The following is a 57,671-nucleotide window of genomic DNA, read 5'->3' as shown; positions in this document are numbered from 1 at the left end:
CTGATCGTCGACAAGACCGGCACGCTGACCGAGGGACGGCCTGTATTTCATAGCGCAGAGGGTAGCGGTCAGTTCGCGCCTAACGAGGTGCTGCGCTTTGCTGCAAGCCTCGATCAAGGCAGCGAGCATCCGCTGGCTCATGCAATCGTTGACCACGCCCGCGCCCAAGGCGTTGAGTTGGCCAAGCCGGATTCTTTCGAATCGGGCTCAGGCATTGGTGTGCGTGGCCACGTGGACGGTCGACAACTGCAACTGGGTAATACTGCGCTGATGGAAGAGGCCGGAGTAGATGTCACCCCTCTGCGCAACCGTGCAGAGCAACTTCGACTGGAGGGCATCAGCATTATTTACTTGGCGGTAGATGGCGTACTGGCAGGGCTGCTGGCTGTCTCTGACCCGATCAAACCGAGCGCCAAGCAAGCAGTCATCCGACTTCAAGAGGTCGATGTGAAAGTCATCATGGCCACCGGTGATGGACTCACGACCGCAAGAGCTGTGGCCAAGGAACTGGGTATCGAAGAAGTCCATGGCGAGGTTAAACCCCAGGATAAGGAAAAGCTGGTGGCCGACCTGCAGAGCTACGGTCGCCGAGTGGCCATGGCTGGCGACGGCATCAACGATGCCCCCGCACTGGCCCGTGCCGATGTCGGTATCGCGATGGGAACCGGTACTGACGTGGCCATGAACAGTGCTCAGGTGACCTTGGTCAAAGGTGATCTGATGGGCATCTTACGGGCAAGAACCTTGTCCGTAGCCACGGTGAAAAACATGCGGCAGAACCTAGCCTTTGCCTTCATCTATAACGCCATGGGAATTCCACTCGCAGCAGGGGTTCTTTATCCCCTGACTGGCCACCTGCTGTCGCCCATGATTGCGGCACTGGCCATGAGCGTCAGTTCAGCATCGGTTGTATTCAACGCATTGAGGCTGCGGAAAACCCGCATCGACTGAAATGAACGTGAATCTAAAGCCAGTCGGCAGGTATCAGTAATTCCATCAATTCCGAAAGAACATCTACCAACGCTAAAAAACAAGCTTGACCTTACCATCGTGTCAAGGTCGATGCTCAGGTTACGGCATCTATGCCGCCTAACCAACGAGGTGATTTATGTTCGTTCTACAGGTATCAGGAATGGGTTGTGGCAGTTGCGTCAGCAAGATCACAAAGGCAATTCAGGCGGTAGATGACACCGCAAAAGTGGAGATTGACCGTGCTGCCGGCAAGGTATCGGTAGACAGCCAAGAACCCGCGGAATCTATCCGCAAGGTGATTCAAGACCTGGGTTATGCCGCGCAGGTCAGCGCGTAAGCGCCAACTGAGTGGTGATCGAGACACCCTCAATCCGAGCTTTTGCGAGCGCTGAGGTCATGGCTTCGGGGCCATGACCTCATTTGAACTCTTAATATCAGACCAGCACCGCTACCTGGGCCTCGATCAGAGTTTCCACGGCCGCGTAGAGGTCAATATCCGTTTGCTGAGTTTTGATCGACACCACCAGACTGTACCTCACGGTGTCGTCATATCGCTGCTGCTTAACGAGAGTTTTCCACCACCCCAGTGCGGGATAGATACCAAGCATTCCCCGACCCGCCAGTTCGGCTGCAGTGCCTCGCCAGATGTCCGAGTGGAGAGAACCGCGATGCCGTGTCTGAGTACCGAGCAGCCAGTTCGGATCTGAGCCGCCGCCCTGGTAACCACCTTCTTCCTCATCCCGTGCACGCTTGTTGATGCGCTGGCGGAACTGGTCACGGTCTTCGTTTGGGCGACTGACATCAAAGCGCAAGCCGTGCGACTCGTAGCGATAGCGCCCCTTGATACCGCGTTCGGCTATGCCAGGGTTTGGCTCTACGAAGTAGGAAAGGGTCACTCGCATTTCCACCTCGATGTTGCCTAGGTTGAGCAGTTCCTCCTGTGGCCAGGGAAGCAAGTGAAGATGCATGTCCCGCGCGGTGGGCGGCTTGGTGCCCTGCCTCATGAACGGCCTCAGATGATCCTCGACAATCATGGTCAAGGAGTCGCCGGCGCTCCACAGGGCACGACTCAGGTCTGGTACGCCAAAGCCGCAGTGCTTAACCAGATTTTCGTAGCCGGCCTTAGTGCCAGCAGCAAGGAAATCCTGTCGCATACGATCAGGCCACTCAGCCGAGTGCACGATTAGGGCTCGCACAGTTTCGGGCCAGAACTGTGGGTAGTTGGTGGAGACTTGTGCCGCCATACGAGCTGCCAGCGCGGATGCTGCGCTGGTGGCGCTGGTCGTCGTCAACAGCCGTCGCTCTGGTTCGTGGGCAGTGGTTACGAGGGATAGGCATGGCTCGGTGTAGGCTGTATGCCCATCTGTGGCCAGGTTGCCTCCCTCGAACACTACATCGGGTTTCAAGGGCCAGGCCGAGTTGGTCCAGGTCCCAGAAGTCGTGCTATATGGGCTGAGGCTGCCTGCGGCAGCGATCGGGCGCAACCCAGGGTTGGGAGGGTCGATAGTGACCTTCTGGGTGTAAGCGCCTACGCACAATGCGTTCCAGGCCTGGGCCGGATCATGGATTCCGTCGGTGGTGGTGTTATGCGGGTAGTGCGTGGCCTGGTTCTTGTCCGCATTGCCGGCGGACACGACGATCAGTCGAGGGTTAGCTCTCTCTCCCAATACGTCGGATGCGAGTTCATCAACTGCTGCTGACCATGCGGAAGGGCGGCCGCGGTCTCGGTCGTCGAGGCTGGTGATCGCCATGCTGTAGACCCTGCGCACTTCCGGCTTGGCGGTATCCGGCTGGGTTACGGCGTCGATCATCAACGCGCCGTAGGGCTCCTTTTGATTTCCCTGGGCAGCGGGGAGCAATTTCACCGACTCAAGGCGGTGCTCGATCGAAATCGGGTTCTGCCCATTGAGAGGGTCAAACAGATCACCATAAAGGGCGATTCCTGCGAGCTGTGTGCCATGACCCGTAGTATCCGCAACACCCCAGTTGTGGTTGACGGTGTAAAGGTCATTCGCGTCAATGTGCTGAGCTAAGAGTGGGTGGCCCCGATTGACGCCGGTATCTAGAAGGCAGACGCGGATACTGTCGTCCCCTGCGGGGGTGGTTCGCTCAAGCAGGTTCTCGACCCATTCTCTTTGTTCTAGCGGCGCAAGGGCATCAAAAAACTCGGCGGTGTCCTTGGCTCTACGAATCTCGGCGACTTCGTTGAGCAGCAAGAGTGACCGAGTGATGGCTGCTCGCGAGGCGTAGACGTTGAGGACTGTCCGCTCAGGAAACTTCAGCACTTTTTCGGATGTATGAAAGCCACATGCTTCGGCAACCGACTTAAAGCGGTTCAGCACTGCTTCACGGCCTTCCCTGATAGGCAACCAGAATTCCCACCAAATGGTTTCGTTTTCATCTGGCGGCAACACTGCGGGATCATCAGTCCACAGGGCGTTGAAAGCTGCGACTCGGATTTCTTGGATTGGATTCAGGAGCGGAGCGTTGCGCGGACTCCCCTTGGAGGTCTCCACCTCCAGGTATTGCCTGACGAGGTTCTCAAAGGCTTTGAGCTGACCATCTGGAACGAATACCGTGGCGAAGTCAGTATTCGTGGCGGGGTCATGACGCAGGTTCATGAGCTCAATGCGCTGAGCGCCTCGGGCAAGGCCTTCGAATGCAAGCGCGTAACCCGGCTCACTCCGAAATTCGATTTGCAGGCCGTACCCACCTTCGGGCCTGTCTCCTTGTCGCATTTGCCTTTCAGATGCTTCGCGCTGCAGCTGAACTGCAGAGGCCATCTGACCGCTTACATGTTGGAGTTGAGCGAGTAGCTTTCCGCCATGAGCCCCTCGATTTGGCGTGGGGTAGCGAGGGTCTCGTGTTGCTGATGCTGTGGATCGGAACCGTTCGGGTAGTCCCTGTCCCTGGAGATGAAAGTGAGGCCGTTGTCCGTTGATCGATTCCGTCATCTAAATGCTCAACTACGTTAGGAGTGCCGTCTCCCGTGGAAAGTCTTCCGTTCTTCAAGGTGCCTTTCCACGTCCTTGACCGCCATCTCGGTACGGTCATGAATGATCGTGTCCTTGATCGCGTCGTCTGCCGCCCTCGCAAGTTCTGCATGGCTGAGCCCCTCTGCGACCTTGCAGAGTTTGTCCCAGCTGCGAATCGACTTGGAAAAGTTCGCTAGTCGATTCTTGAGCACAGCCTTGGTCTGTTCCTGATTGGGCAGTCCGTATTCGATAACATCATCGAAGCGTCGGAACAAGGCGTAGTCAAGAATTTCAGGGTGATTGGTGGCAGCGATGATCAGGCTGTTGGATTGGTCCTGCTCGATCATCTGCAGAAAGCTGTTCAGGACGCGACGGATTTCGCCCACGTCGTTGGCAAGACCACGCTGGGAACCGATGGCATCGAACTCGTCGAAGAAATAAATGCCGCGAGTATCGCGAATGGCATCAAAAATCTGACGCAGCTTGGCTGCGGTTTCACCCATGTACTTGGTGATGAGGCTATCAAGGCGGACGATGTACAGCGGAATACCGAGCTCGCCGGCAAGCGCCGAGGCGGTCATGGTCTTGCCGGTACCAGGTGGCCCAACCAAAAGCAGCTTGCGGCGAGGGGAGAGGCCGTGTGCACGAATCTTCTCGAAGTTGCGCTGCTCATTGATGATTCTTCCAAGACGGGCATGAGTGGCCTCGTCCAGAATCATTTCCGAGAAGCGGGTCTTTGGAAGAGCTACTGACAGTAGGTTACTCAGCTCGCCGCGAGGCTGGCCGATGGGCACCGGCTGCCCGGAAGGCAGACGATTTTTCTTGGCCGAATCAATTATGGCCCGCAAATCCTCTGCAAGCTTCCCGTGACCCTGCTTAGCCTCATGGGCCGCCATCTGCATAGCAACGGCAAGGAAATGCGTGTCATCTCCCTTGATATGCGAGCGCAGAAGCGCTTTCAGTTGTTCGCCGCTAGCCATGGTTTCTACCTTCCCGTAGGGGTTAGTTTAATCGTTAAGACCCGCTTCTGACCTTGAATACGTCAACTTTTATTCACACAAGCAATCAGTGTCTGGCCTGAGTTCAACGCAATTCATTTAACACCGCGGCCCTGCCAAGGGCGGTGGCCATCCAGCTGGGAAGGCTCGCACGGACCGAACCTAGGCTTTCCCACTCCACCTTCGCTAAGTGCCGCCGAAGTTTCTGGGCCGAATTTTCAGCCTGATCTTCACCCACCCAGGCCATCGCCCTGAGCGCATCCCCAGCTGGCGTCGCCCCCAAGGAGAACAGCCAGTAGGGTGCGTGCTGGAAGTAAATTGTCCGTGAGCCGACTACCAACCGCTTACTGCGTCCTGTGGTGAGGTACACCTCTTTACTCGAAGCAACTCGCGTCAACCCCATTGATTTCGCGGCCTGTGCGCCATCGAGCGAGATGCACTGCTTGCCCTGAGCGGCGATTGATTTCACCAATGACTCTGCCGACGGGGCTCTGGCCTGGTCTTTTTCACGCACCGGCGCAACGTAAATACCGCGCGCTATTCGCATCAGTTGCCCGGCTTTAGCCAAGCGACAAAACGCCTGATCAACCGCCGCACGACTACCAAGGTGAAGAAATTCCTTGGGCGCAAGAACTCCACCCTCGCTTAGGGATTGGCTGCGCTCCAAGATCGCTTGCGGGATCGATCGCATATGAAAGCTCGGCTCATATCAATGTCAGATATTTAATTATATTTCTGACATTTGAGCAACAGCCGTTCATCTTCTATCCCCAGGGTTGGGCTAACCGGCTCTTTCTCATTGAGCTACTGGTGTTCCAGGCCGCGCTGAACGTCACAACGGTGCGACGGCTAAAGCGGCACAGCTGCTCGCGCATGTGGAACAGGCGCGAGCAGCTGTCACCCAAAAGTTCTTAGCGTGCGGGCTCAGCCCAGAGGCTGATACGGGTTGCGACAGTGCCGGCGGCAGTTCGAACTGGAGCGTCGTGAAATAAATCGCCCACAGGCCTTGACCTTCCCACACAGGGAAGCTTGAAACTTCTCTTCAACAGAAACATTCAAGGGATATTTCAATGGCTTCCGTTGCCCAACAAGACGTCAATCCATCCATGTCCTCAGTCACTCGCCTGAGCCTGCCCGTCGAAGGCATGACGTGTGCTTCGTGTGTCGGCCGCGTCGAACGCGCGCTGAAAGAGGTCACCGGCGTGCAGATGGCCTCGGTCAATCTGGCCACCGAGCGCGCCGACATCACTTTCACGGGGTTGGCCGACCCGCAGGCGGCTGTACACGCCATCGAGAGCGCCGGCTACACCGTTCGCGAAGAGACCACCGAGCTCGCGATCGAGGACATGACCTGCGCATCATGTGTGGGCCGGGTTGAGAAGGCGCTCGCAAAAGTCCCTGGCGTGCTTGAGGCCACTGTCAACCTGGCGACAGAGCGCGCGCGGGTGCGCCACCTTGCCGGTGTCGCCTCCACGGCCGACCTTGAAGCAGCGGTCGAACAGGCGGGTTACAAGTCCCGACGCTTGTCCGCCGAAACGCCGACTGCGGGCGATCAGGACGCCGAGCGTCGCGAGAGTGAGGCTCGGGCGCTGCGGCGCGATCTGCTTGTTGCATCCATCCTCACCCTGCCAGTCTTCATCCTTGAGATGGGCTCTCACCTCATTCCCGCCCTGCACCATTGGGTGATGGGGGTCCTGGGTCAGCAGGCGAGCTGGTATATCCAGTTCGCTCTTGCCACCCTGGTCCTGTTCGGTCCAGGCCTGCGCTTCTTCCGCAAGGGCGTACCGGCGTTGCTGCGCATTGCACCCGACATGAACTCGCTGGTCTCGCTCGGCACTGCGGCTGCTTACGGCTATTCGGTGGTCGCGACCTTTATCCCCAAAGTACTCCCGCAAGGTACCGCCAACGTCTATTTCGAAGCTGCCGTGGTCATCGTGACCTTGATCCTGCTCGGACGAACGCTGGAGGCGCGCGCCAAGGGGCGAACGTCGCAGGCGATCAAGCGGCTAATCGGACTTCAGGCCAAGACCGCGCGCGTCGAGCGCAACGGCGAGACGATCGAAATAGCGCTCGATCAAGTGGCGACAGGTGACGTCGTGCTCGTTCGTCCGGGCGAGAAGATTCCAGTCGACGGCGAGGTCGTCGAGGGCACCTCTTATGTTGACGAGAGCATGATCACCGGCGAGCCGGTGCCCGTGTCGAAGGGAGCGGGGGCAGAGGTCGTCGGCGGCACGATCAACAAGACGGGCGCTTTCAGTTTCCGCGTAACCAAGGTCGGCGCGAACACGATGCTCGCGCAGATCATCCGCCTCGTCGAAGAAGCGCAGGGTTCCAAGCTGCCGATACAGGCGCTGGTCGACAAGGTGACCATGTGGTTCGTCCCGGCCGTGATGGCGGCGGCCGCGCTGACTTTCCTGATCTGGCTGATCTTCGGTCCGGACCCGGCGCTGACCTTCGCGCTCGTGAATGCGGTCGCGGTTCTCATCATCGCCTGTCCTTGCGCCATGGGGCTGGCCACGCCGACCTCGATCATGGTCGGTACTGGCCGCGCGGCCGAATTCGGCATTCTCTTCCGCAAGGGCGAAGCCTTGCAGGCGCTGCGCGATGTGAGCGTGATCGCTCTCGATAAGACCGGCACACTGACTAAAGGACGCCCCGAGCTCACCGACCTCGTTCCCGCCGAGGGTTTCGAATACAACGAAGTGCTGGCTCTCGTTGCGGCGGTCGAGACCCGCTCCGAGCATCCAATCGCCGAAGCGATCGTCGCAGCCGCAAAGCAGGCGGGTTTCACGCTCGCACCCATCGAGAGCTTCGACGCGACACCAGGCTTCGGCGTGTCGGCAAAGGTCGCCGGTCGGACAGTAGCTGTCGGCGCGGACCGGTTCATGACGCAGCTCGGCCTTGATGTGTCGAGTTTCCTGCCAACCGCCCGGCGTCTTGGCGAGCAAGGCAAGAGTCCGCTCTATGCCGCGATCGACGGCCGCTTGGCGGCGGTTATCGCGGTCGCCGATCCGATCAAGGAAACGACGCCCGCGGCGATTAAGGCGCTGCACGCGCTCGGCCTCAAAGTCGCGATGATCACCGGTGACAACACAGCTACAGCCGCGGCGATCGCCAAGCAGCTCGGCATCGATGAAGTCGCTGCCGAGGTCTTGCCCGACGGCAAGGTCGCAGCACTGAAGAAGCTCCGGATCAATGGCGCGCGGGTCGCCTTCGTGGGTGACGGTATCAACGACGCGCCGGCACTCGCAGAAGCGGACGTTGGGCTGGCCATCGGGACGGGAACCGATGTGGCGATAGAGGCAGCTGACGTAGTACTGATGTCGGGTGACCTGCGTGGCGTGCCGAACGCCATCGCGATCAGCCAGGCAACGATCCGCAACATCAAGCAAAACCTGTTCTGGGCCTTCGCCTACAACGCTGTGCTGATTCCGGTCGCGGCGGGCGCGCTCTACCCGGTGAACGGCACGCTGCTTTCGCCGATCTTCGCTGCTGCCGCGATGGCCTTCTCCAGTGTCTTCGTGCTCGGTAACGCGCTCCGACTCAAACGTTTCCGGGCACCTATGACGGTCGAAACCAGCACCGCGAACCCAGTAAACCTGGCGGTATCGACCAAGTCACACCTGGTGACCGAGCACTGATATTGGCCCAAAGAGCCTATGGACTGAACACCAATACAGGTTAAGGAAGAAACTGCATGCCGAAACTTATTCACACGGAGATCCGGGTGACGGATATCAACATTTCACTGCGGTTCTACCAGCAAGCCTTTGGACTCAAGGAAACCCATCGCATTGAGTTTGACGATTTCTCCCTCGTCTATCTGCGCAATTTCGAGAGCGAGGCTGAAATCGAACTCACTTGGAACAGCGGACAAGCCGAATACAGCCACGGCAGTTGTTACGGTCAGGTCGCGTTCGTCGTCGACGATCTGGGCCTGCATTTCAAACAGCTTTGCAACCTCGGTTTAAAGCCTGCACCCATCAAGGAATTTAAAAGAGGAGACGAGCTGCTGGCCCGCTCCTTTTTTATTCAGGACCCCGACGGCTACAAAATCAAAGTTCTCCAGCGAGGCGGGCACTACCAGTAAAACCAAGTACCAGCAGTCCTACGCCAGTAACGAAGGCGGCAAGGAACAGACCGAAATAACCGAAAAGCTCTCACATCAGGCTAGGCGTTCAGGCCGATCCAGCCATGGAGGCCGACGTAAATCCCCACACCGATTATCAGCAGACTGGAGAAGTAAGGGGCGCGACGCGCCACAGCACCCAGCCAGGGCCAACGATTGGTTGCCTGGCGTGCGCCGATAGCAGCGGCAGCACCAACGGTAACCAGAGTTATGGCCAGACCGATGCTGAAACACAGCACCAGGACGGCACCCAGCGCGACTTCTTTCACTTGCAGACAGAGCAGCAACACGGTGATCGCTGCCGGGCAGGGAATCAGTCCGCCCGTCAAACCGAACAGGATGATCTGGCCGGTGGTGACATTGCGATTGCTAAAGCGTTTACGGATGTCGTTGGCATGCGCTCGCTCATGGGCATCCTGGTAGCCCTCCAGCGACAGTTCCAGTCCCTCCAACTCGGAATGATCATGGTCATGACCGTGGCTGTGCTCGCGGAACTCCTGGTCATAGTCGTGGGAGTGACCAGCGTGGCCGAGACTCAGCCGCGCGGTGAATTCGTGGGGTTCAGGGATCTCGTCCACTGACTCCAGGTAGTCACCCCGGTCGACGAAGCGAAACTGCTGGGCCAGGCCATCGGGGCGAGTCGTCAGCAAGCTTACTTCAGCAGCCGGCCAGGCATGACCACTCAAGGTCTTCAGCCGCCAGCGCGGAGGGACACCTTCTTCGAAGATCGACAGCTCGATACGCCCGTGCCCGGTGTCGATACGCTGCGTTTCATCGTGGTGGTGATGGTCGTGTTGATGCTCATCACCTTCCTCGAAGCGCCACATCTGCTCGCCACGCCAGGTGCGCCAGAGCATCCACAGGGCGATGGTGATAATGATTGCGGCGGACGCTAGCTGGAAATAAGGCTCGGTAGTTTCGGCATCTAAATTCTGCCCTAGGTACATGCCGCCCATGGCCACCAGCCAGACTACGGCGGTGTGCGAAAGCGTTGCGGCCAGTCCCAGCAGAATGGCCTGCTTCACCGTGCCACGAATGGCCACGATAAACGCCGCCATCATGGTCTTCGAGTGCCCAGGCTCCAAGCCGTGCAAAGCACCCAGCAGAATGGCGCTGGGGAAGTACAGCCAGGCCTGCGAGGCTCCCTGTTGCAGCAGTTCGGCGAAACTCGACATGGGAGGGGCCTAGAGGTACTTGGTGATTTGCTTGAAGTCTTCGAGTGATGCGCGCTCACCTATCGCAAGTGCTTCGACCGTATGTTCCAGGCAGTGGTCGATATGGTCTTGGATAAGCACACGCTTGGCCTGGCAGACGGCTTTTTCCACAGCATGCAGCTGCTGAGCAATGTCGACGCAGGCCCGGCTGTCTTCAATCATGGTGACGATGCTGCGCAGGTGGCCCTCCGCACGCTTCAACCTTTTGATGATGTCGCCATGACTTTGGTGCTGGTGGCCGTGTTCGTGATCGCTCATGTCTTGAGTCTCGTGCGTCGATGAATTACGCTCGCATGCTATCCCCCAGGGGGGGATATGGTCAAACCGACCACCCCTCCAGAAAAGCCACCCGCTTAGGCATCGAAAGAACCACAACATGCTCAGCAATCCCATCAGCACCAAGGTGATTTTTACCCTTGCTCTCGCCATATTGATGGCTTGGGCTGGACATACCTCTGCGCTGTTTATGGGATCGAGCCAGCCTTCCTTGAGTGGCAATGACGGTGCTCATTCGCATGCGCATGGTGACGAGACGCTGGCCTGTGCTGCGTACGGGGATCACTGCCACTCGCCGCTGACCGCCGACCATCTGCATGAAACACCACACCTGACTGCGCTGCTGAGCATCAGCACGCTGCCAGAACGTGCGCAGCCGATACCCGCCCCTCGCTACTCCATTCCTCCAAGCCCGATCTTCCTGATCGAGCGGCCACCGCGCGCCACGTTCGTGATCTGACACAGGCCGCTGTGCGGCCTAAGACCCCTTTAATTTAGGACTCAACCATGCATTCGCTATCTATGGGCGCAATGGACGCATCTGTCGTGCGCCCGAATCGCTCGTTACTACTGTTGCTGCTGTTCACGGCATTGCTGTTTCTCGGCATGCCTGAAGCACTGGCCCACGCTGTCGCCGAGGGCGACAAGGGCTTTATCCAGGAAAGCTCCGGGGTGATGGTGCTGCCGTTCATCTACATGGGCGCAAAGCACATGATCACCGGGTACGACCACCTGCTGTTCCTGTTCGGGGTGATCTTCTTTCTCTACCGCCTGAAAGACGTGGGCCTCTACGTGACCCTGTTCGCCGTGGGCCACACCGTGACGCTGCTGTTGGGCGTACTGGCGGAAATCAACATCAGCTCCTATGTGATCGACGCCATCATCGGTTTCTCGGTGGTGTACAAGGCGCTGGATAACCTGGGCGCATTCCAGCGCTGGTTCGGCCACCAGCCGAACACCAAAGCGGCCACGCTGATTTTCGGCCTGCTGCATGGCTTTGGTCTGGCGACCAAGATCCAGGAGTACGAGATCTCGGCAGACGGCCTGATCACCAACCTGATCGCCTTCAACGTCGGCGTCGAAATCGGCCAGCTCCTGGCCCTGAGCGCCATCCTGATTGTCATGGGCTACTGGCGACGCACCGCCAGCTTCTGGCGTCATGCCTACACCGCCAACGTCGCCATGATGAGCGCCGGTTTCCTCTTGATGGGTTACCAGCTCACCGGCCTGATCGTCTCTCAGTAAGGAATTCTCACTATGTTCAATACCAAGCTTCCGACCATCAATGAATTGCCGACCAGCCGCCAACTGCTGCGCTCCACTGTGATTGCCGTGGGTGTTGCCGCAGCCTTACTGGTCACCGTGGTGATGCCTTCGGAGTACGCCATCGACCCGACGGGCGTTGGTCGCGTACTCGGCCTGACCCAGATGGGCGAAATGAAGATAACCCTCGCCGAAGAAGCGGTAGCGGATGCAGCGGTTCAGCCAGCTGCGGCTCCAGTCGCTCAAGCTCCCGTGCCGGTTCAGCCGGTAGTTCAAGAACCTGTTGCAGCAGCACCTGTGGCCGAACCCGTAGTTGAGCCTCAGCCAGCCCTGAAGTCGGATGAAGTGACTGTCACGTTGAAGCCGGGCGAGGCCAGTGAAATCAAGCTGGAGATGCTGGACAAGGCCACTGTCAGTTACGAGTGGACGACCAATGGTATTTCGGTCAACCACGACACCCACGGCGAGCCCTACAACGGCCCCAAGGGCTATTACCACAGCTACAGCAAGGGTAAGCAGATCAAGGGCGACAAGGGTGAATTCACCGCCATCTTTGACGGCACCCACGGCTGGTTCTGGCGCAACCGCAGCAACAGCGACGTGACCATCACGCTGAAGACCAAGGGCGAGTACCTGAGCGTCAAACGCGTGATTTAAGGTTTTTGCCTCTTCCGTCAGCTGGCGGAAGAGGCAACTCTCAGCCAATGGCACCACGCCCTGCACATCCACGGCACTATTTATCGACGCTGAAGCAGTCCCTCACCGACCCACTGCTTCAGCCAGGTAGCCGCTCGCAGAGGTGCCTGTTCACCGTGTTGACCCACGAGGTTCTCGCACATTGAAGCAAACGAGCCTCCATCGCTAAGTAACCGCAAAGCCGAAGCTTCATCCGGCTCCAGAGTACGGTACTGACAGACCAACTCATGTCGCCAAACCAAGCAATCCAGGGGCGCGGATAACGTAACGACAGCAGGAATATCGGCCTCGGCCTTGGCAGCCACCCACATGCCCACGGTGTTGTACTGTAGCTGCAACCAACGAACCGAGGGTGTGAGGTATACCCGCAGATTGACCCAGTCATCAGCTGAAAAACGACTCATCACTTCCAGCGACAGTGGCTCTGTATCAGGTGCGTCGAAGGCCAGGGTAAAGGCCCATTCAAGTGTGGCGAGTTCTATCATCGGGGAACGTTGCGGCTCGGCAATATAGCCGCGGATGAACTCCGGCAGCTTCTCGCCTAACCAGCGCAAACTGAAATGTCTCGATGGCCACGCGCTGATATAAGCCATGGCCAACTGTGCAAATGACTCATCACCCATCCAGCGATGCAACGCTGGGAAGTCTTCCCTCATGACGGAAAGAAGCCTGGCGCGATAAGCGTTTTGGTAAATCATCAGGCCATCTGCGGCAGGCAGCGTATTGCTACCTTGAATCTGCTCCAACAGCTCAGGAGGGATAACGGTATCGCCTGTGGTCAGGTAACGCTCCAGCGCTTCCTGCTGAGCACTCAGGCGCATGGTGCGGCAGCCCTTAGAGCATTGGCGGAGATAGAGCGCGCCTTGGACAGCTCCGCTAATAGCTCGTCAAAGGGCGGGAAATGATCATCTCGCTCAATCAAGGTGGCAGTAGCACCTAGGTAGCTCAGTGCTTTGCCATACAGGGTCCAGACCGGGTCAGCAATCGGCTGATCGTGGGTATCAATGAGGTAGTGGCCGTAGTCGCTATGGCCGGCCAGGTGGATCTGGCGAATCCGCTCACGGGGTAACTCCATGATGAATTGCCAAGGGTCGAACCCTTGGTTTTTTGAACTGACGTAGACGTTGTTCACATCGAGCAGCAGCTCGCAGCCGGTCAGGCTGCTCAGTTCGGCTAGAAACTGAGACTCGCTCATGCAGGACGTTTTCCACTGCACGTAGGCCGACACGTTCTCAAGCACCAAGGGCCGCTGCAACACATCCTGAACCAGCCGAACCCTTGATGCCACATGCAGCAGGCTGTCCTGGGTGAATGGCATTGGAAGTAGATCATGCAGCTGGTGAGCACTACCCCGGCTCCAACACAGATGGTCAGCTACCCAGCGGGGCTGAACTCGGTCGGCTAGATTTTTCAATTGGCGTAAGTACTCAGCGTCGATCTCATGAGGACCGCCAATCGACAGGGAAACCCCGTGCATGACCAGCGGATATTGCTCTTTGATCGCATCGAGGAAGTAGAGGGCTTTTCCCCCGCCGACCATGTAGTTCTCGGAAATGATCTCGAACCAGTCGACTGCGGGGCGTTGCTCCAGAATCTGCTGGTAGTAGTCGCTACGCAAGCCCAGGCCAAAGCCCAGCATGTTGCTTTTACTCATTAGGACTCCGAGTCAAGGGAGTGACTTGCACTCCCTTGGATGGGCTTACTCGCTGGTTTTACCGCCGGCCTCATCGCATTTTTCTTGGGTCATCAAGTTGAAGCCCTGACCTTTACATTCTCCCTGGCCTTTGCAGGCGTTCTTGGCAGTCATGCAATCGTTTTGACCTTTGCAGCCATTCACACCAAAGCATTTTACTTCGGCAGTTTTTGCATCCTGAGCCGCTTGTGCAGGCAGGGTGGCAAATAGGCTGGCGGCAACGAGTGCCAATGCAGCACCGGTAGCAACGGTATTTTTGGTCGACATAGTGGCAATCTCTCTTGAGCGTTATGTGGAGGTCAGGACTATTTAGTGCCTCTGACCCGAAGAAGCGTAGGCATCGCTGCCAGGCATGCCATAAAACGAATCCGCACAGGCTTCATTAGCGGGCATGAACAGACACTACAGAGCCCTGCAGAGTCTCCACAAGAAAGAAGTAGCAACCTGACAGAACTGTAATGTTCAGCTCAGGTTTATGACAGGGCACTCTGGTTAAGGTTACTTCGAGCCTGAAGCTCAATGCCTGATGGCGACCCACTCAGGGTCACTAGGCTAACTGAACTAAATCGAGGACTTTCCAGATGAAATCAATCAAAACCCTGTTCGTGGTTATCGCGCTTACCGCTTCTTCTTTGGCGATGGCCGAAGGCGGTGCCGACCGTACTTTTGCTCGCATGGAACAGGCCAGAAAGGTATCGATGGAAGCCTATCAATTGGCCCAGCAACAGAAAAAAGAGTCGCCGGTTGCAAGTAATAAAACCCAAACAGCCGACCACGCCGACTGCTAGTACACGGCCAACCTGACAGAAATGTAATCACTTAGCCGGTTGAGATATGGCAATTTCTCAAGCTCGCTGTCGAACCGATTTGAAAAGTCACGGCAGTGGGCAAGGCTAATAGGGAAACCCTCCCAGGATGAAGCTGACAATCAACCTGAATTCACGGTTGTTTACCCTGGTTCCTCCAACTGATTGGACATAACGGTATGCACTGCAAAACCTCAAGACGAACCTTCGTTAAAGGCCTGGCCGCCACCGGCATTCTCGGAGGCCTTGGCTTGTGGCGCACTCCCGTTTGGGCGGTGACCAGCCCAGGTCAGCCCAACGTATTGACTGGCACCGACTTCGACTTATTCATTGGTGAAACGCCAGTGAACATTACCGGAGCAGCCCGGACCGCGATGGCTATTAATGGGTCCATTCCAGGGCCAATTTTGCGCTGGCGGGAAGGCGATACCGTCACGCTGCGCGTGAAAAACCGTTTAGCCGAAGACACCTCGATCCACTGGCACGGCATCATTTTGCCCGCGAACATGGACGGTGTGCCTGGCTTGAGCTTCCACGGCATCGCGCCCGATGGCATGTACGAATACAAATTCAAGGTCAATCAAAATGGTACCTACTGGTACCACAGCCACTCCGGATTGCAGGAGCAAATCGGCGTTTACGGTGCCCTGGTCATCGATGCCAAAGAGCCTGAGCCGTTCAGCTATGACCGTGATTACGTGGTGATGCTGACTGATTGGACGGATGAAGACCCAACCCGGTTATTGGCCAAGCTCAAGAAGCAGTCGGACTACTACAACCAGCACAAGCGCACCGTAGGCGACTTTATCAATGACGTGAGCGAGCAAGGTTGGTCGGCAGCAGTTGCTGATCGCAAGATGTGGGCCGAGATGAAGATGAGCCCCACCGATCTTGCCGACGTCAGTGCCTATACCTACACCTACCTGATGAATGGCCAGGCACCTAATGGGAACTGGACAGGTATCTTCAAACCGGGTGAAAAACTCCGTTTGCGCTTCATTAACGGCTCGGCCATGACCTACTTCGACGTGCGAATTCCAGGCCTGAAGATGACGGTGGTTGCGGCCGATGGCCTGCACGTCAAGCCAGTCAGCGTCGATGAGCTGCGCATCGCCGTGGCCGAGACCTACGACGTGATTGTCGAGCTCGCGGACCAAGAGGCTTACACGATTTTCGCCCAGTCCATGGATCGCACCGGCTATGCCCGCGGCACTTTGGCTACACGTGAAGGTTTGAGCGCGCCAGTACCCGAAACCGATCCTCGTCCCCTGATCGCCATGGGCGACATGGGTATGGATCACGGCAGCATGGCGGGCATGGACCACAGCAGCATGCAAGGCGGCATGAGCGGCATGGATCACAGCAAGATGGCCGGGATGGACGCTGGCGGAATGCAAGGTGATATGGCCGGTATGGACCACAGCAAAATGGCCGGCATGGACCATTCAGGTATGGCGGGTATGGGCGCAGCAATGCAATCGCATCCGGCCTCTGAAACCAATAACCCGCTGGTCGACATGCAAACCATGACTCCGACCCACAAGCTGGACGATCCAGGTATCGGCCTACGCGACAATGGTCGTCGCGTGCTGACCTATTCAGACTTGAAAAGCATCTTCCCCGACCCAGATGGCCGCGAACCCAGCCGAACTATTGAGCTGCACCTCACCGGGCACATGGAGAAGTTCTCCTGGTCCTTCGACGGCATCAAGTTCTCGGATGCCGAGCCTTTGCGCCTTAAGTACGGCGAGCGTGTCCGCATCACGCTGGTCAACGACACCATGATGACTCACCCCATCCACCTTCACGGCATGTGGAGTGATCTGGAGGATGCGAACGGCAACTTCATGGTTCGTAAACACACCATCGACATGCCGCCAGGTTCCAAACGCAGTTATCGAGTAACTGCCGATGCATTGGGGCGCTGGGCTTACCACTGCCACCTACTACTCCACATGGAAATGGGCATGTTCCGTGAAGTTCGTGTGGATGAGTAAAGGAGATATTTGATGAGCACTTTTATGAAGCGGAAGGCCCTGGTTGGCAGCGCTACCGTGTTGAGCCTTTTGGCTGCCCTGCATGCTCCGGTGTTGTTGGCCGGTAAAGATCACAGTGAGCACGAACAACATGCTACTGAGACACAGGCTCCCAAATCGGTACCTGACAAGAAGGCCGCACAAGCGAAGGAAACGGCTGCTAGTCAGCAGATGGATCACGGGGACATGAACCATGGCGGCATGGACCATGAAAGCATGATGGATAAGCATGGCGGCACCGAAGCCGAAGCAGGTTCGAACCATGACCACTAGGTTTTTACGTCCGTCCCTAACAGCACTGGCAGTGTCGCTGAGCATGCTTGGCAGCGGGCTCACCCTCGCTGCGGAAGAAATGGATCATTCGGCAATGGGCCACGGTTCCATGCCGATGGACCATAGCAAGATGAACCACGGTTCTGCCAAAGAGCCGATGGAGGGCATGGATCATAGCCAGATGGGCCATAGCCAGAGCCAAGAAAAGGCTCCGGCAATGGACCACAGCAAGATGGGTCACGGCGCTATGCAGGGGCAGATGGGAGGTATGGATCATTCAAAGATGAACCATGGCTCCGCTGAAGCCCCAAGAACGACCAGTCGCACGCCTATCCCAGTGCTGACAGATGCGGATCGTGAAGCAGCGTTCCCGCCTTTGCCAGGCCACAAGGTTCACGACAGCGCCATCAACAGCTTTTTCCTGCTCGACCAGCTCGAATACCAAGATGCCGATGAAGGCAGCACCTTGGCTTGGGATGCGTCCGGCTGGATTGGCGGAGACATCAATCGTCTCTGGCTTCGCTCCGAAGGTGAACGCACCAATGGCGTCACTGAGGATGCTGAATTGCAGGCCTTGTACGGCCGCTCGATTGGTCCCTGGTGGGATGTAGTCGCGGGCGTTCGCCAAGACTTCAAGCCAGAGTCGCCACAGACTTGGGCCGCATTCGGCATCCAGGGTATGGCGCTGTATGCCTTCGAGGCGGAGGCCACTGCCTTTGTCGGCGAGAACGGCCAGACGGCTGCGCGCGTAGAGGGCGAGTACGACATCCTGCTGACCAATCGCCTAATCCTTCAGCCGACCGCTGAAGTGAATTTCTACGGCAAGAACGATCCCGAGCGAGGCATCGGCTCCGGCCTGGCCAATGCCGAGGTCGGTCTGCGACTGCGTTACGAGATCATTCGCCAGTTCGCACCCTACATCGGCGTTTCCTGGAGTCGCTCCTTCGGCAACACGGCCGATTTGGTGCGAGATGAGGGTGATGATGTTGAGGAGGCACGCTTCGTTGCCGGTATTCGGATGTGGTTTTGAGAGCCTGACATGAAAAGAACAATTAAAACCTTAGTGGCAGCAGGTGTCGTCGGAAGCGCTGCATTAGTTGGTGGTGCCTACTTGGGCTTGGTCAACGTGGGTGCCGATGACCCTCACTTCCCGGCAGTACATGCTTTCCTGACAATGGCCAGAGACCGCTCTATCGAAGTGCGGTCCAAAGATATAGAAGTGCCCAACCTCAATGATGACGCGCTTATCAAAGCCGGGGCTGGCAACTACAACTCTATGTGCATCGGCTGTCATTTGGCACCGGGTGTTGCTGAAACAGAACTTAGCCAATCGCTGTATCCCGCTCCGCCGAACCTGACCAAGGTTGGCATCGATGGCAATCCAGCCGCTGCATTTTGGGTGATCAAGCACGGTATCAAGGCCACAGGCATGCCGGCCTGGGGTAAGAGCATGGGTGATCAGTACATCTGGGGCATGGTCGCGTTCCTCGATCAACTGCCGAAAATGGATGCCGGGCAGTATCAAGCCCTAGTTGCATCGAGCGGCGGTCACGATCATGGCGGCGGTGAGACCCAGATGCATAACCACGAAGGTCAACATGGAAGCGCCAAGGCGGATCATCACGCCGAGCCTGAGGCTGCGACAGATCATCATGCTTCGGATAGTTCAAAGGCGAACGCAGGTGCCGATCATCACGGTGATTCGTCGAGCAGTGCAGATCATCACGCAGCAGATATGACGCCATCAGGCAGCGGCGCAGACCATCATGCGACGGATGGCCCAACAGCCGAAGGTGGCGCTGGTCATCACGAAACAGAGCCAGCTCAAAAGGAGCAGATCCCGGCCGCTACTCCCAACACTCACACCCATGCCGATGGCAAAGAGCACCTTCATGACAGCTAAACGTAACGGAGCGCGAGTGACGGTGCTGGCCGTCTTGTTTATGACCTCGGCAGTTCATTCAGCTGATGCCCTGACAATCGACGTACACCGTGATGCAAATTGCGGATGCTGCAAGAAGTGGATCTCGCACTTGGAAGCGAACGGCTTCAACGTCATCGACCATGTCGAGCGCGATATGACCTCGGTGAAGCAACGACTCGGTGTTGCACCACGACTGGCGTCCTGCCACACCGCCGTGATCGACGGCAAATTCGTCGAAGGTCACGTACCAGCAGCGCAAATCATCGAACTATCCAAACGTGATGATCTGGCTGGTATCGCCGTTCCCGGCATGCCGGCAGGCTCACCTGGTATGGAAGTTGGTGGTACGCAGCATTCCTATCAGGTTATCGGGTTGACCAAGGCGGGTACTGACCAAGTTATTGCCGACTACCCCGCGCAGTAATATTCCCAGCTAGAACCGAGCACTCAGACTTTTCATTTAAAGGTGAGTGCTCGGAATAACGATTTCTCACTCCTGCGCCCTCTGTTCCCCTCAATACAGCCCTTTACGACTAGCAACACAACTAGCCGCATAGATCCGTATGAAAAAAGGCACCCGAGGGTGCCGAAGGCTGTCTCCAAACCAAAGGAGCAATACAGGGGACAGCAGTGAAGCGAGGCGAGGGCCGCAGGGCACTTGCCGATGACGCTTTAAAGCACTTCGAGCGGATATTCGACGATGAGACGAACCTCATCCAGATCCGATTCGAAATCGGTTGCACGGGTAGTCGCTTGGCGAATACGGAAGGACATGTCTTTCATTGAGCCGGCTTGCACGACGTACTTGGCTTCGATGTCGCGCTCCCATCGCTTCTGATCGGTCAGCGGATTACCATCATCGTCGCGCCGCATGTAAACCTCGTTGGCGTTGGTGTAGTCAGCATCCCAGCCCTGCGCGTAGCGGGTCATGAAGCTCAGGCCGGGTACACCAAAAGGCTCCATGTCCAAGTCATAGCGCACCTGCCAGGACTTTTCCTTGGGCGAGTTGAAGTCGCTGTACTGGATGGAGTTATCCAGGTAGATCGAGTCGGACTGACGCAGGTAATCGAAATCGTCATCGCCGTTATTGCGCTGAATGCCAACCATGACGGTATGGGCACCAAATTGCACTCCAGCCTTACCGCTCCAGATGTTGTTATCGAAGCTGCCCAGATGTTGTTTTCCCTCATCGACAGCTTTGTAGTAATTAAGTCCACCGATCAAGGCAACATCGTCGGAGAGCGGATAGCTCAACGTGGTACCAGCGTAGTACTGGTTCCACGCATCTTTGAGACGGCTGGTATAGAGGCTGATGCCGACGTTGTCGTTGACCGAGTAATCGCCGCCAAAATAGGCAATCCAGGGAGCGTCGACGGAGCCGGCATAGAACGTTGCGAAGCCATCGCGCATGCTGCTTGAGTTGGGCTCGCTCATTGAATGCAGGCGGCCACCTTGCAGGGCCAGGCCGTCAATACTGTTGTTGGCCACGGTGATACCGCGGAAGCTTTCGGGCAGGAGTCGCGAGTCGCCGTATTGAACGACGGGGCTAACAGGAAAAACATCGCCAGCTTTGATGACTGTATCCATGAACCTGGCTTTAACCGCACCTCCCACCTTGGAGTAGTCATCCTCGGGTTGCCCTGCACTGTTGTAAGGCATCACATCAACGGAGCCACCTGCGCCGGATCGCCCATCACCAGAGTCGAGTTTCAGGCCCAGCATCGCAAACGCGTCGATACCAAAGCCAACGGTACCCTCGGTGAATCCAGACTCAAACTGCCCGATGATTCCATGGGCCCACTCTTCCGAGTAACCATTACCTGTGCCGCTCGACTGCCCCTTACGAAAGTCACGATTGAAGTAGAGGTTGCGATTCAGAATAGTGAGGCTGCTGCCCTCGACGAAGCCTTCGGCCTTTTCTTCGGCGGCAATTGCAGCCTGTCCGGTGCCGATACTCAGAGCTATCAGCGATAAGCAAAAAAAGGGGTTATTCATGTGACGCTCCTGAATTATTTGGCAGTTTTATCTCGGTGAGATTTCTTGTAGTAGTTGCCGTAGCGCGCCAGGTATCGCCCGTGCGCGCTCACGCCATACTTCCACACGCCAAATAACGTCAGGGTGACTTGAAAATTACTTTTAAGTCAGTGACCTGTAAGCTCCTATGTAGCTCAGTTTTGATTCCGGCAGGCTGTACCCATTGCCCGATATTCAACAGTCTGCAAATCGCCGCTGGAGTCCTCATAGGTCATCTGAGCCGGCATTACCTCGCAACCAGAGCCTGTAGGGCTCGTATGTACAACCTTCGCGATGTCCAGCTTCATGCCGTAGCGATAGTGAGTCACCTCTGGCGGAGTCTTGCCACGAGCAGCAGCGTATTCCTGCATCGCTCTTTCATTATCCTGAATCATTCGACCATAGACACGGTCACCGCCGCCTTCGGCCATAACCAAGGACGATGCAGAAAGAATAGATACCGCCAAGACAGATTTAAGAATGTTCACGTTTAATTCCTCTACTTAGGTTGTAGTGAAAATATAAACGTATGCACCTGTCATCAAAGTGAAGCGAAAATTACATCTTCGTAATTGCAGTATTAGGGGGCTTTTTAGTAGCTCAAAAATATTAAATGACAGGGGCAACTCAGACTTCCTCTCCAGTTACCCTGTGTCATCCCCAGACCTGCTACATCATGCTTCTCCCCCTTTACGCCGCATCAACCAATACGCTGCCGGCAACACCAGCATCGACAACAATGGTGCGGTAATCATCCCACCTACCATCGGAGCGGCGATTCGCTTCATGACTTCGGACCCTGCTCCCTCGCCCCAGAGGATCGGCAATAGACCGGCAATGATCACCGCGACCGTCATCACCTTCGGCCGCACGCGCAGTACCGCCCCCTCTCGAATTGACTCAAGCAAAGCAGGATTATCTGTGCGCCCCGCTTCAACTCGGGAATGCCAGGCGTTCTGCAGATAGATCAGCATGATCACCCCGAACTCTGCCGACACCCCAGCCAGCGCAATAAAGCCAACACCAGTGGCCACCGATAGGTTGAAACCCAGCCAGTAGAGCAGCCAGACACCGCCTGTCAGGGCGAACGGTAAGGTGGCCATGATCAGCAAGGCCTCGGCCAAACGATTGAAGGTCAGATAGAGCAGCACGAAGATAATCAGCAGTGTCGCCGGAACCACCCAGGTTAGGCGTGCATTGGCGCGTTCCAAAAACTCGAACTGCCCCGAGTAGGAAATGGTCATGCCCGCATCTGGCTGCACAGACTCCGACACCCGCTGCTGGAGCTCACGTACGGTCGACGCTAGGTCACGGTCACGGACATCGACATAGACCCAGCCGGAAAGACGTCCGTTTTCGCTGCGCAGCATCGGTGGTCCTTCGCTCAGGCTTATGTCGGCCACAGAACCGAGCGTGATCTGCTGGCCTGCCGCCGTAAGGATGGGCAGCCGTTGCAACGCCTCGGGGCTGTCTCTCCACTCGCGGGGATAACGCAGATTGATCGGATAGCGCGCCAACCCTTCTACGGTTTCACCGATGTTGCTGCCACCAATAGCACCTGACACCACCGCCTGGATTTCATCGACGTTGAGGCCATAACGCGCTGCGGCCAGGCGATTGATTTTTATATCCACGTAACGCCCGCCAGTCAGTCGTTCAGCCAGCGCCGAACTCACCCCCGGCACCTGTTTGGCCACCCCTTCGATCTCACGGGTGATGCGCTCAATATCGACCAACGAAGTGCCGGCAACCTTCACCCCGATAGGACTCTTTATACCGGTGGCGAGCATGTCGATGCGGTTGCGGATCGGTGGTACCCAGATGTTCGAAAGCCCGGGGACTTTTACCGCTTGATCAAGCTCATCGATCAGCTTCTCCGCTGTCATGCCATCGCGCCACTGATCGCGTGGTTTGAACTGCACCGTAGTCTCGAACATCTCCAGTGGCGCGGGGTCAGTGGCGGTCTCTGCTCGGCCTGCTTTGCCGAACACCTGCGCCACTTCCGGCACACTGAGAATCATGCGGTTAGTCTGTTGCAGCAGCTCAGTTGCTTTACTTGCTGGAAGGCCGGGCAATGCCGAGGGCATGTAGAGCAGGTCGCCTTCGTCCATCGCTGGCAGAAACTCACCGCCAAGCCGACTTAGCGGCCAGAGACTGGAGACGAAGACCAGTAATGCCAATGCCAAAGTGGTCTTCGGCCATGCCAGCACCGCTTCAAGTACAGGCCGATAGGCCGCGATCAGCCAACGGTTCAGGGGGTTTTTCTGCTCATTGGGTATATGTCCGCGTATCCAGTAGCCCATTAGCACCGGTACCAGAGTGACTGACAGCCCGGCAGCAGCAGCCATGGCATAGGTTTTGGTAAATGCCAGCGGACCAAACAGCCGGCCCTCCTGGGCTTCGAGGGTAAACACCGGGAGAAACGACAGGGTAATGATCAGCAAACTGAAGAACAGCGCAGGGCCAACCTCAGCAGCCGCCTTGCCGATCACCTGCCAATGCGTATCGCCTTGTAGGCGCTCGTTCGGATGCTGCTCTTGCCACGTTTCGATGTGCTTGTGGGCGTTCTCAATCATCACCACGGCCGCATCGACCATGGCACCAATGGCGATGGCGATACCGCCTAGGGACATGATGTTGGCATTGATGCCTTGATGACGCATGACGATAAACGCCATAAGGATGCCGAGCGGCAGGGTAATGATCGCCACCAGCGAGGAGCGCAGGTGCCAGAGAAAGATCAGACAGACCAGGGCGACGACGACAAACTCTTCCAGCAGCTTGAAGCTGAGGTTATCTATGGCCCGGTCAATTAACTGGGAGCGGTCATAGGTCGTCACCAACTCGACGCCCGCAGGTAGGCTTGCGCGCAAGCTGTCCAGCTTCTCTTTGACTGCGCTGATCACTTCGCGAGCGTTTTTGTCCGAGCGCATGATCACCACACCACCGACCACTTCGCCTTCACCATCTAGCTCGGCTATGCCACGGCGCATCTCCGGGCCGAGTTGAATGCTGGCTACCTGGCCAAGCAAAATTGGTATGCCGGTCTGTGAGGTGCGCAACGGCACATTGCGGAAGTCCTCCAGGCTTTCCAGATAGCCTGAGGCACGCACCATGTATTCACGCTCGGCTAACTCAAGGACGGCACCCCCGGCTTCCTGGTTCGCCCCCTGTAACGCCTCCTCAATCTCCCGCTGCGTCACACCGTAGGCAACCATCTTCTGCGGATCGAGCACGACCTGATACTGCTTGACCATGCCGCCTAACGTGGCGACCTCCGCCACGTTAGGTAGGCTTTTCAGCTCGTACTTAAGAAACCAGTCCTGGATTGAGCGCAACTGCGCGAGATCATGTTTGCCGCTGCGATCCAGGAGGGCATATTGGTAGATCCAGCCCACGCCAGTGGCGTCTGGACCAAGGGTGGTGGTGACCCCATCAGGCAGTCGATCCTGCGCCTGGTTGAGGTACTCCAGTACGCGGGAACGTGCCCAGTAGAGATCTGTACCGTCCTCGAATAACACGTAGACAAACGAGTCGCCGAAGAACGAGTAACCACGCACGGTCTTCGCGCCAGGCACAGAAAGCATGGTGCTAGCCAACGGGTAGGTGACCTGGTTCTCGATGATCTGGGGGGCCTGACCTGGGAAGCTGGTGCGGATGATCACCTGAGTGTCAGAAAGATCCGGTAAGGCATCCAGCGGTGTGCTACGTAAAGACCAGATGCCCCAGGCAGTGATAAACAGGGTCGCCAACAAGACCAGCATGCGGTTGCCAATCGACCAATGAATCAGGCGCGCGATCATTGGCTGGCTCCTTGTTTAATGAGCTGCTCAACGACCAATCCGGTATCGCTCTGTCGCACAGCAATGCGTACGGAGTCGCCGATCTTCAGTCCGGTCGCGACCTCGGGCTTGGCCAGTTCAAAGGCCATGGTCATGCCGGGCATGCCCAGGCTGTTGAAGGGGCCGTGCGCAAGCGTGACCGTTTGCCCGTCAAGTTCGCGGATCACCCCCTGCGCCTCATGCAGCGGGGGTGGCTCAGGCAGCGCGTCATCGACCTGCGCCATCACGCCCTGCAGGCTGGCTTCGGAGTCGATCAGGAACTGCCCCGAGGTCACCACCGCCTGTCCCTCAGAGAGGCCCGCAAGCACTTCGAAGCGGCCATCGGCCTCCCGCCCGACCTGGATCTCATGAGGACGGTAGCGTCCTTCGCCTTCAGCCAGCATGACCAGGGCGCGTTTACCGGTGCGAATCACTGCCTCGCTGGGAATAAGCAGCACCGGCTGCTCGCCTGCGCTATTCAGCCGCACCGATGCAAACATACCGGGGCGTAACTTGCCTTCTGGATTGGGCAGTTCACTGCGCACCGTCAGCGTTCGTGTCTGCACGTCGGCACTGGGCAATAGTGCAATCACCCGGCCTTTCAGGGTTTGGCCTGGAAAAGCCGTCAGGCTTGCCCTGATCTGCGCGCCAAGCTGAACCGCTGCGGCCTGGGACTCAGGGATGGCCGCGTCGAGCCAGATGCTCGACAGCCCGTTGAGGCGTGCCAGGTCTTGGCCTGCCGAAACCGCCATGCCAGCGCGTAACTCTAGGGACAGCAACTCACCGCCAATTGGGGTGACCAATGTCTGCAATGCCTTCGGTTTAAGGGTACGTTGCACATGATCGATCAACCCTTTTGGCATACCCAGCAGCCGCATGCGTTCACGCGCGGCGTCGACCAGCCGAGCATCACCGCTCTGCAATACCGCGATGAACTCAAGCTGGGCAGCCGACCACTCGGGGATCAGCAGGTCAGCCAACGGCGTTCCTGCAGGCAGTACATCTCCGGGGGCACGGCCATAGACCCGCTCGACAAAGCCGGCAGAGCGCGCCTGCAAAGTAGCGACTTCGCGCTGGTTGTAGGCCAGTGAACCTACCGCATCGATACCGGATGGTAGTACTGCCCGTACGACCGTCGACGTGCGCATGCCTAGGTTCTGGATTGCTTGTGCAGGCACGCTGATAGCGCTCGTATCCTGCTCAGTGCCGGCATACTTCGGCACCAGCTCCATGTCCATAAAGGGAGACTTGCCTGGCTGCTCGAAACGCTGAGTCGGCACCATCGGGTCGTACCAGTAGAGCACCTGGCGATCTTCTGATTTTGCTGCTGGCATCTGCTCATGGGATGAGCTTTGCTGGCCCAGCCAGAAACCGCCAGCGGTTCCACCCGCCGCGATGGCTAGGCCCAATAGGCAATACTTCAGAGTGAGCGCTTTCATTTCAGGCCCTCCACATAGGCGTAATACAGACTTGCGGAGAGCTGGCTGAGCTGGCGCTGTTGTTCGATTTTCCGCAATTGCGCCTCGATCAGGTCACGACGGGCATTGATCACAGCCGCCAATTGACTGTTGCCCGCTTTGTAGGCAGCAAGCTCCAGATCCACGCGCTTGCTCGACAAGGGGATAAGGTGTTGTTCGGTACGGATCAACATCTTGCGCAGCTGCGCCAACTCGGCGAGGCCGCTTTCCAGTTCGGCTTGGTGAGCGCGCAGCAGCACCTCCTGTTCGGCCTCCACCTGGGCCACGCTGTGTTGCTTGGCGTTGATCTTGGGTCCCTGACGGGTGCCGACGAACATGGGCAGGTCAAAGGTGAACTGCAACATCACCATGTCGCCGAACTGGTTATCACGGTTGTTGTAGGCGAACTCCACACCCCAGTCGGGTTTCTTCTCGGAAACTGCCTCGGCCAGCTCAGCATTAGCTTCGCCCACACGGGCGGCCGCAGCCCGCAGATCTGGATGTTCCCCCAGGCGATGCTGCAGGTGCGGTACTTCCAAGCTAAGCGCAGGTGGAGTCCCGGCCAGTGGCTGACTCGCATCATCGCCTACCCAGCGGCGTAACGTGGCGCGTGCAATCGCAACATCACGATCCAGCTCATCACGCCGGTCCTCAAGCGTTAGTGCTTCCTGATCGGCCTGAAGAAGCTCGCTGGATCGCGCGGAGTTGCCAGCGATCAATGCCTGTATAGCTGAGCGCAGCAGGGTGATCTGTTCATCCAACTCAGAGAAAAGCTCAACGCGACGCTCTGCGTAATAGACATCGAGCCAGCTCAGCGCCGTCTGCCGCTTGGTCTCCAAGACCATCGCGCGTTGCTCTGCTTCGGCACGGGTAACAGTGGCCTCAGCCAGTTGCCGGCGAGCCTGGCGCTTATCGCTGTTGGGCACTTCCTGCATCAGGCCAATGCGGCGCATGGTCATAAAGTCGCGATTAAGCGAGTAGCGATCCGGGCCTTCAATCGGCAGGTTATCCACGCCCAGGATCAACTTGGGATCAGGTAGAGCATCCGACGGAAGCACAGCCTGTTGTGCCGACTCGACTTGGGCCTGCCTGGCAAGATTCTCTGGGGCCGTACGTTCGACAAGGGCTTGAGCACGGGCGAACGTAAGTGGCTCCGCCTGCGCGGTGAGAAATGAACTCACCCACAGCACAGCAGCCAGCACGCCCGAACAGCCACGGCGTGCGAAAAGGAAAGCAGGCATGCTTTCGTCTCCAATGACGTTGATCGATGCCGCCTAAATGCAGGCGACAACAGAACGCTCTCTTAGCGGAGCGCATTTCAGATCAGAGCATCAGGAGACGCGGGGTGGACGCCAAAGACCGGCGGGCTCTCGTTGAAGTAGCGGCTGTATCAGCGCTGTTTGCGGGGAAGCATGCAATGGAGCGAAGAGTTTGATCACCACAGTTTGCAGCAGACCACTGGTTTTGCATTCCTGGCCGGCTTTGCAGGGCGATTTGCTGCCTGAGCTGGATGTGTCGCTCATGTCCTCACAGCAAGGAGCCTCACTGCCGGCATGATCCATATCGGCCATGGCACTTTGCATCGGGCAAGGTTCAGCTGCCGGCATGCTGCCAAAAGCTGGCAGCATCAGGCTGAGTACCAAAACCAGGACCGAGAAAAACCGATACATAGCGGTTGCCGTTAGCGTGTCTGAATAAACATTAGCAGAGCTCTTTTGCTCAACACAGCGATAAAACGTGCCATGGAACACTTGATCAATAAACTGGATTGTCTGGTCACTGTGGCGATTTAGAGCACTGGTAGTGCCAGCCAGCATCGGGCGGGCGGGTTCTGCTTGGGCTTGGACATATCTTCAACCTTTCCACGGCGGCAAGGTCAAGCGTTTTTCTTTCAGTTAACTAACACTTGCATATCAAGCTCTGCAGTGCAGCACAGTGTGGGTGAGGCTCGCGATGTTGGATCTTCCTTGATCCAAGCGCGTCCTGCGTCTCCTCAATGAACGTGATTACAACAGTGGAAGTGTGTAGCTGACGATCAGGCGGTTCTCATCAACGTCGTTGCCGAAGTTGGTTGAACGTAGTGTGGCGTTGCGCCATTTCACGCCCAGGTTTTTCAGTACGCCGTCCTGGAAGACATAGGCGATGTCAGTGTTGCGCTCCCACTCCTTACCATCGGCTTTGCCTGCGCCTAGATCAATATTGTCACCAGTCAGGTAACGGGTCATGAACGTCAAGCCAGGGATGCCAACGCTGGCAAAGTTGAAGTCATAGCGGGCCTGCCATGAGGTTTCGTCTTTGTTAGCGAAGTCGCCGATCTGTACATAGTTGACCAGGAACGGATCGGTGCCGTTGATGTAGGCGTAACCGGTGTCTCCGCTCATGCTCTGGTAGCCAACGCCGAGGGCGTGGCCACCAAAGGCGTAGGTAAACATTGCTCCGAATGCCTTGTTGTCGACGTTGCTGTTACCTTCGTCGGTAGAGCGGGCGTAGCGCAGATCAGTTTTCAGCGACTGTTTATCACCCAACGGCAAGGTGTGCAGGACCGTGAAAATATGCTGCTTATAGAAGTCATCCAGATTGCCGTAGTTGTAGCCGGTAGCCAGGTTGCTGTTCCATTTGTAGGTCGCCCCGGCGAAGTTGAATTCATCGCTCGTCTGGGTTCCGCCGCCGCTGATAGCGCGGGCTGCGCCGCTGGCAATGCTGAGGTCTTCGCTATCGGATGAGTCGCGCTGACTTACTTGCTTGAGCTGGCCTGCATCGAAGGTAAGCCCGTCAATCTCCAGCGAATTCAGGTGCCCGCCTTGAAAGGTCTGTGGCAGCAGGCGCGAATCGTTTGCTTGGACGGTTGGCAGTCTAGGTTGCAGCGTGCCCAGTTTCAGCACGCTGTTTGAGGCGCGCAGCTTCGCGGTTAAGCCCATCTCACCATATTCATCCTGCGCGGCACGAGGTGCTTCTTTATCGCGCTTGAGCAGGCCCGTGCCTGAGCGTTCGGCACTGGAGTCCAGCTTGAGACCCAGCATGCCGATAGCGTCAATGCCGACGCCTATGGTTCCTTCGGTGAAACCGGATTCGTAGCGCATCAGGAAGCCTTGGGCCCATTCCTCCTGCTTTGATTGGCTGGCTGAATCTTGGCGGAAGTCACGATTAAATTAGAAGTTACGCGCTTCCAGACCAGCTTTGCTGTCCGCCAAGAAGTCAGCGGCCGCAGGCTGGCTGAGACTGAGTACCCCAGTACTCACCGCGACTGCCAAGAGGGTCTTCTTCATTGTTGTTTCTCCATGATCAGGGGGTTGGCATATCGGGGAGTCGTCGCTGCATGCCGTGCTCTCCGAATAGGGGGGCAGGTTCCTCTGCGCCAATGCTCAGCTGGGGGCTAGGCCAGTTCGCGCGCAATAACTAGGTCGAGGAACCATTACGGACTTTGGGGAAGATCAAGCGGAATACGGTAAAGCTGCCTGGCAGGCTGCTGACCTCGACCGTGCCCTGGTGCAGGCTCATGATCGAGCGAACAATTGCCAGGCCCAGCCCTGTACCCCCTTCGGCACGAGAACGGCTGGTATCGACGCGGTAGAAGCGCTCAAACAAATGGGGGATGTGCTGTGCGGGGATGCCAATACCAGGGTTTCCGACCGAGAACGATACGGTTTCGCTGTGCTTCTCGATCAGCAGCGAGATGTTTGCGCCGATAGGGCTATGCCGAATCGCATTGGACAAAAGGTTTGAAATGGCGCGCTGCACCATCAGCCGATCACCGAAGGTTCGGCCTGCTCCGGCAATGCTCAGACTGATCTGCTTCTCTTCCGCGGAGATGCTGAACAGATCCACAACGCGTCTTGCCTCGTCTTCCAGGGCAATCTTCTCGAAGGGCACCAGGGACGCTGGGTGGCTGACTTGAGCGAGAAACAGCATGTCGGAAACAATCCGGGTAACGCGCTCAAGCTCTTCTGTACAGCACTCCAGTACGGCTTTGTATTCCTCTGGCGGACGCTCTCTGGAGAGGGTTACCTGGGCTTTGCCCATCAGGTTGGTGATGGGCGAACGCAACTCATGGGCTAGGTCATCAGAGAATTGCGATAGCTGCTGAACGCCGCCATCAAGTCGATGCAGCATGAAGTTGATGCCGTGGGCCAGCGCGCTGAGCTCTTGTGGAAGTTTGTCGACGGAAATCCGATGGGTCAGGTCCTGCGTGGAGATCAGCGAGGCAACTTGACGAAATTGCCGGAGAGGAGAGAGGCCTCGCTGCACGATCCACCATGCGCCCATGCCAATCAGCGCGAGCAGAAGAGGGAGTGCGATCAGTGTTGATTTGAGGTAGGCGCTGAGCAGCGCTTCGTCGGCAGATCGATCAATTGAGAGCAGGACTCTGACGTGGTCGCCATCGTTGAGCAGCATCACTTTGGATGCGGTCAGGAAGTTGTTTCCCTCAGTATCCGACCAGCTTTGGTAACTAGGGGTATCGCCTGCCGGTATGTTGGCAAGAATGGGCTCCCTGGATTTCTCACCCAGATTCAGGAGTAATTTTGTGCCTGACTTTTTCCCGTAGATCGTCAGGTGCAGGTTGTCATGTCCCATGACCAGATCCAACAGTGCGTGAGGCTGCTGGGAAATTGCATGGGCGCTCATGTCTTCAGCGAGACTGTGCTGAATCTGCTCCAGTTTGCCGTCAAGACTCTTCTTGGCCAAAGAGTCCAACTCATGAGTCAGTGCGAAGTAGGCGAGTGCCGCTAGCAGAACAACCAGTGCCGCCCCCATCACGCTGACCGACAGGCCAAGGCGCATGGATAGACTGGCCGGCCTCATGCTCGCTCCTCAAGCACGTACCCAACACCCCTAAGGGTGTGGATCAGTTTGTTATCGAACGGGTCATCAATTTTGGCGCGCAGCCTGCGGATGGAGACTTCGACGACGTTGGTATCGCAGTCAAAATTCATATCCCAGACCAGCGAAATGATCTGGGTGCGCGATAGCACTTCCCCAGAGCGGCGCATCAGTAGGTGCAGCAACGCAAACTCTTTGGTGGTCAGATCGATACGCTGCTCGCCACGGAACGCGCGGTGCCTAGCCGGATCAAGTTCAAGGTCGGCTACCCGCAGCACTTCCGGTACCGGAATTTGTTCGCTTCGCCGTAGCAACGTACGAATTCGCGCAAGTAATTCAGGGAACTCAAACGGTTTGACTAAATAATCATCCGCGCCCAAATCCAGGCCTTTAATTTTATCCACTAAGCGGCCGCGCGCGGTCAGCATTATTACGCGAGTACTGCTGTTGCTGCGTATATGCTCAAGCACACCCCAGCCATCAATTTCTGGAAGGTTTACATCAAGCACTACCAAATCGTAAGCGTGTTGCCTAACAAGATGGAGGCCGTCAACTCCCGTGGCAGCCTTATCAACTACATAGCCACTTTCGCTTAAGCCTTGGTGTAAGTACTCAGCAGTCTTGGGCTCGTCCTCGACAATAAGGATTCGCATAAATATTCACCTTAAAATGTGCGGCCAGTATTTTTTAGGGAAGGTCTGAAGTAGTGCCATTTCCCGGACTGATTTCCTCAATAACTCGAAAAAACAGCGTCTCAATCGAAAACTAAGCCATTTGCCACCTTCAAATGCATGGTTTTGCCCTTGTGGCGCGTTTCGCAGGGTTCATTCCCTGCATTACGGGCGCACCTCTCCTGCGGTCATCAACTGTTTTCGCACCATCCACAGGTTCGACAGCGCAAACAACGTGACCTGCTGGGCTGTGTTTTTCACCAAGCCGCGAAAGCGCACCTTGGTGTAGCCGAACTGGCGCTTGATCACACGGAACGGATGCTCGACCTTCGCACGCACCTGCGACTTGGCGTATTCAATCTTGCGTATCGCTTGGCCGATCGGGCATTTCTTACCGTGTTTTTTGTATGAGCTGGGTCGGGCGGAAATCGACCAAATCATTTTCCGGCCTTTATGCTCGGGCCGCTTGTGGACACCGGTGTAGCCGGCATCGCCGGCCGTGTGAGTTTCCTTACCATGCAGTAATTGGTCGACTTGCGTCACGTCGGCCACATTGGCGGCGGTACCCACCACGCTGTGCACCAGGCCCGAGTCGGCATCCACACCAATGTGCGCTTTCATGCCGAAATAAAATTGGTTGCCTTTCTTGGTCTGGTGCATCTCAGGGTCGCGCTTGCCTTCCTTATTCTTGGTCGAACTGGGCGCATGAATGATCGTGGCATCGACGATGGTGCCGTGGCGCAGCAATAAGCCGCGGTCGCCGAGGTAATCATTAATGACGCCCAGAATCCCGGCGGCCAGGTCGTGTTTCTCCAATAGGCGGCGGAAGTTGAGGATGGTGGTTTCATCCGGGATGCGCTCCAGGCTCAGCCCGGCAAAGTGGCGCAAAATCGTGGTCTCGTAGAGCGACTCTTCCATCGCCGGATCGCTGTAGCCGAACCAGTTCTGCATCAGGTGCACTCGCAAGATCGCCATCAACGGGTATGACGGCCGTCCACCTTCACCCTTCGGGTAATGCGGTTCAATTAACGCAATCAAGCCTTTCCACGGCACCACCTGATCCATCTCGATCAAAAAGCGTTCACGACGGGTTTGCTTACGCTTACCAGCGTACTCAGCATCGGCGAAGGAGATCTGCTTCATCGGAAAACTCGGCGGGTGGTGTCCGGCTATTTTGCCAAAATCAGGAAGTCTTTTTCAGAGTTTCCTTAGATTTTCTTTTGTTGTGGCTGCAGAGTGGTTTTAATTCTTTAATCGGTGATCACTGACATGACCTGAGGCGTTTCAGCTTTCACCAAGGCTAAAGCCTGTAGCGGCTTTAGGGTCAAGCCGTAATGCCCGTTTTGACAAGGCTCATGGGGTTAGCGACAACGTGTCGCACGTCTCGAACTCATCCAAAACACCCAACTTTGGACTGGCAGGGCTGCCCCGTGGCGCTAGGAACGGGGCAACCCTTATTTATCTGTGTTTGTTTCTATTTGTTGCTGGACGCTAAATCGCCTGCTCTCTTGAACGCTGCCAATATTAATACAGCCACACCTGAAAAAGTGCTGGATAACGTATTTGTAATTTTCCAGTCACCTTGCTGATAGGCATAGAGCACTACATTCTGCCGGGAATTGGCTTTCTACTTATTTTCCTAAGTAATAACCTGCTAGATTTCTCAGGCTAAATAAATAGCAAGGCCTTCATTTATTCCAGCAGAGTTAGTTCTGCGGAGGGCTTTTAAGTGTATGTAGAAACAGTCGCCGGTTATGGTGTAGGCATAGGTAAGCTCTGTGTATTTTCAGGCCTACTGGCCGCATTGTTGATTGCTCCAGTGACAACAATTGCTACTGAATCAGTCGGGCAATCAATAACGATTGAGGAGGCGCTGGCGCAAGCGCTCACCGAGAACCAGGAGTTCGCTGCAGCACAATGGAATACTGGCATTGCCAAAGGCGCTCGTACCCAGGCTGGGCTGATCCCAAATCCTGAGCTGTCCTGGAGCGTTGAGGACACGCGCAGTGAGTCGCGCGTTACCAGCATTCAGGTATCTCAGCCAATTGAGTTGGGCGGCAAGCGTGGCGCGCGCATCGATGTTTCTGAACGTGATCAGGACGCTGTGGCGATTGACCTAGAGCGTAAGAAAAACACCTTGCGCGCTGAGGTTATCCAGGCCTTTTACTCGGCACTGCGTGCCCAGGAAGGACTGCAGCTTTCCACTCAGTCGTTAGACCTTGCCCTTCGCGGACTTCAGGTGGTCGAAGCGCGCGTAAAGGCCGGCAAGGCTTCGCCAATCGAAATTTCGCGTGCTCAGGTGCAGCTTTCGGAAATTCAACTGGAGCTGAATCGCGCACGCCTCAATCGAAGCAATGCCTACAAGCAACTGGCGCTCATAACGGGTGCCAAGACGCCGAACTTCGAACATGTCGAGGGTGATCTTGAGCGCCTGCCGTATCTGCCATCGCAGGCTGAGATGCTTGCACGCATAACAGATACAGCGGACCTGCGGCTGGCCAGCATGCAAATCCAGCGTGCCGAGTCTTCCTTGGAACTCGAAAAGTCGCAGCGCATTCCAGACCTCACCGTCAGTGTTGGCAGCCAATACGACGAAGGGCTTGGCGAGCGCGTCAATTTGCTCGGCTTGTCGATGCCTATTCCGTTGTTCAACCGTAACCAAGGCAATGTGCTGGCCGCTGCTCAAGGAGCTGACCAAGCGCGGGATTTGCGCAATGCCGCAGAACTCCGCCTGCGCGCGGAAGCCCAGCAGGCATTTGAGCAGTGGGAAAGCGCTAGAAGTGAAGTCGACTCGATCAGCGGCACACTGCTGCCGACCGCGCAGCAAGCAGTAGAGGGCGCAGTACGTGGATTCGAGATGGGCAAGTTTGCCTTTATCGATGTACTCGATGCTCAGCGCACCCTCGTAAGCATGCGCTCCCAGTACCTGAATACCCTGGATGAAGCTATCTCGGCCTGGGTGAGCTTGGAGAAGATTTACGGCTCCCAACTCAACATCGAATTCAAAAAATAAGCATCTCTGCGCACCTACATAACGCCTTAGACGGTCGCGTCATGCGACATGAAGCCTCGCCTGCTTTCCTGGCGGCTGCATGTTTATTGAGCGCGTTTAGTCGCCGCCTGGGCATGAATCAAATTCAATACTTTTGATAATTTGGAGTTACCAATGGCATCAACAACTCCCAGAAAGCAGTGGCTGATGATTGTGGCTGTTGTCGTCATCGGTTTAGCCGTGGCGGGCCTGATTCTAAGTGGTAGCCCTGGTAAGTCCGGGGAGGAAGGCCATGGCCATGATGAGAGTCATGAGGATGTATCGGCTCACGCAGATCCCGAGCACCACGGGGAGGCTTCGGCCGACGAGCATGAAGAGGCCGATGAGCATGCAGATAAAGAGCACCATGAAACTGTAGAACCCACCAAGGGCGAGCATGGCGGCAAGCTTTTCACCGAGGGTGATTATGCGCTTGAAGTGACGATTTTTGAGGAGGGCGTAGAGCCTCAGTTCAGGCTCTATACCTACCTGGACGGCAAGCTTCTAAATCCTGCTGAAAGCACGGTGCAAGTGACCTTGTTGCGTCTTGGCCAACCTGCGCAAATCATCAATTTCAGCAAAGAGAATAACTACCTACGTGGCGATGCCGCGGTTGTAGAGCCGCATTCATTCCAGGTTTCCATCAGCGCCACGCACAGTGGCAAGAGCTATTCGTTCGGTTACGAGCAGGTTGAGGGCCGCGTGACCATGACGGATGCGCAGCTTGAGCAGGGTGGCGTCACGCTCGCCACTGCTGGTCCCGCGAAAATCGCCTCCACGCTGCAAGTGCTCGGCGAGGTTCGTTACAACGGTGACCGCACGGTTCAGGTGACCCCGCAACTTGCCGGGCGCGTCGACTCGGTGGCGGTTAGTGCTGGCGATACGGTCAGCAAGGGTCAGGTATTGGCCAAAATCTCCAGCCAGGCGCTGGCCGAACTGCGTGGCGAGCTACTGGCCGCCCAGCAACGCTCTGCGCTTGCCCGCACGACCTATGCACGTGAAAAGCAATTGTGGGAAGAGAAGATTTCCGCCGAGCAGGACTTCCTGCAGGCGCAAGTTGCCATGCAGGAAGCTGCTATCGCAGTGCAGCGCGTCCAGCAACAAATCGCTTCGCTGGGCGGTGCACCGGCCAAAGGCCAGAATCTCACCGAATTCGAGATTCGTGCCCCTATCGATGGCGTGATAACCAGCAAAAGCATCTCTGTTGGTGAAGTACTCAAAGAGGATTCCGCAGTCTTTACCGTCTCGGATTTGTCGACCGTATGGGTGGACTCAACCGTCGCGGCGAAAGACTTGGGCGTAATCGCCGAAGGGCAAAACGTTGTCGTGAGCTCCAGCGCATTCGCCGCCACGGCTAAGGGCTCCATTTCCTATGTCAGCGCTCTGGTTGGGGCGCAAACCCGCTCAGCGACTGCTCGCATCGTGCTAGCTAACCCAGATCGGCTATGGCGGCCTGGTTTGCCAGTGACGGTCGAGGTGATTGCCGAGGAGAACAACGTTCCCGTTGCAGTAGCGGTCGAAGCGATCCAGACCGTTCGCGATTGGCAGGTAGTGTTCGGCCGCTTCGATAACCAGCTAGAAGCTCGGCCTCTTGAGCTGGGCAAATCCGACGGCCGCTTCGTCGAGGTTATCTCGGGTCTGAAGGCGGGCGATCGATACGCGCTGAAGAACAGCTTCCTGATCAAAGCTGAGCTTGGCAAAGCCGGCGCGAGCCATGACCACTAATTCGGAGTCGAGCTATGAAACAAGTTACAGCTATTTTTCGCCCGATCCGGCTTGAGGCCGTCGAGCAAGCTTTGCATGCACTGCCACACCTGCCTGGATTTACCATCCTGCCCGCCCATGGTCATCCACGTGGCCACGGCAAGGATCACAGCTACATCGCCGACGAGTGGAACCCCGACGCCCATCAGCATCTCGTGCTGCTGGCGTTCTGTTCAGAAGAAGTTGCCGATGAGATCGTCCATGCCATCGAGAAGGCCGCCCACACAGGTGTACCCGGTGATGGAATCGTCGCCGTGGCCCCTTTGACCGACGCATTGCGCATCCGTACTGGAGAGCGCGGTGATGCTGCGCTTTAGGGGAAATTGACATGTACGAACGATTAATTCGCTTCGCCATCGACCAGCGCTGGCTAGTCTTGCTGGCTGTGCTCGGCATGGCAGCGTTGGGTGTTTACAGCTACCAGAAGTTGCCGATTGATGCGGTTCCCGACATCACCAACGTGCAGGTGCAGATCAATACCGAGGCAAAGGGCTACTCGCCACTGGAAACCGAGCAACGCGTGACCTTTCCGATTGAATCGGTAATGGCTGGGCTGCCCAACTTACAGGAAACGCGTTCAATCTCACGTTACGGGTTGTCGCAGGTCACCGTCATTTTCGAAGACGGCACAGACATCTACTTCGCTCGTCAGTTGGTGAATGAGCGGATACAGGAAGCGCGTGGAAATCTACCCAGTGATCTGTCGCCGAGCATGGGGCCAATCGCTTCTGGTCTGGGCGAGATCTACATGTGGACCATCGAGGCGCAAGACGGTGCGAAGAAGCCGGATGGCAGCACCTATACACTGATGGATCTGCGTGAGATTCAGGACTGGATCGTCAAGCCGCAACTGCGAACCGTCAAAGGTGTTACCGAGATCAACACCATTGGCGGTTATGCCAAGGAGTTCCAGGTTTCACCCAAGCCGGAGCGCCTGGTCGCACATGGCCTCAGCCTGCAGGACATTGTGGTTGCGTTGGAGAGCAATAATGCCAACGTTGGTGCGGGCTACATCGAACGCAGCGGCGAGCAGTACCTGATCCGCGCTCCGGGACAAGTCGGCAATATCGCTGACATCGCCAACATCATCATCAAGAACACCGATGGTGTTCCTGTGCGCATCGGTGATGTGGCCGAGGTTGGCCTGGGTAAGGAGCTGCGCACCGGTGCCGCTACTGAGAACGGCCAGGAGGTGGTGCTCGGCACTGCCTTTATGTTGATTGGTGAGAACAGCCGCTATGTATCGCAGGCTGTCGACCAGCGCATAAAGGAGATCAATCGCAACCTGCCGAAAGGAGTCATAGCGAAGACGGTCTATGACCGCACTGTATTGGTCGATAAGGCCATCAATACGGTGAAGAAGAATCTGATCGAAGGCGCTCTGCTGGTTATCGCTATCCTGTTCCTGTTCCTGGGTAACATTCGGGCGGCCCTCATCACCGCAATGGTGATTCCGCTGTCGATGCTGTTCACCTTTACGGGCATGGTCAGCAACAAGGTCAGCGCGAACCTGATGAGCCTTGGCGCACTCGATTTCGGCATCATCATCGATGGTGCCGTGGTGATCGTAGAGAACTGCGTGCGTCGTTTGGGTCACGCCCAGGCCGCAGCAGGCCGAACGTTGACCCGTAATGAGCGCTTCCATGAGGTGTTCGCGGCGTCGAAGGAGGCGCGTCGTCCACTGCTGTTCGGCCAACTGATCATTATGGTGGTGTACCTGCCGATATTTGCGCTCACCGGCGTGGAAGGCAAGATGTTCCACCCAATGGCGTTCACCGTGGTGACAGCCCTGTTCGGAGCCATGATCCTCTCGGTGACATTCGTCCCGGCAGCTGTTGCACTGTTCCTCAATGGCAACGTCAGTGAAAAAGAAAATCGGCTAATGGCCTGGGTCAAGCAAGGCTACGCGCCGTTGCTAGATTGGGTCATGGTCAGCAAGCCGTTAGTGCTGACCATTGCGACAGTCATCATGGTGCTTTCTGGTTTAGCTGCTTCGCGGATGGGCAGTGAGTTCGTGCCGAGCCTGGATGAGGGCGATATCGCTTTGCATGCCCTGCGTATTCCTGGCACTAGCCTTTCGCAAGCAATTGAAATGCAGGTGCAACTCGAACAACGAATCAAATCCTTTGCCGAGGTTGATACGGTGTTCGCCAAGCTTGGAACTGCTGAAGTCGCAACCGATCCAATGCCGCCGAACGTGGCGGACAACTTTGTCATGCTAAAGCCGCGCGACCAGTGGCCCGATCCTGATCGCAGCAAAGCCGATTTGGTTGCGGCGATGCAGGAGGCGGTTGAACAGGTTTCCGGCAACAACTATGAGTTCACTCAGCCCATTCAGATGCGCTTCAACGAGCTGATCTCCGGCGTACGCAGTGACGTCGCAGTGAAAGTGTTTGGCGATGACATGGATGTGATGAACGAGACCGCCGAGCAAATCGCTGAGGTGCTGGAGGGTATTCCAGGAGCAGCTGATGTGAAGGTCGAACAGACCACCGGTCTGCCGATGCTCAGCGTACAAATCGACCGTGAGAAAGCCGCACGATTCGGTTTGAATGTCTCGGAGATTCAGGACGCCATTTCCACCGCCATCGGCGGGCGCGAGGCGGGTGCACTGTTTGAAGGTGACCGGCGTTTCGATATCCAAGTTCGCCTGGCGGACGAGTGGCGCAATGATGTCGACAAGATCCAGCAGCTACCTATTCGTCTGGCCAATGGCGATGGGCTGGATGGCCCAGGGTTTGTGCGCCTGGCTGATGTGGCGAGCGTGGTGTCCGCACCGGGGCCGAACCAGATCAGCCGTGAAAGTGGCAAGCGTCGCGTGGTGGTCACCGCCAACGTTCGCGGCCGCGATATTGGCTCTTTTGTCGCCGAGGCCGAGAGCAAGATCGCCCTGGCGGTGAGAGTTCCTACAGGCTACTGGACGACCTGGGGCGGCACCTTCGAGCAGCTTCAGTCGGCAGCCAAGCGCCTGCAGATTGTCGTACCGGTCTCGTTGCTGCTGGTGTTCACGCTGCTCTTCATGATGTTCGGCAATGTCAAAGATGGCCTGCTGGTATTCACCGGCGTGCCCTTCGCGCTGACCGGCGGGATCATGGCCTTGTGGCTGCGTGATATTCCGCTCTCGATCTCTGCGGGGGTGGGTTTCATTGCGTTGTCGGGTGTCGCGGTACTCAACGGCCTGGTGATGATTTCCTTTATTCGCAGTTTGCGTGAGAACGGCATGGGATTGGACGAGGCCATTCGCGAAGGCGCATTGACTCGCCTACGGCCAGTGCTGATGACTGCCTTGGTGGCGTCTCTGGGCTTTATCCCAATGGCCACTGCAATTGGTACGGGGGCGGAGGTTCAGCGGCCTCTGGCCACGGTGGTAATTGGCGGAATCCTGTCTTCAACCGTGCTGACGCTGCTGGTTTTGCCATTGCTCTACCGCTTGGCCCATCGTCTGCGCTAAGTTCACAGCGCTATTCGTGTGCAACTGAAAAGCCCCGCTCTTGAGCGGGGCTTTTTGCTTACCGTAAATACCGCTCAATGTGGGCGGTGACTGTGCCTGTGACGTCCTCAGCGGCTTTTTTTACGCCAAATAAGAATCGGAACTGCCCGGATGTAGACAAGCTCACCCACCAACTCAACCAGCGTCTGGGTGATGACCGCTGCGGCTGCAAGCCCCCGTATTTCTTCAGGCAATGCCAGGGCCAGCGGAAGAACCACCAACGAGTTACGTGTGGAGGTACTGAAAGTAACCGCTCTCGCCGTCGAGGCGGGCAGTTTATAAGCTCTTGAAGCCAGTGCGCCCACTACGGGGGCCAAAAGCATGAAACCGATGTACACCGGGATCACCGGTAAAAGCTGGTCGATATCACGAACCACCGGCGAGATTTGCGACCCAACCACCGCAATGAGAACTGCCGCCATCGCAGGGACTGGCATCCATGCCCATACGGTGTTCCAGCGACCTACGAACCGTGAGCGCTTAGCCAAGGCTGCTGTAGCAACCGCGAGCAATAAAGGCACGACAATCAGTGCGAGAAAGGCTTCAGCGAAAGGCGCTATCGAGATAACGACTCGGGATTGCTCCCCTAGCATGAAAGCCAAGTACACAGGCAACAGCACAAGCTGCAACAGCAAGAGGATGGGGGTTGCTGCAAGAATCGCACGCGAGTCGCCTTTGCCAATGTGAGTAAAGACCACCACGTAGTCGATACACGGGGTGAGCAAAACTAGAAGAGCGCCTATTAGGATTGCCGGGTGTTCTGCGAGCCCTCTGGTGAGTGCCCATACCAGCAGTGGAATCAGTACGAAATTGGCGATAAGCAAGGCTGACATGAAGCGTTTGTTGCTAAGACTTTTGCGGAGATCAAGAAAGGGAATTTGCAGAAACATCGCGTACATCAGCACGGCGATAGTCGGGGTCACTAATGCGTTCAGGCTCTGCGCCGCTGCAGTAGCTATTAACCCACCGATTGCCGCTGCAATGACCGCGACGAAATAGATCGGTATCTGGTTTTGTTCAAGTGCATCCCTACTCATAGCATCCTCAAGGATGAAAAACGTCAGCTTACATGAGGAAGCGAAAAGCGTGGCGATCCTCTTGGATGGCTTGAATCATGAAAGATTGAGATGGGCACGGCGTCTGGCTATTGAGTGGGTATCTGCTGACGGTGCAAGGGCGCGGTATTCAAATGACACCGTGTTCTAGCATCGGGGTGATAGCCGAGTGCCTTTGCAGATATCAGGCAGATCAATCTAAAGGCCTTCACCGGTATCATTTTGCCCTTCTTGCTACACGCTGACAGCGATGGCTTGTTGCAGATATGAATGACTTGCGGAAGAGAAGAGTTAGTTGTCTAGCTTGGAGGTTTAAACTCCCAGTGAATCTTTCTTATTATTAAAGATTAAATAAAAAAAGCGCCCCGAAGGGCGCTTAGGGTACACCTCTTTCCAAAGGAGCTCGGGAGCTTCTAGAGGTGAACATCGTTCGGAAGTGAGCGGTTAGTCAGCGTTGGTTTCTTTTTTAAGATCGGTATTGGTCCGATCTTGGTTGCTGGTCTTAACCTTTAGTTCGTCCGCCGGTTTGGCAGCAGGCTCAGTTCCGTGAATTCGTTTTTGATCTGCTCGAAATTTTGCCTGAGCTTTCATTGAGCGATCATAGCCATCTTCTGCATAAGACTGTGTGGAGCCGACAAGAAGTACTGATCCAATAACTAGGGCTTTCAACATCTTCATAAGGCAGGCCTCGTAAAATTCAATTATTAGCTTGTCGAGGTTCATGGACAAGTTCTGCAAGTTCGAGTGAATTTTACGGAGGTGAAGCTAACAGCAGCGTGAGCCCAACATTACATTCTTGAAATCTAATAACTGCCTATCTTGTTATGCATGAGCGGGCAGTGCTTTTAGAGCCCGCCCGCCCATCCATTTTTAGAGCACGCTCAGTGGGTACTCGACGATCAGACGAACCTCGTCCAGATCCGACTCGTAATCCGTTGCGCGGGTAGTCATCTGGCGAACACGGAAGGACATCTCTTTCAGTGAGCCCGTTTGGACGACGTACTTGGCTTCGATGTTGCGTTCCCAGCGCTTCTGGTCAGTCAGCGGGTTGCCATCGGCATCACGACGCATATACACACTGTTGGCGTCGGAATAGTCCGCATCTGTACCCAGCGCATAGCGCGTCATGAAGGTCAGTCCAGGAACGCCATAGCTGGCCATATCTAGGTCGTAGCGCAGCATCCAGGACTTCTCTTTCGGCGAGTTGAAGTCGCTGTACTGAATAGAGTTGTCGAGGAAGATGGAATCAGACTGGCGCAGGTAGTCGAAATCATCGTCGCCGTTGTTGCGCTGGTGCGACAGGGCAACGCTGTGTGCACCGAACTGCACACCCACTTTGCCGCTGTAAATGTCGTTATCGAACTCACCCAGCAGCTGCTGGCCGTCATCGACAGCTTTGTAGTAGTTCAAACCACCGAACAAGGAAACACTGTCGGTCAGCGGGTAGGTGAAGGACGTACCGGCATAGTGCTGCTTCCAAGCATCCTTGAGTTGGCTGCTATAGAGACTAAAGCTCAGGTTGTCATTTAGCGAATAGTCACCGCCGAAATAGGCAACCCATGGCGACGCGACAGAGCCCGCATAGAAGGTTGCGAATTCATCACGCATGGTGCTGACCTGCGGCTGGCTCATGGCATGCAGGCGGCCACCCTGAAGGGTCAAACCATCAAAGCTGGTGTTCTCAACCGTAACGCCGCGAAAGCTTTCCGGTAGCAGGCGGGAGTCACCGTAGTGAACCACCGGAGTCATGGGGAACACATCACCCACTTTGACAACGGTGTCGAATAGCCGGGCTTTTACTGCACCACCCACTTTGGAGTAGTTATCTTCAGCTTCACCATCACTATTTACCGGCAGCAGATTAACAGTACCACCTGGGCCATATCGACCATCCCCGGTATCCAGTTTAAGGCCGAGCATGGCGAAGGCATCAATACCAAAGCCTACGGTGCCTTGGGTAAAGCCCGACTCGAACTGGCCAATGATGCCGTGTGCCCAAGCTTCAGTATAACCATTGTCAGTGTTGCTCGACTGACCTTTACGAAAGTCACGGTTCATGTAGAAGTTACGGTTGAGAATATTGAAACTGCTACCTTCTACAAAACCTTCGGCTTGCTCTTCTGCGGCCGCCATGAGCGGAGCTGCACTGACAATCGCCGAAAATACTGCAAGGGATAGTTTGGTTTTATTAAGCATTTATTGCTCCTTTATATTGGCAGTTATTAGTCTAGTTTTCGCCATGGCGTTCTTATAGGTATTGCACCCTCAAGCGCTCTGCGCCTTTGGGGAGCTGAGCCCTATCCTTGCAAGCTGAAGATAACTTGAAGATGATTGGAAAATTACAATTCTGTAATCTTCACAAGGCGGCAATAAAAGTTGTCTTAAAGCGACATTTAAGTGCAGGTTTTCAACAAAAACGGCGTATAGGCCGTGAGAGCGCCCAGCTTGGGTTGGCCCAGGTCATTCGCTAGAGAGGCGATCAGCTCACTGCAACGCTATGTATTGCAGTGAAATGGGCCACTTGCTCCAGAGGATATGAGTCGCCCATTCCAGTGGTTGTGCACCACTCTGCTGATGGTTTCGAGCCATGAACCAGTAGTTGAATCAGCTCGCGTTTGAGTTCGGCCGAGCTCGCAATCGATGCGATCTCCAGCTCAGATTAACTGCGACTGGCATAGCCTTGGGCTCACATTGGTTGCGGGCGAGCGAGCTTACGTTGGGTGGCATCGGCTCAACGGGCGCGCGCTTTCATCAGCTAGCCAGAGCCACTCACTAGGGGCATCGTGTTGCACCTAGCGGCAGCCCTTCGCAAGAGAATCCGTTAGCCTTGGCTTGTAAGGTCTCGCCCAAAGGGTTCGGTCAACTGTCCAAGGTAGTCTTTGGGATAGTCCTTTTCATGCAATCCAACCTCTGCCTCTCCCAGCTTCCCTGCGCTGTCGTAGAACGTGCCAAACAGTCGATCCCACACCATCAGAAACTCTCCGAAGTTAACCTGGGCATCCGCAAAGTCGCGCTTGTGATGCCAGCGATGAATTTCAGCAACCCCGATGATGTGGCGCAGCCATCCCAGTCGGTAGTCCAGGTTTGCATGCTGGAACGCCAAGTGCACGGTCAAAATGCCAAACCAGGTAGCAACCACTGCGGATGGAGCACCTGATGCGAGCAGAATCACCAGCCCCGGACCGGCCATGAGTGCGGCGTGCAAGGGGTGTCGGCGCTCCCCGTTGATCCAGTACAGCCGCTCGGCGCTGTGATGAATCATGTGAAAACGCCACAGCCAGGGTACATGGTGGCTGATACGATGCATGGCATACAGGCTCAGATCGAGCACGGCGGCGACCAGCAGCAGTTGCAGCCAAAGTGGGCTCTCGACTGGGAAGAGACGAACCGTAGCTGGCACTGCATCGCCCAGCCTGGCCAGGATTTCAGCGGTGAACTGGATGACGGAGAGATTCACCAGCATGTGCAGTAGGTCGGTCGCGGTGTCTTGATGATCCTCAAGCCAGGCTTCGCGAAAAGGCTGGATGCGCTCTAACCCCGCGACGCTTAACAGACCCACCGCGGCGACTACCGGTGTGGTGGGCCAATACGGCACTCCCGCGTACAGCGCCCAGAGCATGAAGGCGGCACAGCCACCAAACACAAGTGGATAGCTCAGCCAGCGTAGGGGGAATCGCAGGAAAATAGGCATCGCTCAGCTCCTGGGTAGGGAGCCATGACTGTATGTGGGGAGACCCGCTTTCGGCTTGAACGAAAGAGCTATGACTCCTGAAGATCGACCTCAGCCAGTGCGGAAGAAGGATCGATGCCCAGCAGCGTCCGGAATGTCCGGGAGAAATGCGCCGAGTCAGAAAAGCCCGCTGCATGAGCTGCTTCGGTTAGTCGTACACCTTTGGCCACATATTGCAGGGCCTGCGTGAGACGCAACCATTTCGCATAGCTGCGCAGCGGCAGGCCGGTTTGCTCTACAAACCAGTGGGAAAACCGTGAGGGGGATAAATGCACCAACGCGGCCATTTCGTCGCGTCCCATTTGGCCACTACGCAGCGCCTCAACCACAGTGGTCAAACGAGGATCTGAAGGCGGCGGATCGGAAAGTTGCAGTGATTGGCGCACCCCCGCTCTTACCTGAAGTGCAGTGTGCCCTGGCTCACGTAGCGCCTCGATAATCGGCGTGATATCCCCCGGCGCGATCTCAATCACCCGCGCTGTTTCGCTGCCACACAAAGCACGCGCCTCATCGGACACTGCATCCAGATAGATCGATAGCACTCGGTTGGCGCTGAGCCGATGCGGCAAGCCGGCCGGGATGAAGACGGCCGATCCTGTTTGAATGCCCAGCGGCGTTTCAACCAATACAGGTGAATCGAGACCCGCTGAGATCTGATGTGCCTGATGGTGGTGCCAATCCTGGTGGCCGGCACGGCCATGAAAGATGCCGATGCCGGGCCCCACCCAGGCATGGCCTGCCCAGCGCACCGCGCCTGTTGAGGGCAAGTCTTTCATTCTCTGGCTCGGCCGGTTTCCTCATTCGGGTTCAGTAAGCTGCTCAGGATCAACATGGTCGCACCACCGACGATACCGATATCCGCCAGGTTAAACGCAGGCCAATGCCAGGACTGCCAGTAAAAATCCAGGTAGTCGATCACATGGCCTTGCGAGGCTCGATCAATCAGATTGCCAACGGCACCGCCTAAGATGAGGCTATAGCCTAGGGCTTCGCTGTTGGCTCTGGGTTTACGCAATATCAGAGCCAGCACCACCGAAACGACCAAGGCGATGACGCTGAAAAAGTAACGCTGCCAACCACCCGCGTCAGCCAGGAAGCTGAACGCTGCACCGGTATTCCAGAAATGAACCAGATTGAAGAACGGGGCCAGCGGAATGACGCTGCCGACCGGTAGCGCCCCCGCAATTGCGCTCTTGAGCGCTTGGTCGGCCGAGGCAATGGCCAGCGCTAGCGTCCACCAACGCCAGGGAGCGATAAAGTGTGTCACTCCAGGAAGTGACTTCATTGTTCTCCTCCTTGGAGAAGTCGCTGCAACTCCTGAGAGATGGGCATGGGCGCGAAAGCACTGATCCTCGAGCGGCCGGTATTGCCGATGGGCACCCAAATTCTGGAAAACAGCAGGGCCGCGACAATGCGCGGTATTTGCCCCGCCACCTCGCGATAATCGCCAATTTGCCAGCCGAGCGTGAGCATCAGCCAGTGTGACCTGGCATGCAGCAAAGGTTGGCGCTGAGTCAGGATGTGCGCGCGCTCCAGCCATTGAAAGGCATCTGTACTGCGCTGTTCCTGCATGGCCTGCCGGGCCTGCTGAAAGGCTTGTTCAATTGCGAGTTGCAATGCTGCTTTCATCTTCAATCCTCCAACCCTACTTTTTAAGCAGGCGCAGGCCGTTGAACACCACCAGCAGACTGACACCCATGTCGGCAAAGACGGCCATCCACATCGTCGCCTGCCCCGTTAAGGTAATGGCGAGAAACAGGGCCTTGATCCCTAACGCCAGCACGATGTTCTGCTTGAGGATGACGGCGGTCTGTTGAGACAGGCGGATGAAGGCCGGGATCTTGCGCAGGTCGTCATCCATCAAGGCCACATCCGCAGTTTCGATGGCCGTGTCCGTGCCGGCGGCGGCCATGGCGAAACCGATTTCAGACTTCGCCAGCGCCGGCGCATCGTTGATGCCATCGCCGACCATCCCTACAACGTAGCCGCGCGCCTGCAATGCTTCAATGGCCTGCAATTTGTCGACTGGCAGAAGGTTGCCGCGTGCCTCGTCGATGCCTACCTGCTGTGCAATCGCATCTGCGGTGTGCGGGTTATCGCCGGTCAGCATTGTGGTCTTCACGCCAAGCGCGTGAAGCTCCTCAATTGCCTGGCGGCTGGAGTCCTTGACGGTATCGGCAACGGCGAACAGGGCAATGGCACGCTGCGGATTGCACAGCACCACCACTGTTTTACCTTGGCGTTCGAGACGCTCCAGCGTCGCTTCCAGCTCGGGTGAGCAGAGGCCAAGCTCTTCCACCAGGCGGTGGTTACCCAGGTGGAAATCTATGCCTTCGATGGTGCCTCGAACACCTCGACCCGGCAGGGCTTCGAATCCCTCAACGGCAGCAAACGTCAGGCCATTCTCAGTGGCATGCTTGGCTATTGCCTGCGAAACCGGGTGGTCAGAGCGACTGGCGAGGCTGGCAGCATGAGTACGGTAGAGTTCTGAATCCTGTTCAACCAACGGCATGTAATCGGTCTGTACCGGCTTGCCATGAGTAATGGTTCCGGTTTTGTCGAGTGCCAGGAAGCCAAGCTTGCCACCGATTTCCAGATAGACGCCGCCTTTGACCAGAATGCCTTTACGCGCCGCCGCTGCCAGGCCACTGACAATGGTGACGGGCGTCGATATGACCAAGGCGCAAGGGCAGGCGACCACCAGCAGCACCAAAGCACGGTAGATCCAGTCGTACCAGGGCTCGGCCATGAAGAGTGGCGGCACAATGGCGATAGCTAGGGCGAATAGGAATACGACAGGGGTGTATACCTTGGCGAATTGATCGACAAAGCGCTGGGTCGGCGCACGTGAACCCTGCGCCTCTTCGACCGCGTGAATGATACGTGCCAGCGTGGTGTTGGCAGCGGCGGCTAGGACGCGGTATTCCAGGGAGCCGGCTTCGTTGATGGTTCCTGCAAAAACCGGGTCGCCAATGGTTTTCTCTACGGGCAGGCTTTCCCCCGTGATGGGCGCTTGGTTGATGGTGGAGTTGCCGGACGTAACCTCGCCGTCGAGACCGATTCGTTCGCCCGGTCTTACCCTGACCAATGCGCCTACGGCGATAGTTTTAACGTCAACTTCAAGCCATGTGCCATCGATCTGCTGCACCGTGGCGCGCTCCGGCGTCAGATCCATCAGGCCGCGGATGGCATTGCGAGCCCGATCCAATGACTTCGCTTCGATCAGTTCTGCTACAGAAAAGAGGAACATGACCATGGCCGCTTCTGGCCATTGCCCAATCAGCACCGCACCGGTCACCGCGATACTCATCAGCGCATTGATGTTCAGGTTGCGGTTCTTCAGCGCGATCCAGCCCTTTTTATAGGTCGTTAGGCCGCACAGCAGAATGGCGAGCAGCGCCACGCCAGCCACAGCCCAATCTGGCGCAAGCTCGGCAAAGTGGATCACTTCCGCCGATACGGCGGCCACGCCCGAGAGCGCCAAGGGCCACCAGGCTTTCTTGCGCGGGGTTCCTTGCGCTTCTTCATTTGCTGTTGCTGAATCCTCAACCACTGGCGTGAAACCAAGGTCGCGAATCGCGGCCAGTGCTGCTGGCAATGCTTCTGCTGTGTGGCTAAACGTCAGTACGCGTTGCAGCAGGTTGAACTCCAGCGCGCTGATGCCGGGCACTGAGGAGAGCTTGTCGCGGATCAGCTTTTCTTCCGTTGGGCAGTCCATCTGTTCAATTTTGATGCGGGCTTGCCCTTCAGCAGAGAGCGGTTCTGCCTGCATTCCCAGGGACAAGATCGCCTCCTCGATGGGGGCGGTCGACGGCAAGTTGTGCCATACCCCAAGAATCCGTTTGATCAGGTTGAAGTCGAGCTTATCTACGCCTGCGAGCTTGCTCAGCTTGTCCTGAATCAGCGACTGTTCGGTAGGGCAGTCCATTTGCGCAATGCGAAAGCTGCTGAGCCTGGAGCCAGCTACGGCATTTACCGTTGAGGCTGTAGCGGAGGAGCACTTAATTGCCTCATTGGGGTCACAGCAGACATCATTTGAAACCGCTTCAGGTTTGTGTTCATCACTGCAGCAGCCAGCCATGGGGGTATCCTCATTGATCAGTTATGCAGAGTGAACACCCTGAAGCCACTACAGGGTCAAGCGTTTGTCGAAGAGGTATTTCATGAAAATTGGAGAGCTGGCCAAGCTTGCCGATTGCCAGGTTGAAACGGTTCGCTATTACGAGCGCGAGGGGCTGTTGCCGGCTCCGGCTCGCAGCGAGGGTAACTACCGCCTGTACAGCAGTGAGCACCTTGAGCGGCTTACGTTCATTCGCAACTGCCGAACGCTGGACATGACCCTGGACGAGATCAGAAGTTTGCTGGCGCTGATGGATCGGCCAGAGGAAAACTGTGAGGGTGTAAATAGCTTAGTGGATGAGCACATTGAGCATGTGCAAGCACGCGTGACCAGCCTGTTGGCGCTGCAAAAACAGCTGGTTGAGTTGCGCCACCGCTGCGCTTCTGAGCGGGGCGTAGACGAGTGCGGAATCCTCCAGCGCCTGAACACCACTGGCGGAGTCAATGCGCTTCCGGATGACGGGCACACCCATGTTGGGAAAAGCCACCGTCATTGACCATCGCCTTAGAAGAGCGCGGAAAGTATTTACAAACCCCCGGCGCGATTCACGTTGTAGTTGCCAGCCCCAGCCTTAATGGGAGCTTCGTCATCAAGATGAACCGCCCAGCTCGATAGTTGCTGTGCCTGCTGGTTGCAACGCCAAGCGAATCGACCGGTTCCTGTGCAGGACGCATGCTGTAACACAAAGCCAATCGACAGCTGCTGCGGGCCCGCTAACGTGCCATCCCTATTTAAGGAAAATGGCGAGTAAATAACGATGAGAAGCCAGAGTCACCCCTCCGCTAACCCCTGGGGTTTGCTGCTCTCTGTGTGGTTGCTGGCTGTGGCCGCAACCCTAGCCGCCTTGTTTATCGGTGAAGTCATGGGCAAAACCCCATGCGTGCTGTGCTGGTTCCAGCGCATCTTCATGTTTCCTTTGGGGGTAATGCTGACGGTCGCCTGTTATCGCGCGGACTTCGCCGTTTGGCTTTACGCCTTGCCCCTGGCCGTTATCGGTTGGGCAATCGCCCTGTATCACTCCCTGCTGTTCATGGGCATACTTCCAGAAAACCTCAAGCCGTGTAGCGCCGGAACCTCCTGTTCCGGGGCCGATATGCTGATCTTTGGTAGCGTGCCGCTGCCGCTGCTTTCCCTGGCGGCTTTCACCGCCATCGTCTTGCTTCTTGCCCTGATTCGCCGGAGAACCCTTGTATGAATAGACGTGCCATCGTACTGACCATCAGCGCTGTAACCATTGCCGGCTTTATCGCTGCGGCAGTGCTCTATCAGCGTTTTTCAGCACCTCAGGAGACTCAAGCAGTCACCCAGGCGAGCAGTTCGTTGGTACGTTTCCACTCGCCAACCCTTGGGCCAATCAAGGCGCCGGTCACCATCGTCGAGTTCTTCGACCCATCGTGCGAAAGCTGCCGGGCGTTCTTCCCCTACGTAAAGCAAATCATGGCGCAGTACCCACAGGACGTGCGTCTGGTCGTGCGCTATGTGTTGTTCCACAAAGGTTCAGAAGAGGCCGTGCGCCTGCTGGAGACGGCGCGAATGCAGGGGCTTTACGAGCCTGTGCTAGCAGCCGTGCTGGAGGCCCAGCCGCTGTGGCATGACGACGCGAAAGCGCAGAAGGCCTGGGAAGCCGCAGCAGCAGTTGGCCTGGATGTCGAGAAGGCCCGCGCCACGATGAACTCGCCGGCTATCGACGACATCCTGGCTAAAGACGCAGCGGACGTTAAGAAAGTGGGGATTCAAGGCACGCCAACTTTCTTCGTCAACGGCACGCTGCTGACGAAGTTCGGCCCGGAGCCGCTGCTAGAACTAGTGCAGAGCGAACTGCAAAAAGTACGCTAAACATAGCGACTGGCGCAAACGCTGTGGCTGCGTTATCGAGCACTTTTATGCGAACACTGGAAAACAGGATACCTCCGCCGATTGTGGCCAGTATTTTCGGGTTACTTATGTGGTTGGCAGCCTGCTATGTGCCAGGTCTCGCCTCGAAAACCTCTGGCCTGATCATCAAGGGCGGCCAGGAGGAGTTATCGAGGTTGGCGGTAAACGAGTACCGTTGTATGTCCGCGGCAAGGGCGGCGGGAATTGCGGTGCCGGAACTCTATCTCTCCGCCAACGCCAAGTAGTTAGTTATGCGCCGCATCGACCGAGATGAGAAGCTCAACCCCATCGGTTTCGAGGACAGGGTGGCATTGAGGGGCTGGCCGCGGAGCAAAAGTACAGCAAGAGCTATTTGGCCTTAAATGCCAGTACAAAGCCAGATGATGGCACCCGACTTGGCTAGTGCCCCTTTGATGGCAGCTTGACCACCGAGCCGCCTTTGGCAGGCTTACGAAACACTGGGCTCTCATCTAAGAATTCCGCAGGATCGATATTCTTACGGCGAGCAATCATAGAGGCGTATATGAGTCTTTCGCGCTCCCTATTTAATTGCTTCGTCAACTCCTGGACCTGTGCCTTGAGCACCTCGATCTGGTGATCTCGATCACGATCTCTGGCCGCTTTCAGTGAAACCTCTTGATCGAACTGTTTCTCACCACGAGCATAACTTTTGACAACTTCCTTAATACGTTGAAACTCTTTTTCAAATTCCTTGTTTCGCCAAAGGGTCGGCTTAGATACACCAGACTTATCGGTAATATACTTCCACCCAAAGTTTGAAGGATCTATCAGCTGTCTTTCAAATTGTTGCAATACCGAAAAAGCTTTACCCCATTGCTCAGTAGACGTAGTCACAATCAAGCTACTCCACATTGGAATACACAGTCGCTTGGAACAGAGCCATTGGTCCTAAATGGCTGATAGTCCTTACTCTTTTCAACTTGAATTTCGTTAAGCACCACCTCAGAATTATCTAAAATATAAGAAGCATTTCTAAAAATCGCCATTTGATGTTCGATATGCATTTCAACAGACTCTACCGGGATACCGGGTCTATTCAAGGCTTCAAAAAGCCGCGCCAACTCAATTTCTGATCTATTACGCTCTGACTCGACTTGCTTTATTTGAACTGGATCTAAAAGATCTACAACGAACTCTCTACAGCCTTTTCCTGAATTGCCGGTCAGACACTTCAGATGAAATTCGCAGGGCTTCAAATTAATATCACGAAAACAATGCCCAAGCGGACCGTAATGTACGGTTTGCAGCATATCAGTCAAAAAGGTCTGCACATTCTGGGTCGGAATATCATTGTCAGTCCAAGCCTTGACCTTATTCGCCAGATCACCAATAAAGCGGGACTGCTCAGAGAGCATAAGCTCACCGACTTTCTCAGCACGTTCTTTAGCAGTCTGATGATCGTAATGATCACCTTGACTATCAGATCTTCCCATCCACTTATTCACAATACTTGCAGCCAAGCCCGCCCGAAAAAGTGAATTAGTTTGCCAATGTCGTCCCTTGTGGGTCTGAAACGTACTTACAATCTCTTCATTGGCTACAACACCGTAACGGACAAACGCTGACTGCCCCTGCTTAGCTGGTTTTATCGCATATAGAACAGAAAAATAGCCAAGGATAGATGGAATGTGTTCGTTATACACACCGCCAAGATTGCTTGGGACAACAAATAAATAATCAGAGACTTTTTGATTTATCCCAAATGTAGCCGAACCAATCTCTACTCCATCCGCTAGAAGTTCCTCTTTAATTCCCTGGATTAGTTCTGACTTAACTTTTGTATTAACTGATACAAAAGCATCTACAACGGCACTTTTAATGCTGGCCTGTTCAACCAAGAACCCAGATACGGCAGAATGCTTAACTCTATTGCTTTTCGCGACTGGCCTATAAAAATTGATTCGTTCTTCCGAGACTCTAAGAAACGAGTAGAACCCAGCCGCATTTGCATTAGCAATGTAGGTCATGGTCTTCTGGTTGAACAGCTCTGGATAAAGTTCCTCAGCATCTAATATCGGAATGTAAGCGCGATAATCATACCCACCACTGACAATATTTCTTATTGCGGCAACTGCATCGTCACGACTAAGATATACTATCCTCGCACCATAAAGACACGACTCCCCCGTCAAGACAAAGGCTTCCAAAGAAGCCAGGCTTTGCGACTGCAACCTATCTTTTAGAGCGTGTACATCCTTAGACCGACTTCCTGCAGGTGGTCGTTTATGGAGCACCTCAAAAAACTCAGAATATAAAACAATATTGCGGCGAAACTCTATCAATTGAGCAAGTCGCTGCTTAACATCAGATCCTCGTACATAATAAACGCACTTTACCTTTCCGAGTGATTTTGAAGTTATCTTAAATCCGTTTTTTTTGTAGAATTTAAGGAGTGAAGTAGAGTCGTGCGAATTCGAGGCAAATGGTAAGTACTCACGCAAATTCTTGAGCTCAACAAGTTCTTCATCCGGCAGATACTTCAGGAGGCGCAACTGTCTTTCAGACGCTGAAACATTAGACTCTATTTTCTTAGATAGACAGTTTAGGGTAGACTCAATATGCCGATCAATTGCTTCTGTTCTTCCCTGAAAGCGATAATCGAGAGTCTCGGCATAGGAACCATCTTCAATGCTCAAAGCCCTTTTTCTGTAGGGTTCGCAGATGGCATCAATTCGGAGAACCGCTTCACAGAGGGCGGCTCTCCAGATAGTAGGGACATACCTGGCGATTGGCTCCGCACCTTTTTCTGTCCATACTCGACAATATAACTCACTGTTTATTGTAACTAAGCAGTTCTTAGGTAACCGCAGAACCTCCCCGATTCTTAGGCCTAATCCATATTGAAATGCCTGAGTCAGAACCGACAACATATCCATCTGAGCACGAAAGCTGCCATCCCACTGGTCTTGCACTGCCCACTTCAACGCTATGATTGCTTTGACCAATTCTGGAAGCGGCAGTTTATCTCCAAGGGCAACACGGCCATACTTATCTTTCTCTTGAAGATCCTGCGTACCGATGAGGTCAAAATTGCTAACGGTCAAGGAAGAATTAAAGATGAATCTGATAAAATAATTTAGCGATCTACATGCACTAGCAGGTGATTTATAGCGTGTTTGAATATATTTAAACGTTGTCATGTAGGAAGATTGATCAAGCCCTCTAAGGTTAACAACACCCTGAGCAGCCATATACTTTACCGCAGCCGATAAGTCCATAACGCGACCAGCTGATACCACCTTGTGGTCCGCCCTTCTGTCCCAGAGATAACTTACCAAGAAGACCTTATTAAGTAGCATTAACTCTGCATTAGTTTCTCCGCGAGCCAGCAAATAAACATTATGCCTTCCGTTATATAACCAGGAGAGATCCTCCCACTTTGACCCATTGAAACAACTGAGTTTTGAGAATCTCTCCTCGGCTTTGCTGGCAAGGCGGTTTAGCTTAATCCGAAGCTCCTCATGCAAAATATCCTGTGCCATTATATTTTGCACTCAGACTTCCTTCACATTAATTAGAACCACGTCCTGCCCTTCAGAGTAGGCGATTGCAGCACGGCAACCAGCTATGGCCTGGTCTATAACTGAAACTACATTAGCGGTGCTGACGGTTAGCAAGCGATCTTTTCGCTCTACCAAACCCTCCAAAGCACTTTCATGTGCTACAACATCTTTATTAGGACAAAATCTGTCACACGAATAGCAAGATACCGCCGGCTCCTCGAAGCATATAGATTGAGACGCACACTTTCCTATGACATTGAAATTTCTTGGTTCACATACGTGACTATATATATTATTTACAAGGTCACCTTCTCTCATCCAAGCAGCTGTGAATTGCTTCTGTTCAATGCGACTCAACGTAGCATTTTCTAGAATCTCCCACATTTCATGAGTGAATCTGAAGTAGTGTTTAATGCTATTCGTATCATTGTGATCGAGTAAATCGGCAAGCTCTTCTGGCGAACAACCGGACATTACTGCTTGCGTGCCAACCGTGTAACGAAATCTATATGCACACAAACTGAATTTCTTTCCGGTACGAGGGGAAAATGGCAGCCTATGTTCATTTCCCCAAAGGATATAATTAATTTTGCCACTCGACTTTTGGTAGAGTATGGCCCGCTTTGACTCATCTGAGAAATAGTCACTTGACAACCGCTCTGCATCTTCCCAGTAGTGACTTCCTAAGGTATTTCCGTCTCGTTCTAAATTTATCGATTTTGAGTTAATAAAAAGTGGTAGCTCTGCAGGATCAATACCATCGGGATTTTTTGCAGAATCTATGTAAGACTGAATAAGACTTGCAGTTCTTTCCGTGAGTATTCGAGAGCTGAATTGAACTCGCCGATTGCGCGAATCTTGCTTCACGCGCGGCACGTTAAGATAATACAATCCGCTCCTACTATCTTTAATAAAATCTTTTCTTTTCAATAAAGAAATTTGTATTGGTCTCAACCCAAAACACAAACACAGATCTAACACCAAGCGAAATTCCAACGGAAGTGCCTGGTTATTAACCTGACCTGACAGTACGGAAACTTCCTCTCTAGTAAATGGCCCTCTGGCATCATCCATTACAAATAGAGCTAAATAGGCATTTTCTTTACCTGAATAATTTCGAAGTTTATGGAAATCCTCATACACTTCAAGTGAAAGATCTTCATAGCCGCAAAGCAATAGAAACTTCAAAAATTCCTTACAAGCAGAGATATATGCTGCCTTTTCTTTATTTTCAAGCACAGAAAGACTTTCCAAGAAGTCATTGATATGAACTCCTTTGGACATCTCACGGGCAAACAAATCAAGAAATTTATATTTAATTCTAACAGTTGAAGCGTGATATCTCTCCAAGATATATCTTAGATAACTCCTCGCAATCTCTCTTAACTCAAAATCCAACAGATTAAGATAATGTGATGTAAGATAAACAAACTCACCCGTATCATCCGGCAATTTTATTGCAGATCGAAAGCCACCATACTCATCAAATAATTCGATGTCATAGCCCAATCGACTTTTTACAAAAGTGCCTCCCGGCAAAAAATCTGAAAGTTCATCGTTGCCGGACAACACCCTCTGACTCTGGAGTTCTTTCATTTAATCAACCAGTTGTGGCTTAAGGGCTTCTTGCTGGAGTAGGGCTTGTAACTCGGCTACTTTGGCTTGTATCGATCCTTTAGCATAATGCTCAGGCATATTACTATTCTTAGCCCAACCGCCTGCCGCTTCCTGAATAGGTGCTTTCAAAATCTTACGACTTAAACCACTTTCACCCTTAAACTTTCTATCCAGTGCCTGATTCAAAAGATCATGAAACGTATTGCGAAGGCGATGGGGGCTGAGAAGACCCACAAACTCTGGATATTGTTTTATAAGTTCATTCAGGATTGAATTAGGAGTCTGCACTGAAAGAGGACGCCCATCCCGGTAAGACAGGAAGACATAGCTTGTTGACTGCCAGCCGATGAATTCTTTTCTGACATTCACAATGTAGTGTTCAACTAATGCGGCCAGTTGATCATGCAACACCACCTGCCGACCGAGTGTTTTAACTGAGGGGGACTCAGCGCGAGGATAATCAATCACATCTTTGTTCTTGACGATGTCGTAATACTTTCGCATTCCTGTAAGCTGGAAATTATTCAGCTTCAACAGTAACGTCTCACCTTTACGATTTCCGCCCAACATCAATAGAAGCAGGAGAATATAATTTCTCCATCGCACCTTATAAATCTTCCAAGGATTTAAATTATTGCTCTCATCAGGGTCAATAATAGCAATGAACTTAGCCTGAAGTGCAGGAGTAAGGCCGATCCTGTCTTTTTTATCGCCCCTGTAAGGAGCTTTCATATACAACTTGAAGCCGGCAGTCATCCTCTCATACGAACGCTTAGCAATTTTAAGTTGCTCCAAGTTTCGAGCGCACCGCCCCTCATAGAACAGCCATAGGTAATCTATAAATTTTTTAGCGCCTCGCATGCGGGCACCATACCAATTCGGATTAACCTGCTCGCCGCTCTGTTGAGCAAAGCCGCAATACGATGAGAAAGACTCAATTTCACCTATAGTAAGTGGATTAAGATTTGCGATGCGCTCAATCAAATCTACTTTTTGAATTTCACAGAACCGATATAGGATCAGAATTGAGCTCTGATCAACTCGTATGGTATTTGGCTTCGAGCCATTGTCGAATCGTTGCAAAGCATACGCGCCGGCAAATATATCAACCTGGCTACTTTCAGTTACTAACTTTAGTTTTATACCGCCCAATTTATCGAAGACGACGGTAGTGAGCGAAAAGACTGAATTCTTCAAATGAAACACCGCGCTTTTTTCACGAGCACGGAAGCCTATAGACAGGCTAAATGGGCGTCAATAATGAAACGCTACTGCTTCAATGCGGTCACTTTTTCTTTTGATTACTTAATGAAACACTATCTCGATATTTTCACTTTCCCCCAGATAGCAAAAGCCCCGATTTACGGGGCTTTGCAGAACTTATCCACAGAAAATGAAACGCTCTCTGTTTAATTTACAGCATCTTTCAG

At 55.1% G+C, this 57,671-nt stretch carries 49 protein-coding genes and 2 pseudogenes (1 of these 51 running past the window's edge); 21 read left to right on the top strand and 30 right to left on the bottom strand.

Annotation, left to right across the window (positions count from 1 at the left end; all coding sequences use genetic code 11):
- On the top strand, nucleotides 1–951 hold the end of the coding sequence (locus tag Q8K09_RS04030) for a heavy metal translocating P-type ATPase (protein WP_167143875.1). It extends 1,416 nt beyond the left edge of the window; the window shows 951 of its 2,367 coding nt (coding positions 1,417–2,367); its start codon lies beyond the left edge, outside the window; its stop codon occupies nucleotides 949–951.
- Nucleotides 952–1,108: 157 nt separating this feature from the next.
- Nucleotides 1,109–1,309 carry a heavy-metal-associated domain-containing protein gene (locus tag Q8K09_RS04025; RefSeq protein ID WP_167143878.1) on the top strand — a complete coding sequence of 67 codons (201 nt, stop codon included), beginning with the start codon at nucleotides 1,109–1,111 and terminating at the stop codon, nucleotides 1,307–1,309.
- A gap of 97 nt (nucleotides 1,310–1,406) precedes the next feature.
- On the opposite strand, the gene Q8K09_RS04020 is transcribed toward Q8K09_RS04025, so the two are convergent.
- From Q8K09_RS04020 to Q8K09_RS04010, 3 genes are all read right to left on the bottom strand, one after another.
- The gene (locus Q8K09_RS04020) at nucleotides 1,407–3,755 is read right to left on the bottom strand and encodes a S8 family peptidase (RefSeq protein WP_370869482.1); all 2,349 of its coding nucleotides are present in this window, start codon (nucleotides 3,753–3,755) and stop codon (nucleotides 1,407–1,409) included.
- A gap of 188 nt (nucleotides 3,756–3,943) precedes the next feature.
- Nucleotides 3,944–4,927 (bottom strand): AAA family ATPase, encoded by a 984-nt coding sequence (locus Q8K09_RS04015; RefSeq protein WP_170050652.1) that lies wholly within the window; start codon nucleotides 4,925–4,927, stop codon nucleotides 3,944–3,946.
- Nucleotides 4,928–5,030: 103 nt separating this feature from the next.
- Nucleotides 5,031–5,636: a DUF6088 family protein gene (locus Q8K09_RS04010; protein ID WP_257776581.1), complete on the bottom strand. Its 606-nt coding sequence runs from the start codon at nucleotides 5,634–5,636 to the stop codon at nucleotides 5,031–5,033.
- 379 nt (nucleotides 5,637–6,015) lie between these two features.
- Between Q8K09_RS04010 and Q8K09_RS04005 the strand changes: the two genes are divergently transcribed.
- Nucleotides 6,016–8,586: a heavy metal translocating P-type ATPase gene (locus Q8K09_RS04005; protein WP_305253706.1), complete on the top strand. Its 2,571-nt coding sequence runs from the start codon at nucleotides 6,016–6,018 to the stop codon at nucleotides 8,584–8,586.
- A gap of 56 nt (nucleotides 8,587–8,642) precedes the next feature.
- A complete protein-coding gene (locus tag Q8K09_RS04000) occupies nucleotides 8,643–9,035 on the top strand; it encodes a VOC family protein (RefSeq protein ID WP_305253705.1) in 393 nt (130 codons plus the stop codon).
- Nucleotides 9,036–9,115: 80 nt separating this feature from the next.
- Here Q8K09_RS04000 and mrdH read toward each other — a convergent pair whose 3' ends face one another.
- Nucleotides 9,116–10,249, bottom strand: a complete 1,134-nt coding sequence (gene mrdH, locus Q8K09_RS03995) for a Ni(II)/Co(II) efflux transporter permease subunit MrdH (protein WP_305253704.1) — start codon at nucleotides 10,247–10,249, stop codon at nucleotides 9,116–9,118.
- Between the two features lie 9 nt (nucleotides 10,250–10,258).
- A complete protein-coding gene (gene mreA, locus Q8K09_RS03990) occupies nucleotides 10,259–10,546 on the bottom strand; it encodes a metal-sensing transcriptional repressor MreA (RefSeq protein WP_045733414.1) in 288 nt (95 codons plus the stop codon).
- Nucleotides 10,547–10,664: 118 nt separating this feature from the next.
- Here mreA and Q8K09_RS03985 point away from each other — a divergent pair, with 118 nt between their 5' ends.
- The 3 genes from Q8K09_RS03985 to Q8K09_RS03975 are packed head-to-tail and all read left to right on the top strand — an operon-like array spanning nucleotide 10,665 to nucleotide 12,484.
- A complete protein-coding gene (locus tag Q8K09_RS03985) occupies nucleotides 10,665–11,024 on the top strand; it encodes a hypothetical protein (protein WP_305253703.1) in 360 nt (119 codons plus the stop codon).
- A 47-nt stretch (nucleotides 11,025–11,071) separates the two neighbouring features.
- Nucleotides 11,072–11,809, top strand: a complete 738-nt coding sequence (locus Q8K09_RS03980) for a HupE/UreJ family protein (RefSeq protein WP_305253702.1) — start codon at nucleotides 11,072–11,074, stop codon at nucleotides 11,807–11,809.
- A 12-nt stretch (nucleotides 11,810–11,821) separates the two neighbouring features.
- Complete coding sequence (locus tag Q8K09_RS03975; protein WP_305253701.1) at nucleotides 11,822–12,484, top strand: transmembrane anchor protein; 663 nt, start codon at nucleotides 11,822–11,824, stop codon at nucleotides 12,482–12,484.
- Nucleotides 12,485–12,564: 80 nt separating this feature from the next.
- Here the strand turns inward: Q8K09_RS03975 and Q8K09_RS03970 are convergent, their stop codons facing one another.
- The 3 genes from Q8K09_RS03970 to Q8K09_RS03960 are packed head-to-tail and all read right to left on the bottom strand — an operon-like array spanning nucleotide 12,565 to nucleotide 14,483.
- Nucleotides 12,565–13,344 carry a DNA-binding domain-containing protein gene (locus tag Q8K09_RS03970; protein ID WP_170050644.1) on the bottom strand — a complete coding sequence of 260 codons (780 nt, stop codon included), beginning with the start codon at nucleotides 13,342–13,344 and terminating at the stop codon, nucleotides 12,565–12,567.
- Nucleotides 13,335–14,177: a DUF692 domain-containing protein gene (locus Q8K09_RS03965; protein ID WP_170050643.1), complete on the bottom strand. Its 843-nt coding sequence runs from the start codon at nucleotides 14,175–14,177 to the stop codon at nucleotides 13,335–13,337. The genes Q8K09_RS03970 and Q8K09_RS03965 overlap by 10 nt, the downstream gene beginning before the upstream one ends.
- A gap of 45 nt (nucleotides 14,178–14,222) precedes the next feature.
- The gene (locus Q8K09_RS03960) at nucleotides 14,223–14,483 is read right to left on the bottom strand and encodes a hypothetical protein (RefSeq protein WP_090503982.1); all 261 of its coding nucleotides are present in this window, start codon (nucleotides 14,481–14,483) and stop codon (nucleotides 14,223–14,225) included.
- A 314-nt stretch (nucleotides 14,484–14,797) separates the two neighbouring features.
- On the opposite strand from Q8K09_RS03960, the gene Q8K09_RS03955 reads away from it, so the two are divergent.
- From Q8K09_RS03955 to Q8K09_RS03930, 6 genes are all read left to right on the top strand, one after another.
- The gene (locus Q8K09_RS03955; RefSeq protein WP_305253700.1) at nucleotides 14,798–15,004 is read left to right on the top strand and encodes a co-regulatory protein PtrA N-terminal domain-containing protein; all 207 of its coding nucleotides are present in this window, start codon (nucleotides 14,798–14,800) and stop codon (nucleotides 15,002–15,004) included.
- A gap of 197 nt (nucleotides 15,005–15,201) precedes the next feature.
- Nucleotides 15,202–17,019 carry a copper resistance system multicopper oxidase gene (locus tag Q8K09_RS03950; protein ID WP_170050641.1) on the top strand — a complete coding sequence of 606 codons (1,818 nt, stop codon included), beginning with the start codon at nucleotides 15,202–15,204 and terminating at the stop codon, nucleotides 17,017–17,019.
- 12 nt (nucleotides 17,020–17,031) lie between these two features.
- Nucleotides 17,032–17,331 carry a hypothetical protein gene (locus Q8K09_RS03945; protein WP_305253699.1) on the top strand — a complete coding sequence of 100 codons (300 nt, stop codon included), beginning with the start codon at nucleotides 17,032–17,034 and terminating at the stop codon, nucleotides 17,329–17,331.
- Nucleotides 17,321–18,361 (top strand): copper resistance protein B, encoded by a 1,041-nt coding sequence (locus tag Q8K09_RS03940; RefSeq protein ID WP_305253712.1) that lies wholly within the window; start codon nucleotides 17,321–17,323, stop codon nucleotides 18,359–18,361. The genes Q8K09_RS03945 and Q8K09_RS03940 overlap by 11 nt, the downstream gene beginning before the upstream one ends.
- Before the next feature lie 9 nt (nucleotides 18,362–18,370).
- Entirely contained in the window at nucleotides 18,371–19,234 is an 864-nt protein-coding gene (locus Q8K09_RS03935) for a cytochrome c (protein ID WP_305253698.1), read from the top strand.
- Complete coding sequence (locus tag Q8K09_RS03930; RefSeq protein ID WP_305253697.1) at nucleotides 19,224–19,679, top strand: DUF411 domain-containing protein; 456 nt, start codon at nucleotides 19,224–19,226, stop codon at nucleotides 19,677–19,679. The genes Q8K09_RS03935 and Q8K09_RS03930 overlap by 11 nt, the downstream gene beginning before the upstream one ends.
- A 248-nt stretch (nucleotides 19,680–19,927) precedes the next feature.
- On the opposite strand, the gene Q8K09_RS03925 is transcribed toward Q8K09_RS03930, so the two are convergent.
- The 10 genes and pseudogenes from Q8K09_RS03925 to Q8K09_RS03880 all read right to left on the bottom strand — a co-directional run bounded on the left by Q8K09_RS03925 (nucleotide 19,928) and on the right by Q8K09_RS03880 (nucleotide 33,178).
- The gene (locus Q8K09_RS03925) at nucleotides 19,928–21,250 is read right to left on the bottom strand and encodes an OprD family porin (protein WP_167143911.1); all 1,323 of its coding nucleotides are present in this window, start codon (nucleotides 21,248–21,250) and stop codon (nucleotides 19,928–19,930) included.
- 173 nt (nucleotides 21,251–21,423) lie between these two features.
- Nucleotides 21,424–21,756, bottom strand: coding sequence for a DUF2790 domain-containing protein (locus tag Q8K09_RS03920; protein ID WP_289238707.1), 333 nt, complete (start codon nucleotides 21,754–21,756; stop codon nucleotides 21,424–21,426).
- A 186-nt stretch (nucleotides 21,757–21,942) separates the two neighbouring features.
- The gene (locus tag Q8K09_RS03915) at nucleotides 21,943–25,071 is read right to left on the bottom strand and encodes an efflux RND transporter permease subunit (protein ID WP_167143917.1); all 3,129 of its coding nucleotides are present in this window, start codon (nucleotides 25,069–25,071) and stop codon (nucleotides 21,943–21,945) included.
- Entirely contained in the window at nucleotides 25,068–26,528 is a 1,461-nt protein-coding gene (locus Q8K09_RS03910; protein WP_167143920.1) for an efflux RND transporter periplasmic adaptor subunit, read from the bottom strand. The genes Q8K09_RS03915 and Q8K09_RS03910 overlap by 4 nt, the downstream gene beginning before the upstream one ends.
- A complete protein-coding gene (locus tag Q8K09_RS03905) occupies nucleotides 26,525–27,787 on the bottom strand; it encodes a TolC family protein (protein ID WP_167143923.1) in 1,263 nt (420 codons plus the stop codon). The genes Q8K09_RS03910 and Q8K09_RS03905 overlap by 4 nt, the downstream gene beginning before the upstream one ends.
- Nucleotides 27,788–27,877: 90 nt before the next feature.
- On the bottom strand, nucleotides 27,878–28,363 hold the full coding sequence (locus Q8K09_RS03900; RefSeq protein ID WP_241693740.1) for a hypothetical protein: 486 nt from the start codon (nucleotides 28,361–28,363) through the stop codon (nucleotides 27,878–27,880).
- A 189-nt stretch (nucleotides 28,364–28,552) separates the two neighbouring features.
- Nucleotides 28,553–29,812 (bottom strand): annotated as a pseudogene (locus Q8K09_RS03895) (OprD family porin).
- 130 nt (nucleotides 29,813–29,942) lie between these two features.
- Nucleotides 29,943–31,346 (bottom strand): heavy metal sensor histidine kinase, encoded by a 1,404-nt coding sequence (locus Q8K09_RS03890; RefSeq protein ID WP_017675715.1) that lies wholly within the window; start codon nucleotides 31,344–31,346, stop codon nucleotides 29,943–29,945.
- Complete coding sequence (locus Q8K09_RS03885) at nucleotides 31,343–32,017, bottom strand: heavy metal response regulator transcription factor (protein ID WP_017675714.1); 675 nt, start codon at nucleotides 32,015–32,017, stop codon at nucleotides 31,343–31,345. Before Q8K09_RS03885 ends, Q8K09_RS03890 begins: the two co-directional genes overlap by 4 nt.
- 183 nt (nucleotides 32,018–32,200) lie before the next feature.
- Nucleotides 32,201–33,178, bottom strand: coding sequence for an IS5 family transposase (locus Q8K09_RS03880; protein WP_305253696.1), 978 nt, complete (start codon nucleotides 33,176–33,178; stop codon nucleotides 32,201–32,203).
- A gap of 676 nt (nucleotides 33,179–33,854) precedes the next feature.
- Between Q8K09_RS03880 and Q8K09_RS03875 the strand changes: the two genes are divergently transcribed.
- From Q8K09_RS03875 to Q8K09_RS03860, 4 genes are all read left to right on the top strand, one after another.
- Nucleotides 33,855–35,048 carry a TolC family protein gene (locus Q8K09_RS03875; RefSeq protein WP_296125372.1) on the top strand — a complete coding sequence of 398 codons (1,194 nt, stop codon included), beginning with the start codon at nucleotides 33,855–33,857 and terminating at the stop codon, nucleotides 35,046–35,048.
- A gap of 153 nt (nucleotides 35,049–35,201) precedes the next feature.
- Nucleotides 35,202–36,791 carry an efflux RND transporter periplasmic adaptor subunit gene (locus tag Q8K09_RS03870; protein ID WP_045733422.1) on the top strand — a complete coding sequence of 530 codons (1,590 nt, stop codon included), beginning with the start codon at nucleotides 35,202–35,204 and terminating at the stop codon, nucleotides 36,789–36,791.
- A 14-nt stretch (nucleotides 36,792–36,805) separates the two neighbouring features.
- Nucleotides 36,806–37,147, top strand: coding sequence for a P-II family nitrogen regulator (locus tag Q8K09_RS03865; RefSeq protein ID WP_045733421.1), 342 nt, complete (start codon nucleotides 36,806–36,808; stop codon nucleotides 37,145–37,147).
- An 11-nt stretch (nucleotides 37,148–37,158) separates the two neighbouring features.
- The gene (locus tag Q8K09_RS03860) at nucleotides 37,159–40,281 is read left to right on the top strand and encodes an efflux RND transporter permease subunit (RefSeq protein WP_305253695.1); all 3,123 of its coding nucleotides are present in this window, start codon (nucleotides 37,159–37,161) and stop codon (nucleotides 40,279–40,281) included.
- Nucleotides 40,282–40,388: 107 nt separating this feature from the next.
- Here the strand turns inward: Q8K09_RS03860 and Q8K09_RS03855 are convergent, their stop codons facing one another.
- The 8 genes from Q8K09_RS03855 to Q8K09_RS03820 form a co-directional block, all read right to left on the bottom strand.
- A complete protein-coding gene (locus Q8K09_RS03855) occupies nucleotides 40,389–41,357 on the bottom strand; it encodes an arsenic resistance protein (RefSeq protein ID WP_059392065.1) in 969 nt (322 codons plus the stop codon).
- Nucleotides 41,358–41,819: 462 nt separating this feature from the next.
- Nucleotides 41,820–42,098: a hypothetical protein gene (locus Q8K09_RS03850; protein ID WP_224490798.1), complete on the bottom strand. Its 279-nt coding sequence runs from the start codon at nucleotides 42,096–42,098 to the stop codon at nucleotides 41,820–41,822.
- 147 nt (nucleotides 42,099–42,245) lie between these two features.
- Nucleotides 42,246–43,571: an OprD family porin gene (locus Q8K09_RS03845; protein WP_026088463.1), complete on the bottom strand. Its 1,326-nt coding sequence runs from the start codon at nucleotides 43,569–43,571 to the stop codon at nucleotides 42,246–42,248.
- Nucleotides 43,572–44,196: 625 nt separating this feature from the next.
- On the bottom strand, nucleotides 44,197–45,066 hold the full coding sequence (locus tag Q8K09_RS03840) for a sterol desaturase family protein (RefSeq protein WP_257776551.1): 870 nt from the start codon (nucleotides 45,064–45,066) through the stop codon (nucleotides 44,197–44,199).
- Nucleotides 45,067–45,134: 68 nt separating this feature from the next.
- The gene (locus Q8K09_RS03835; protein ID WP_167143953.1) at nucleotides 45,135–45,881 is read right to left on the bottom strand and encodes an AraC family transcriptional regulator; all 747 of its coding nucleotides are present in this window, start codon (nucleotides 45,879–45,881) and stop codon (nucleotides 45,135–45,137) included.
- Nucleotides 45,878–46,390 (bottom strand): signal peptidase II, encoded by a 513-nt coding sequence (gene lspA / locus Q8K09_RS03830; protein ID WP_167143956.1) that lies wholly within the window; start codon nucleotides 46,388–46,390, stop codon nucleotides 45,878–45,880. The genes Q8K09_RS03835 and lspA overlap by 4 nt, the downstream gene beginning before the upstream one ends.
- The gene (locus Q8K09_RS03825) at nucleotides 46,387–46,734 is read right to left on the bottom strand and encodes a DUF3703 domain-containing protein (protein WP_167143959.1); all 348 of its coding nucleotides are present in this window, start codon (nucleotides 46,732–46,734) and stop codon (nucleotides 46,387–46,389) included. Before Q8K09_RS03825 ends, lspA begins: the two co-directional genes overlap by 4 nt.
- 16 nt (nucleotides 46,735–46,750) lie before the next feature.
- The gene (locus tag Q8K09_RS03820) at nucleotides 46,751–49,033 is read right to left on the bottom strand and encodes a heavy metal translocating P-type ATPase (protein WP_167144326.1); all 2,283 of its coding nucleotides are present in this window, start codon (nucleotides 49,031–49,033) and stop codon (nucleotides 46,751–46,753) included.
- 235 nt (nucleotides 49,034–49,268) lie between these two features.
- Between Q8K09_RS03820 and cadR the strand changes: the two genes are divergently transcribed.
- The 4 genes and pseudogenes from cadR to Q8K09_RS03800 all read left to right on the top strand — a co-directional run.
- Entirely contained in the window at nucleotides 49,269–49,721 is a 453-nt protein-coding gene (cadR, locus tag Q8K09_RS03815) for a Cd(II)/Pb(II)-responsive transcriptional regulator (RefSeq protein WP_167143962.1), read from the top strand.
- Nucleotides 49,722–49,982: 261 nt separating this feature from the next.
- Nucleotides 49,983–50,420: a disulfide bond formation protein B gene (locus Q8K09_RS03810; protein WP_167143966.1), complete on the top strand. Its 438-nt coding sequence runs from the start codon at nucleotides 49,983–49,985 to the stop codon at nucleotides 50,418–50,420.
- On the top strand, nucleotides 50,417–51,061 hold the full coding sequence (locus Q8K09_RS03805) for a thioredoxin domain-containing protein (protein WP_167143970.1): 645 nt from the start codon (nucleotides 50,417–50,419) through the stop codon (nucleotides 51,059–51,061). The genes Q8K09_RS03810 and Q8K09_RS03805 overlap by 4 nt, the downstream gene beginning before the upstream one ends.
- A 143-nt stretch (nucleotides 51,062–51,204) precedes the next feature.
- A pseudogene (locus tag Q8K09_RS03800) lies at nucleotides 51,205–51,461 on the top strand (HipA domain-containing protein); the annotation flags it as partial.
- Nucleotides 51,462–51,499: 38 nt separating this feature from the next.
- On the opposite strand, the gene Q8K09_RS03795 reads toward Q8K09_RS03800, so the two are convergent.
- From Q8K09_RS03795 to Q8K09_RS03780, 4 genes are read right to left on the bottom strand one after another with little or no spacing between them, the layout of a single operon-like run.
- Nucleotides 51,500–51,955, bottom strand: coding sequence for a hypothetical protein (locus Q8K09_RS03795; RefSeq protein ID WP_167143973.1), 456 nt, complete (start codon nucleotides 51,953–51,955; stop codon nucleotides 51,500–51,502).
- Nucleotides 51,956–51,957: 2 nt separating this feature from the next.
- Complete coding sequence (locus tag Q8K09_RS03790; protein ID WP_167143976.1) at nucleotides 51,958–54,615, bottom strand: hypothetical protein; 2,658 nt, start codon at nucleotides 54,613–54,615, stop codon at nucleotides 51,958–51,960.
- Entirely contained in the window at nucleotides 54,616–56,220 is a 1,605-nt protein-coding gene (locus Q8K09_RS03785; protein ID WP_167143979.1) for a site-specific integrase, read from the bottom strand.
- Nucleotides 56,221–57,438, bottom strand: a complete 1,218-nt coding sequence (locus Q8K09_RS03780; protein ID WP_143003809.1) for a tyrosine-type recombinase/integrase — start codon at nucleotides 57,436–57,438, stop codon at nucleotides 56,221–56,223.
- Nucleotides 57,439–57,671: the final 233 nt, after the last annotated feature.

The sequence above is a fragment of the Pseudomonas sp. genome (assembly GCF_030683065.1).
Taxonomy (GTDB): Bacteria; Pseudomonadota; Gammaproteobacteria; order Pseudomonadales; family Pseudomonadaceae; genus Aquipseudomonas.
Note: the sequence above shows the minus strand (reverse complement) of the source record. Positions and strands in the feature narration are given on the sequence as shown.

What these genes read in the sequence shown, in the direction of transcription:
- Q8K09_RS04025 (WP_167143878.1), top strand. Translation starts at nt 1,109, where the DNA reads ATGTTCGTTCTACAGGTATCAGGAATGGGTTGTGGCAGTTGCGTCAGC.
- Q8K09_RS04020 (WP_370869482.1), bottom strand. Translation starts at nt 3,755, where the DNA reads ATGGCCTCTGCAGTTCAGCTGCAGCGCGAAGCATCTGAAAGGCAAATG.
- Q8K09_RS04015 (WP_170050652.1), bottom strand. Translation starts at nt 4,927, where the DNA reads ATGGCTAGCGGCGAACAACTGAAAGCGCTTCTGCGCTCGCATATCAAG.
- Q8K09_RS04010 (WP_257776581.1), bottom strand. Translation starts at nt 5,636, where the DNA reads ATGCGATCGATCCCGCAAGCGATCTTGGAGCGCAGCCAATCCCTAAGC.
- Q8K09_RS04005 (WP_305253706.1), top strand. Translation starts at nt 6,016, where the DNA reads ATGGCTTCCGTTGCCCAACAAGACGTCAATCCATCCATGTCCTCAGTC.
- Q8K09_RS04000 (WP_305253705.1), top strand. Translation starts at nt 8,643, where the DNA reads ATGCCGAAACTTATTCACACGGAGATCCGGGTGACGGATATCAACATT.
- mrdH (WP_305253704.1), bottom strand. Translation starts at nt 10,249, where the DNA reads ATGTCGAGTTTCGCCGAACTGCTGCAACAGGGAGCCTCGCAGGCCTGG.
- mreA (WP_045733414.1), bottom strand. Translation starts at nt 10,546, where the DNA reads ATGAGCGATCACGAACACGGCCACCAGCACCAAAGTCATGGCGACATC.
- Q8K09_RS03985 (WP_305253703.1), top strand. Translation starts at nt 10,665, where the DNA reads ATGCTCAGCAATCCCATCAGCACCAAGGTGATTTTTACCCTTGCTCTC.
- Q8K09_RS03980 (WP_305253702.1), top strand. Translation starts at nt 11,072, where the DNA reads ATGCATTCGCTATCTATGGGCGCAATGGACGCATCTGTCGTGCGCCCG.
- Q8K09_RS03975 (WP_305253701.1), top strand. Translation starts at nt 11,822, where the DNA reads ATGTTCAATACCAAGCTTCCGACCATCAATGAATTGCCGACCAGCCGC.
- Q8K09_RS03970 (WP_170050644.1), bottom strand. Translation starts at nt 13,344, where the DNA reads ATGCGCCTGAGTGCTCAGCAGGAAGCGCTGGAGCGTTACCTGACCACA.
- Q8K09_RS03965 (WP_170050643.1), bottom strand. Translation starts at nt 14,177, where the DNA reads ATGAGTAAAAGCAACATGCTGGGCTTTGGCCTGGGCTTGCGTAGCGAC.
- Q8K09_RS03960 (WP_090503982.1), bottom strand. Translation starts at nt 14,483, where the DNA reads ATGTCGACCAAAAATACCGTTGCTACCGGTGCTGCATTGGCACTCGTT.
- Q8K09_RS03955 (WP_305253700.1), top strand. Translation starts at nt 14,798, where the DNA reads ATGAAATCAATCAAAACCCTGTTCGTGGTTATCGCGCTTACCGCTTCT.
- Q8K09_RS03950 (WP_170050641.1), top strand. Translation starts at nt 15,202, where the DNA reads ATGCACTGCAAAACCTCAAGACGAACCTTCGTTAAAGGCCTGGCCGCC.
- Q8K09_RS03945 (WP_305253699.1), top strand. Translation starts at nt 17,032, where the DNA reads ATGAGCACTTTTATGAAGCGGAAGGCCCTGGTTGGCAGCGCTACCGTG.
- Q8K09_RS03940 (WP_305253712.1), top strand. Translation starts at nt 17,321, where the DNA reads ATGACCACTAGGTTTTTACGTCCGTCCCTAACAGCACTGGCAGTGTCG.
- Q8K09_RS03935 (WP_305253698.1), top strand. Translation starts at nt 18,371, where the DNA reads ATGAAAAGAACAATTAAAACCTTAGTGGCAGCAGGTGTCGTCGGAAGC.
- Q8K09_RS03930 (WP_305253697.1), top strand. Translation starts at nt 19,224, where the DNA reads ATGACAGCTAAACGTAACGGAGCGCGAGTGACGGTGCTGGCCGTCTTG.
- Q8K09_RS03925 (WP_167143911.1), bottom strand. Translation starts at nt 21,250, where the DNA reads ATGAATAACCCCTTTTTTTGCTTATCGCTGATAGCTCTGAGTATCGGC.
- Q8K09_RS03915 (WP_167143917.1), bottom strand. Translation starts at nt 25,071, where the DNA reads ATGATCGCGCGCCTGATTCATTGGTCGATTGGCAACCGCATGCTGGTC.
- Q8K09_RS03910 (WP_167143920.1), bottom strand. Translation starts at nt 26,528, where the DNA reads ATGAAAGCGCTCACTCTGAAGTATTGCCTATTGGGCCTAGCCATCGCG.
- Q8K09_RS03905 (WP_167143923.1), bottom strand. Translation starts at nt 27,787, where the DNA reads ATGCCTGCTTTCCTTTTCGCACGCCGTGGCTGTTCGGGCGTGCTGGCT.
- Q8K09_RS03900 (WP_241693740.1), bottom strand. Translation starts at nt 28,363, where the DNA reads ATGCTGGCTGGCACTACCAGTGCTCTAAATCGCCACAGTGACCAGACA.
- Q8K09_RS03890 (WP_017675715.1), bottom strand. Translation starts at nt 31,346, where the DNA reads ATGAGGCCGGCCAGTCTATCCATGCGCCTTGGCCTGTCGGTCAGCGTG.
- Q8K09_RS03885 (WP_017675714.1), bottom strand. Translation starts at nt 32,017, where the DNA reads ATGCGAATCCTTATTGTCGAGGACGAGCCCAAGACTGCTGAGTACTTA.
- Q8K09_RS03880 (WP_305253696.1), bottom strand. Translation starts at nt 33,178, where the DNA reads ATGAAGCAGATCTCCTTCGCCGATGCTGAGTACGCTGGTAAGCGTAAG.
- Q8K09_RS03870 (WP_045733422.1), top strand. Translation starts at nt 35,202, where the DNA reads ATGGCATCAACAACTCCCAGAAAGCAGTGGCTGATGATTGTGGCTGTT.
- Q8K09_RS03865 (WP_045733421.1), top strand. Translation starts at nt 36,806, where the DNA reads ATGAAACAAGTTACAGCTATTTTTCGCCCGATCCGGCTTGAGGCCGTC.
- Q8K09_RS03860 (WP_305253695.1), top strand. Translation starts at nt 37,159, where the DNA reads ATGTACGAACGATTAATTCGCTTCGCCATCGACCAGCGCTGGCTAGTC.
- Q8K09_RS03855 (WP_059392065.1), bottom strand. Translation starts at nt 41,357, where the DNA reads ATGAGTAGGGATGCACTTGAACAAAACCAGATACCGATCTATTTCGTC.
- Q8K09_RS03850 (WP_224490798.1), bottom strand. Translation starts at nt 42,098, where the DNA reads ATGAACCTCGACAAGCTAATAATTGAATTTTACGAGGCCTGCCTTATG.
- Q8K09_RS03845 (WP_026088463.1), bottom strand. Translation starts at nt 43,571, where the DNA reads ATGCTTAATAAAACCAAACTATCCCTTGCAGTATTTTCGGCGATTGTC.
- Q8K09_RS03840 (WP_257776551.1), bottom strand. Translation starts at nt 45,066, where the DNA reads ATGCCTATTTTCCTGCGATTCCCCCTACGCTGGCTGAGCTATCCACTT.
- Q8K09_RS03835 (WP_167143953.1), bottom strand. Translation starts at nt 45,881, where the DNA reads ATGAAAGACTTGCCCTCAACAGGCGCGGTGCGCTGGGCAGGCCATGCC.
- lspA (WP_167143956.1), bottom strand. Translation starts at nt 46,390, where the DNA reads ATGAAGTCACTTCCTGGAGTGACACACTTTATCGCTCCCTGGCGTTGG.
- Q8K09_RS03825 (WP_167143959.1), bottom strand. Translation starts at nt 46,734, where the DNA reads ATGAAAGCAGCATTGCAACTCGCAATTGAACAAGCCTTTCAGCAGGCC.
- Q8K09_RS03820 (WP_167144326.1), bottom strand. Translation starts at nt 49,033, where the DNA reads ATGGACTGCCCTACCGAACAGTCGCTGATTCAGGACAAGCTGAGCAAG.
- cadR (WP_167143962.1), top strand. Translation starts at nt 49,269, where the DNA reads ATGAAAATTGGAGAGCTGGCCAAGCTTGCCGATTGCCAGGTTGAAACG.
- Q8K09_RS03810 (WP_167143966.1), top strand. Translation starts at nt 49,983, where the DNA reads ATGAGAAGCCAGAGTCACCCCTCCGCTAACCCCTGGGGTTTGCTGCTC.
- Q8K09_RS03805 (WP_167143970.1), top strand. Translation starts at nt 50,417, where the DNA reads ATGAATAGACGTGCCATCGTACTGACCATCAGCGCTGTAACCATTGCC.
- Q8K09_RS03785 (WP_167143979.1), bottom strand. Translation starts at nt 56,220, where the DNA reads ATGAAAGAACTCCAGAGTCAGAGGGTGTTGTCCGGCAACGATGAACTT.